Raw genomic sequence first — 57,671 nt, 5'->3', positions numbered from 1 at the left:
GTCGCTGGCTCCGAATGTCGGCAGGGCGTTGGCGGCCACGGAGTCGTCCCGCGGCCGGCCCTCCTTGCGTGACATCAAGCATGTCGTGCTGCTCATGCAGGAGAATCGCAGCTTCGACCACTACTTCGGCACCATGTCCGGGGTCGCCGGCTTTTCGGATCCGGACGCAATCCGACTGCCGAACGGTCAAAGCGTGTTCTACCAACCCACCGACAAGAACCCTGACGGCTATCAGCTGCCTTTCCATCTCGATACCCGCACGACATCCGCGCAAGGGATGCCGACGGCGGGTGGCTACGCGTGGGATCCGTCGCACATGGCGTGGAACGGCGGCAAGATGGACCTGTGGCTGCCGTCCAGCTATCGATACTTCCAGGGCGACAAGGAGCACATTCCGCGCCTCATGGGGTATTTCGAAGAGCAGGACATTCCCTTCCACCGCGCCCTCGCCGACGCGTTCACGATCTGCGACCACTACCACTGCTCGGTCCTGGGGCCCACCTCGCCGAACCGCATCATGTGGGAGACCGGCACGATCGATCCCAACGGACTGGCCGGCGGTCCGATTCTCGGCAACGAGGGCGTGGAGAAGCACTGGCGGACCTACGCCGAGGAGCTCACCGACGCCGGGGTGAGCTGGAAGTTCTACCAAGTGGAGGGAGGCATGTCGAGCGCGACCAAATACTTCCGGGGATTCCGGGAGGCGCCGACGACCTCGCCGCTGTACAAGAACTCCCAGATCGTCCCCGTCGGCCAGTTCGAGTACGACGCGTTGCACGACCAGCTGCCGACGGTGAGCTGGCTATGGCCAGGGCCGGGCCAGAACGAACATCCGAATCAAGGCATGCCGGCTGCCGGTGCGGAGTTCATCGCCGGCAAGATCGATGCGATCGCCGCCAACCCCGACGTGTGGGCCAAGACGGTGTTCGTCCTGGTCTGGGACGAGCACGGTGGCATGTTCGACCACGTCCTGCCGCCGACACCGCCGCCCGGTACGCCCGATGAGTTCGTGACACTGACCTCACCGACCGGCATCGAGGGCGGCGGCCTGCCGGTGGGTGCGGGGTTCCGCGTGGGGTGCATCATCGTCTCGCCATGGACCGCCGGCGGGTGGGTGTGCAGCGAGCCGTTCGATCACACGTCGAATCTGCGCCTCCTCGAGCAGGTGACCGGTGTCCGATCCCCGAACATCAGCCAGTGGCGCCGACACACATTCGGCGACCTCACCTCGGCGATCCGGTTCCGTGACCGGCCCGCGCGCCCACCGAACCTTCCAGGCGCGACCGCCGGCGTCGCGCTGGCTCACTACGAAGTCGCGAACCTCCCCGAACCTGTCGCACCCAACGACCAGGTCCCCCCGAAGCAGGAACCCGGCCGCCGCCCCGTGATACGCCCGCAAGATGCCTGATCGGCTCCGTATTCACCTCAGCTGGTCTCCAACACTGACCCCTGCTGGAGGGCCGCTGGCTGGAGCCGGCCGAAACCGGCGCGATCGCGCTCAACCAGGTCACCTTGGCCCACGCCGGCTGCCTGCTGGCCGTCATCCCAGCAGTCGGGCCTGCGTCCGCACACCTTTGCGCAACGGGGGTCGACGAGCTCACGACCCAACGCCGGGAACTCACCGCCCACCGTGACGAGCTCGCCGGGGCAATCGCCGAGCACACCGCCCCGCCGCGCAAGGAAGATCTACGCCAGGTCACCGGGATCATCCACGACGCGATCAGGACCGGCGAGTCGTCCGCCATCAAGCACCTGTTCAGACAGGTGATCCACCAGATCAGGATCGCCCCGGACATGACCGCCCATCCGAGCTACCTGGTGCCGGACATGCCAGTGCCCGGGCCGGCATCGGCCCGGGCACCAGGGACAACGGTTCGCATCAGCGAACCTGACGTGGAGCTGCCGGGAATCGAACCCGGGTCCTTCGACGCTTCTCCAGGGCTTCTCCGGGCGCAGCCTGCTGTGCCTCTACTCGGCTCCGGTGATCACACAGGCGAGTACACCGTGACGAGCCCAGTCGCGTGAGTGTCCCTGCCGGTCCCGCGACCGTACCTGCAGGTGAGCCTCCTTGATGATGCCGAACACCGGGTCGGAAGCAACCCCGGGTCGACAGACTTCAGTCCCTAGCCTCAGGCGGCGAGGGCGAAGTCAGTGCGCTTAGCGTTGGCACTTGTAACGTTTGCCGCGAGCGTTAACGAGATAACGCGGCCTCCTCGACCCGCTTCCCCTGGTTCGACGTGCGAAGTCGAAACCGCTCAGCCCCTCTGGAGTTGTCAACCACCTCGGGCGAACCCGAAGGTCCACCAAGGTTACAGCTTTCAACGCCCGACGGGCGAGCGAGATTCCCGGGACTCACCCTGTAGCGCTACCAGCGGGTAACATTGGGTCATACGCCACCGCCGAAGGAGGCGCGATGAGCACGAGCACCCGGCCCGGCACCGTCCACGTCGACGAACGCGAGGCCCGCAGGGTGGCCGAGGCCGCCCGCGAGACCGGGTGGAGCAGGCCGTCGTTCGCCAAGGAGCTCTACCTGGGCCGGTTCCGGCTCGACCTCATCCATCCGCATCCCCGGTCCGCCGCCGACGACGACGCTGCCACGACGGCGTTCCTGCGGCGGCTGCGTGAGGTCTGCGCCGAGCTCGACGGCAGCGTCATCGAGCGCGAGGCGCGCATCCCGGACGAGTACGTGAAGGCCCTGGCCCGTATCGGCGTCTTCGGCATGAAGATCCCACGCGAGCACGGCGGTCTCGGGCTGACCCAGGTCGGCTACAACCGGGGCCTCATGCTGCTCGGCGACGTCCACCCGTCCATCGGGGCGCTGGTGTCGGCGCACCAGTCCATCGGCGTGCCCGAGCCGGTCAAGCTGTTCGGCAGCGAGGAGCAGAAGCGCGCCTTCCTCCCCCGCTGCGCCCAGGGCGCCATCAGCGCGTTCCTGCTCACCGAGCCCGACGTCGGCTCGGACCCGGCGCGGCTGGCCGCGGTCGCCGAACCCGTCGACGGCGGCGCGGCGTACGAGATCAGCGGCACCAAGCTGTGGACCACCAACGGCGTGGTGGCCGAGCTGCTCATCGTCATGGCGCGGGTGCCGGCCCACGACGGCGGACGCGGCGGGGTCACGGCGTTCGTCGTCGAGGCGGACGCCGCGGGCATCACCGTCGAGCGCCGCAACGCCTTCATGGGGCTGCGCGGCATCGAGAACGGCCTCACCCGGTTCGACCGGGTGCGGGTGCCGGCCGCGAACCGCGTCGGCGGCGAGGGCGACGGCCTGCGGATCGCGCTGACCACGCTCAACACCGGCCGGCTGTCCATACCGGCGCTGTGCACCGCGGCCTCGAAGTGGTGTCTGAAGATCGCCCGCGAGTGGTCGGCCGAGCGGGTGCAGTGGGGCAAGCCCATCGGCGAGCACGCCGCGGTGGCGCACAAGCTCTCCTTCATCGCGGCGACGTCGTTCGCGCAGGAGGCGGTCCTCGACCTGTCCGCGCACCTGGCCGACGAGGGCCGCCGCGACATCCGCATCGAGGCCGCCCTGGCGAAGCTGTGGTGTAGCGAGACCGCCTGGCAGGTGGCCGACGAGCTGGTCCAGATCCGCGGCGGCCGCGGCTACGAGACCGCCGAGTCGCTCAAGGCGCGCGGCGAGCGGGCCGTCCCTGTCGAGCAGATCCTGCGCGACCTGCGCATCAACCGCATCTTCGAGGGCTCCACCGAGATCATGCACCTGCTCATCGCGCGGGAGGCGGTCGACGCGCACCTGCAGGCCGCCGGCGACATCGTCGACCCCGACGTCGACCTGCCCGGCAAGGCACGCGCCGCGGTCAAGGCCACCGGGTTCTACGCGCGCTGGCTGCCCCAGCTGGTCACCGGCGCCGGCCAGCTGCCCACGTCGTACCAGGAGTTCGGGCTGCTGGCACCGCACCTGCGCTACGTCGAGCGGGCGTCGCGGCGGCTGGCCCGTTCGACGTTCTACGCGATGGCCCGCTGGCAGGGCGCGCTGGAGAAGAAGCAGGGCTTCCTGGCGCGCGTGGTGGACATCGGCGCCGAGCTGTTCGCCGTCGCCGCCTGCTGCGTGCGGGCACGGATGCTGAGCCAGGACGGCCAGCCCAACGCCGTCCAACTCGCCGACGCGTTCGCCCGGCAGTCGCGGCTGCGCACCGAGCGGCTCTTCGACGTGCTGTGGCACAACTCCGACCGCTCCGACGAGCGCCTCGCCCGCTCCGTCCTGGCCGGCGAGCACACCTGGTTCGAGGCCGACGTGCTCGACCCCAGCGAGGGGACGGGGCCATGGATAGCGGAGTTCGCTCCGTCCGATCAGCCGGCCGAGAACGTCGCGCGCCGGATGCTGCCCTCGACCCGGCCGGACTGACGCTGCCCGGTCAGAAGAACTCGTCGAGCAGGCGGTAGAAGTCCTGCTTGGCCGGGTCGGCCGCGACACCGTAGCGCTCCAGGAAGCGCCGCCCGCTCTCGGCGCCGTGGTTCCCCTCCAGGGACCGGGTGACGACGGCCAGGTCCAGCCAGCGGTCGGCCACCCCGAGCCGTCCGGCGTCGATCACGCCCGTCACCGTGCAGGTCGTCGGGTCCAGCAGGACGTTGAGCAGGTCGAGGTCACCGTGGCAGACCGCGAGGTCCTCGCCGTCGGGGCGGGTGGCCAGCAGCTCGGCGACGAGCTGGTCGCGGGTCCAGCCGGCACGCTCGTCGTCGAGGTCGTCCAGGTCAGGATCGGCGGACAGCGCCGCGGGCACCGTCGTCGCCAGCCGGCGGTCGAACGGGCACTCGGCGACGGGGATGGCGTGCAGCGCCCGGGTGAGGTCGGCCAGCGCGTCAACGACCCGCGGCAGGTCGTCGTCCGGCCACGGCTGGTCCGCGGACCGGCCGGGTACCTGCGCGGTGACCAGCCGCCCGGGCCGGCACTCGAGCACCTCGGCGGCGGGGATGCCGTGGCGGCGCAGCCAGCGCAGCCGCTCGCCCTCGCCGACGAGGTCGTCGCCGGGGTGGTCGGACCGTTTGCGGAACACCCCGTCCCGCCGGCTCACCTCGGCGCCGGACTGCCCGGCGCTCACTCGCTCCCACACGCCGGTCAGGATGTCACGCGGTGCCGGTCGGCTCCACCAGCAGCCGCGCGTAGTTGGCCAAGGAGCGCTGGTAGCGCGGCAGGTGCGGGGCCAGGGCGCCGACGGCGATCGCCACGGCCTCCCGTTCCCGGCCGACGTCGGTGAGCGCGAGCGCGAGAGTGGCGGCCACGGCGTCGTCGAGATGGTCCGAGCCGGCCCGCAGCTCCTCGGTCAGCAGCGCGACGCTTTCGTCCGGGCGCCCGAGATTGCGCAGCGAGCTGGCCAGCTGGATCACCGCGCGGCGACGGCGCTCGCCGGGGAGCTCACCGGCCAGCGCCGCCCGGTACAGCGGTACGGCCAGGTCCGGCTGCCCGGTGGAGTCGAACGAGCTCGCCCGTTCGAACGCGCCGACGCTGCTGCCGGGCCCGAGCTCCGCCGCCAGCGCTTCGATCAGCGCGACGAACTCGGCCGGCTCGTGCTCGTCGAGGGTGGCCCACGTGGCCGCGAGTCGCCGCTCCCAGTCGTCGTCAGTCATCCCGCCAGCCTCGCACACGCGAGCGCCCACGATCACAGGCGGACGACCGCCCGGCCCCGGCCGACAGTGCCCGCGTCGGAGCCGCCGGCTGTGACCTCGACGGTCACGACGGCGCACCCGTCGGCGCGCAGCTCGGCGATCGTCGCCACGACGCGGACAGTGGCCCCGTCGCCGTCGTCGGGTACCGGGACCGGGCGGGCGAACCGGAACGTGAGGTCGGCCAGCCGCGCCGGGTCGCCCAGCCAGCCGGTCAGCGACCGGGCCACCAGGCCCAGCGTCAGCGTGCCGTGCGCGATCACGTCGGGCAGGCCCGCGGACCGGGCGACCCGCTGGCTCCAGTGGATGGGGTTGAAGTCGCCGGAGGCTCCCGCGTAGCGCAGCAGGTCCAGGCGCGTGAGCCGGTAGTCCTCCCGCGCCACGACCTCGCCGGCGACGACTGCCGGGGCGCGGATTGCGGAGATCATGCTGGCCCCTTCCGCCGAGTTCCGAGGCGGGCCGTGCCGCCGCGCGCGGTGACCACGGCGACGTCGAGGATCTCGATGGCGGCGGGATCGGCTGCCATCGCCCCGACCCGGCCGTCGCGATCGAGCCGCACCCACCACCACCGCCCGGCGACCAGGACGCTGCGCAACGCGGACCCCCCGTGCTCCATGCCCACGAGCACGGGGGACGCCGCCGACGGCGCAGGTACCTCACTCATGTCGCCCGCCCGGCCTCAGATGTAACCGCGGGTCCGGACCGCGCTGCCCACGCGGCCCAGGGCAATGGCGTACGCGGCCAGTCGGTAGGTGCACCCGTTCGACTCCGCGTACTCGGCGACCGCGGTATGGGCGCGTTCGAGCCGGTCGCGCAGCTCGGTGTTGAAGCGCTCCTCCCGCCACTGGAACTGCTGGATGTTCTGGGTCCACTCGAAGTACGAGCCGGTGACGCCGCCGCCGTTGGCGAGGATGTCGGGGATCACCCGCACGCCACGGTCGGCCAGGATGCTGTCGGCGTCCGGCGTCACCGGGTGGTTCGCACCCTCGGCGACGACCGACGCGTTGATCGAGGTCGCGTTCGCGGCCGTGATGCTGCCGCCCAGCGCCGCGGGGACGAGCACGTCGCAGTCCAGCGTCAACAGCTCCTCGCCGGAGATCGGGGTGAACGCGACATCGGCGTCGCGCACCGAGCCGCCCCGCGCCACGGCATCGACCAGGCCGGCGACGTCGAGGCCGGTGTCGTTGAAGACGCCGCCGTGCACGTCGCTGACCGCGATCACCCGGGCGCCGAGAGCCGCGAACTCGCGAGCGACCCAGGAGCCGACGTTGCCGAAGCCCTCGATCACCACCCGCCGGCCGGCGAGGTCCCACCCCCACCGCCTGGCCGCGGCAGACACGACGTAGACCAGGCCCCGGCCGGTCGCCGGCTCGCGCCCCGGCGCACCGCCCAGCTCGACCGGCTTGCCGGTGACCGCAGCCGGCGTGTAGCCGTGCCGGCTGCTGTAGGCATCCATGAACCACGCCATGACCTGGGCGTTGGTGTTGACGTCGGGTGCGGGGATGTCGCGGTAGGCGCCCAGCACGTGACTCAGCGACAGCGCGAACGTACGGGTCAGGGACTGCAGCTCCCGCGCGGACAGCTGGGTCGGATCGACCTGGATGCCGCCCTTGGCGCCGCCGAACGGCAGGTCCAGCAGCGCCGTCTTCCACGTCATCAACGCCGCGAGCGCCCGGATCTCCTGGAGATCCGCCTCGGGGTGATACCGCAGGCCACCCTTGTATGGCCCGCGGGCGCCGTTGTGCTGCACCCGGTACCCCTGCGCGACGAGCAGGCTCCCGTCGTCGCGGCGCAGCGGCACCTGGACGTTCACCTCGCGGTAGCTGGTCTCCAGCACCTCGGCGACGTCACCGGGGAGCTGGATGGCGCGGGCCGCGTCGGCGACGTACCTGCGTACGGCGGCATCGGGTGCTGGTACGGGTGTGGCGTTCTCGATGCTCACGACTGTCCCTCGATCGATCCTCCGATGTAAAACGAATATCCCTTCTATTTATCGGAGGCGCAACACCACAGGCATGAGGTGTCAGTCACACACGCATCGACCAATGATCATCAACCGATGGCGACGTCATGGCGTCGCCACCCGTTGATGATCACGGACAAGCTCAGCCGCGGCGCCGGGCTCGGGCCATGGCCCGCTCGGCCTCGCGCTTCGCCTCGCGCTCGGCGATCGTCTGCCGCTTGTCGTACGACTTCTTGCCACGGGCCAGCGCCAGCTCGATCTTGGCGTAGCCGTCCTTGAAATACAGCGACAGCGGCACGAGGGTGAAGCCGGTCTCGCGAGTCTTGCCGATGAGCCGGCTGATCTCCTCCTTGCGCAGCAGGAGCTTGCGGGAGCGGCGCGGTGCGTGGTTGTTCCAGGTGCCGAGGTCGTACTCGGGGATGTGCACGTTGCGCAGCCACACCTCGCCGTCGCGGACCTCCGCGAACCCGTCGACCAGCGATGCCTTGCCCGCCCGCAGGGCTTTCACCTCGGTGCCGGTGAGCACGATGCCGGCCTCGTAGGTGTCGTCGATGTGGTAGTCGTGGCGGGCCTTGCGGTTCTGGGCCACCACGGTGCGTCCGCGCTCTCGTGCCATGACACCAATGATCCCATTCCGGCGGCCACCGGGACCAATGGCTTTCAGCCCAGGTAGCTCATGGGGTTCACGCGTTCGCCGTGGACGTACAGCATGAAGTGCAGGTGGCACGCGGTCGAGCTGCCGGTGGTGCCGGAATAGCCGATGACCTCCCCCTGCGAGACCCGCTCGCCGGAAGAGACGGCGAACCGCGACAGGTGGCTGTACGTGCTGACCATCCCGCTGTGGCTGACGGCGACCTGGTTGCCGTACGCACCCCGGTAGTACGCCCACTCGACGGTTCCGGAGGCGACCGCCCGGATCGGTGTGCCGCAGTAGGCGCGGAAGTCGGTGCCGTCGTGGAGCTTGTAGACGCCGGTGATCGGGTGGGTCCGCATGCCGTACGGCGACGTCACGTACGGGTTGGCGGTCGGGAACTGCAGGCCGGACGAGCTCTCGCCGTCGCCTCCGCCGCCGGAGCCGCTGTCGTCGTCGGAGTCCTCTTGGTCCTGCTCGGCCTGGTCCTGCTCGGCCTGCTCCTGTTCGGCCTCTTCGCGCTCGGCCTCCTCACGCTGCCGCCGCTCGATCTCGGCGATCTCGGCGGCTATCTGGTCGCGCTCGGTCTCCCACGCCGCGGCCTGGGCGGCGTCCTCATCCTTGGCCGCATCAGCGGCGGCCATCGCGGTGCCTTGCGCCGCGATCAGGTGGTCGACCTGCGCCTTCGCCGCGGCAGCGGCGTCGCTCGCGGCCTGGGCCGCCGACCGCGCGGCCTCCGCGGCGCGCTCGCGCTCCTCGGTCAGCGCCAATTTCTCGGCGGCCTGTTGCCGAAGTACCTCGGCTTCGGCTTCCAGCTCCTCGAGCACGACGCGCTCGTTGGACAGGGCGGCGCGGTCATCCTTGAGGTCGTCCATGATGCTGCTCTCGGCGTTGATGACCGAGCGCGACGCGGCGGCACGAGCCGCCATCTCGTCGAGGCTCGACGCCTGCATCATCGATGCGATGGTCGCGAGGTCGCCCCCGGCGCCCCTGGTGTAGGCCTGCACCGCGACCTGGCTGATCGAGGCCCGCTTGTCGTCGATGCGCCCGCTGACCTCGTCGATCTTCACGAGCTGGTCTGCGACCTTCTGCTCGGCCTCGGCCAGCCGCTCCGCGGCCGCCTGGTCCGCGGCCCGCGCGGCGACGACCTCCCCGCGCGCCACCTCGAGCTCCTGCTCGGCGACGGCCAGGGTCTGCTGTGCGGTGGCCAGGCCGGCCTCCGCTGCCGGGAGCTGCGCCGTCGCCGCCTGGTAGTCGCGGGTGGCGTCGGCGAGTGCCTGCGTGGAGTGGGCGAGCTCGTCCTGCGCTCGGGCCAGGCTGTTCTGCGCGTCCTTGAGCCGCTCTTCGGCATCCGAGGTCGCCCATGCCTGGTTGAGACCGGTACAGAGAATGCCGACGGTGACGATCAGGATCGTCAACCGCCGACCCCAAGACATCTCATCAGTCACAGCTTTCACAGCTGCCCCCTTCGCACCACTCGTGCATGACCGTAACATCATTCACTCCAGGCGCGAAGCCCACCTGCGCGAATTACACCGCTGTCATTCGTTGCGTTCCGTCCGGAAATCTGGCTTTTCTACTGCTTCCGTGGGCCGCATGACCTCGAATGATCACGTTCAGCACGAGATCTCGTGTCGCACCACGCTCGCAATCATGGTGAGGCTCGGAGGATCCTGCTGAACGTGATCATTCCGCGGCCACAGTGCGAAGTTGCTACGGGTGACCGGGCGCCCCGGGGGCCCCGCCAAACCGGGTCGTCGACGACACCCCCCGACATGGCCGGCCGGGGCCACGGCACCTGTCCGCACCGGCATCGCGATCAGAGCGGCACCGAACCCGACGACGCAGGCGACTCGAGATGCATGGGAAGTCCTCATGGCGTGAATCGCGATCGTTGCGAGGGTCGCAACCGCCGTTGACTCCCAACGGCCGGCCCGCCTAGGTTCGGGCGGAATCCAGCGTCGCCAGCGAGGAGAGCACCGCCATGCCGCAGGTCGACCGGCTCAATGTCGTCGTCGTCATGGCGGACGATCTCGCGATCTGGGCCCTGGGCTGCTACGGCAACGCAGAGATCCGGACGCCGCACATCGACGCACTCGCTCGCGGCGGCACACGATTCACCGAGTTCTACTGCACCTCGCCGGTCTGCTCACCGTCGCGCGCGTCGATGCTCACCGGCCGGATACCGTCCGCGCACGGCGTCCACGACTGGATTCGTGGCGGCAACGGTCAGGACGACCCGGGCATCAGCTATCTGGCCGGGCAGGCGAGCTACCCGCGAATCATGGCGGACGCGGGCTACACCTGCGGCATCAGCGGCAAGTGGCACCTAGGCGACAGCCCATCCCCGCAGCAGGGCTACACCCACTGGTTCGTCCACCCCAGCGGCGGCGGCCGCTACCACGACGCGGTCATGTACCGGGACGGCCGGCGGGTGGCGACCCAGGGCTACCTCACCGACGTCATCACCGACGACGCCGTCGGCTTCCTCCGTGCGCGCGCCGACGACGACGCACCGTTCCTGCTCAACGTGAACTTCACCGCACCGCACAGCCCTTGGGTCGACCAGCATCCGGCCGACCTCGTCGACTCCTACGCCGACTGCGAGTTCGCCAGCTGTCCGCAGGAGACGCGGCACCCCTGGATCGAGCAGCACCCGATCGAGATGGACAACACGGAGCAGAACGCCGACCCCGCACGCGGTCCGGTGACCATCCGGGACCACCTGCAGGGGTACTTCGCCGCGGTCACAGCGCTGGACCGTTGCGTGGGGCGCCTGGTCGGCGAGCTCCGCGCGCTGTCGCTCGAGGAGAGCACGCTGCTCCTCGTCACCAGCGACAACGGCTTCAACTGCGGCCATCACGGCATCTGGGGGAAGGGCAACGCGACCTTCCCCCAGAACATGTACGACTCCTCGGTCAAGGTGCCGATGATCGCGTCGCTGCCCGGCCGTGTCCCGGTCGCCGAGGTCGACTCGATGCTCAGCGGGTACGACCTCCTGCCAACGCTGCTGGAGGTGACCGGCCTCGCCGACCGGCTACCAACCGGGCTCCCGGGACGCAGCTTCCTCCCCGACCTCGAGGGCCGGGACGCAGGCCCGGACCGGCCCGTCGTCGTGTACGACGAGTTCGGCCCGACCCGGATGATCCGCACCCGCGAGGTCAAGTACGTCCACCGGTACCCCTACGGTCCGCACGAGCTCTACGACCTCGTTCGCGACCCGGATGAGCGGATCAACCTCCTGCTCGACCAGCGCGTCCTCGACCGGGACGAGCCGGACCGCCTCACCCGGGCAGCCGAGCTGCGCACCCACCTGGAGCGCTGGTTCGACCGCTACGCCGACCCCCGCCGCGACGGACGGGTGCAGGCGGTCACCGGCAGGGGGCAGCTCCTCCCGGTCGGACAGCCCGGCGCCGAGGCCTTCCACCAGTTCGAGGCGAGGAAGGAGCTCGACGCCTCCTACCGTGACCCGGCGTAGGTCGTGTGGGCAGTCGGACGGCCGACGACCGCAGGCGACCCACCGTCAGACGCGCAGGTAGCGGCGCAGCGTGACGAAGGACGCGACCACCGAGATCAGGACGCCGGCCAGCAGCAGCCACGGCACCGCCGCCCACACGTCCCCACTGTCGACCCAGGACGTGAACTGCAGGTTCGGCGCGATGAACCGGCCAACCACCAACTCGACGCCGAAGAACAGCGCGACCACCCCGAACAACGACCCGAGCAGGCCCGCGATCGCGGCCTCCAGGATGAACGGCAGCTGGATGTAGAAGTTCGACGCGCCGACCAGCCGCATGATGCCGGTCTCGCGACGGCGGCTGAACGCGGCCAGCCGGATGGTGTTGCCGATCAGCAGGACGGCCGCGATCACCTGGATGAGCGTGATGGCGAACGCGCTGACCTGGACGCCATCGAGCGTCTGGAACAGCGGCTCCAGCAATTGACGCTGGTCGGTGACCTCTTGCACACCCGGCAGACCGGAAACGGCCGAGACGACGCCGTCGTACTCCTCCGGGTCCTGCAGCGCGACGCGGAAGGACTCGGGCAGCTGGTCGGGGGTGATGATGTTCTCGACGTCGGAGTCGTCGAACTGCTCGCGGAACCGCTCGAAGGCCTGTTCCTGGTTCTCGTAGAAGACCTCGTCGACCTCGGGGTGCGCCTCCAGCGTCTGCCGGATGGTGTCGCGCTGTGCGTCGGTGACCGCTCCGTCGGCGCATCCGGCGCCGGTGGAGTACTCGTTGCACATGAACACCGAGATCTCGATGCGGTCGTACCAGTAACCCTTGGTGGTCTCGGCCTGGGACCGCACCAGCAGGCCGGTGCCGAACATCGCGATGGAGATCGCGACCACGATGACCAGTGCGATGGTCATCGTGAGGTTGCGGCGTAGTCCGGTGGCGATCTCGGACAAGACATACTGGACGCGCATCGTTTCTTCCGGGTCGGCTGGTGGCCGCGGACGGCCCTGGCTGTGGTGGCGCGCTAGCGGGTGTAGCCGTACACACCGCGCGACTGGTCACGGACGAGCTTGCCGTGTTCGAGCTCGATCACGCGCTTGCGCATCTGATCGACGATCGACTGGTCGTGGGTCGCCATGACGACGGTGGTGCCGGTGCGGTTGATCCGGTCCAGCAGCTTCATGATGCCGACGCTGGTGCCCGGATCGAGGTTGCCCGTCGGCTCGTCGGCCAGCAGGATCAGCGGACGGTTGACGAATGCCCGGGCGACGGCGACACGCTGCTGCTCGCCGCCGGAGAGCTGGTCGGGCAGCCGGTCCTCCTTGCCGTCGAGCCCGACGAGCTCGAGGACGGCGGGCACGTCGCGGTTGATCTGCCGCCGCGGCTTGCCGATGACCTGCAGCGCGAACGCCACGTTCTCGAACACCGTCTTGTTGGGTAGCAGCCGGAAGTCCTGGAAGACCGTGCCGATGCGGCGGCGCAGGTGCGGGACCTTCCAGTTCGACAGCCGGTGCAGGTCCTTGCCGGCGACGCGGATGCGCCCGGCCGTCGGCCGCTCCTCCTTGAGGGTCAGGCGCAGGAACGTGGACTTCCCCGAGCCCGAGGGCCCGACGAGGAACACGAACTCGCCCTTCTCGACCTCCATGGTGAGGCTGTCGAGGGCCGGTTGGTTCTGCGTCGGGTACAGCTTGCTGACGTTGTCGAAAAGGATCACGGTGCCTCGCCGATCTGGATGCCTGACGCTCCTGCGATGCTCGTCGACCGCCTGAAGCTCGTCTGTGAGTGTACGTCCGCCGGTGTCCGAACGCTGGGAGAACCAACGTGGAGAGTCACCGCGAAGGTTCCCGTTCCGGCGACGACGGCGTGCGCGCGAGGTGCGCTCGTGCCCGCGCCGTCAGCCGCGCGGGCCGTCACGACCGCCGTCACGACGACGTCTCCGCCTGCTCGCGCATGCGCCAGCGGATGCCGGCCTCGAGGAAGTCGTCGATCTGGCCGTCGAACACCGCTTGCGGGTTGCCGACCTCGTGCTCGGTGCGCAGGTCCTTGACCATCTGGTACGGGTGCAGGACGTAGGAGCGCATCTGGTCACCCCAGGACGCCTTCACGTCGCCGGCCAGCTCCTTCTTCTGCGCCTGCTCCTCCTCGCGGCGCAGCAGCAACAGCCGGGACTGGAGCACGCGCATCGCGGCGGCGCGGTTCTGGATCTGCGACTTCTCGTTCTGCATGGACACCACGATGCCGGTGGGCAGGTGGGTGATGCGCACGGCGGAGTCGGTGGTGTTGACGCTCTGCCCGCCGGGGCCGGAGGAGCGGAACACGTCGATGCGGATGTCGGACTCGGGGATCTCGACGTGGTCGGTCTGCTCGATCAGCGGGATCACCTCGACCGCGGCGAACGACGTCTGTCGGCGGCCCTGGTTGTCGAACGGCGAGATGCGCACCAGGCGGTGGGTGCCGGCCTCGACCGACAGCGTCCCGTACGCGAACGGCGCCTTGACCTCGAACGTCGCCGACTTGAGGCCGGCTTCCTCGGCGTAGGAGGTGTCGAGCACCTCGGTCTTGTAGCCGTGCCGCTCGGCCCACCGCAGGTACATGCGCAGGAGCATCTCGGCGAAGTCGGCGGCGTCGACACCTCCGGCACCGGACCGGATGGTGACCACGGCCTCGCGCTCGTCGTACTCCCCCGCCAACAGGGTTCGGATCTCCAGGTCGGAGACGGTCTTGCGCAGCTCGTCGATCTCGCGCTCCACCTCGGCCATGGCGTCGGCGTCGCTCTCGTCGCGGCCCAGCTCCAGCATGACCGGGAGGTCCTCGATGCGCTGGCGCAGGTCGGTCACCTTGCGCAGTTCGGCCTGCAGGTAAGACAGCTGGCTGGTGACCTGCTGCGCCTTCTCGACGTCGTCCCACAGGTCGGGCGCGGCGGCGTGCTCCTCGAGGTCGGTGATGCGCTCGCGCATCTTGTCCGGCTCGAGGACCTGCTCGATGCTGGCCAGAGTCTGGGAGAGGTCGGCGATCTCGGCCTCGAAGTCACGTACTGCCACGTCGCACTAGGTTACGCGCAATCGGGGCGGACACCCTCATGGCGACGCCGCGGGTCCGTCGATGGGTTCGGGCGGGTCGGCGGCGAGGTAGGCGCCGACGGTGTCGCCGTCGCCGCGCAGCGTCGGTGGGCGCAGGGCGCCCCAGCCGGGCCGCCTCCGAGAACAGCGCCTTGAGCTGGGTCATCGCCCGCCGAGCGGCCTCGGTGGTGGGGGCCTCGACGGGTGCGTGGTAGCCGGGCACGGGCAGGCCGAGGATGAGCGCGAAGCGCTGCGGCTCGTCCTTGGCCCATTGGCGGTACGCCTGCGCGACGGTGACGAAGCGGCTGCCGGGGTCGTCCAGCGGCACCCGGTCGCGGGCCTGCGCCACCGCCTGGCCGAGGTCGTCGTACGCGTCGACGATCAAGGCCGTGAGCAACTCGGCGCGGTCGGCGACGTAGCGGTAGAGCGCGGGCGCGGTCATGCCTATGAGCCGGGCGATGCCGGAGGAGCGGAAATCGGTGGTGCTGTGCTCGCGCATCAGCCCGGGCGCTGTCTGCTTGATCTCGTCGATTGACACCGAACGCCTGGTCGCCGCCGAAGCGGCCGAGCGACCCGGCCTCGACATCGCGCTGGGCGGGCAGACCGTGGCCCTCGCCGAACAGGAGATCGGCTCGGAGGTGTCATCCCTGAGATCGCCTCGAGGTCATCGGCGTCGGCATGGCCGCCGCCATCCTCGTCGACGCCGGCGAGCCGGACGCAGACCTCGAGCTGGCGACCGCCCGCTGAGCCCTCTAGGGGCGCCGCGGCGGCGGCCCGGGCGTACCGGCGCTCAGCCGGCGGCGGGACGGAGCAGGCCGCGGACGGCGCGCAGTCCGACCGACAGCCGGGCGAGGTCGAAGCTGTCGCTCTCGACGATCTCGCGCAGGATCTCCTGCGTCCGCCCGACGACCACGTCGTCCTGTAGCGCCCACGTCTCCACCCTGGCCTGCGGCTCGGCGTCCTCCTCGGTGTGCTGGATCACCTGGGCGGTGAGCGAGGCCTGCAGCGCGTGCAGCTCGTCGCGCAGCGCCGCCCGTGCCATGGTGTGCCACCGGTCGTGCCGCGGCAGGGAGACGATGCGCTCCAGCAGCCGGCCGAGCTCGAGGAAGGCGCCCAGGGTGAAGTGGACCCGCGCGACCTCGAGCAGGTCGGTGCCGGTGGCGAGGGAGTTCTCCACCATGCCCAGGCCGGAGTACGCCGGCGGCAGCACCGAGACCCGCGTGGCCAGCGGCTCGGGGACCCCGGCCTCCAGCAGCGACTGCTGCCGCTCCTGGAACAGGTCCAGCTCGCGGCCGACCAGGACCTTCGGCAGGGCGACCAGCAACCGGGCGATGGCTTCCTCGAAGAACCCGATCTGCCAGGCGATGTCGATGGGCGGACGCCGGTTGACCGCGAGCCAGCGAGTAGCGCGCTCGGTGATGGTGCGGCCCTCCAGGCGCATCCGGATCTGGACCTCGTCGGCGACGACGTTGTCCAGCTCCTTCACCGCGGTCATCAGCTCGGGCATGCGGAAGACGACGTCGGCGACGGTGTGCGCGCGGGCGAGGTCCTCGACCGAGCCGCCGGTCTCCATGCCCAGCCGGTAGGCGAACGTCGTCCCGGCCGTGTTCACCAGCTCGTTGACGACGACGTTGGTGATGATCTCGCGGCGCAGCGGGTGCTCGTCGATCTGGTTCGGGTAGCGCTCGCGCAGCGCGCTGGGGAAGTAGGCGTGCAGGGCGGCGCTCAGGTAGGGGTCGTCGGGCATGCCGCTGGCCAGCAGCTCTTCGTACATGAGGTTCTTGGTGTATGCGAGCACGACCGACAGCTCCGGGCTGGACAGGCCCTTGCCGGCGTTGATGCGCTCGGCCAGCTGCCGGTCCGTGGGCAGCGCCTCGAGCTGGCGGTCGAGCAGGCCCTTGCGCTCCAGCTTGGCCAGGTACGAGCGGTGCACGTGCGCCAGGTTGGCCGCCTGGAAGGTGCCGTTGGCCAGCGCGACGTTCTGTCCGTAGTTGTTGGCCAGCACCAGCTCGGCGATCTCGTCGGTCATCTCGGCCAGCAGCTGGTTGCGCTGCTTCTCCGTGAGGTCGCCGGCACGCACCACCCCGTCGAGCAGGATCTTGATGTTGACCTCGTGGTCGGAAGTGTCGACGCCGGCGGAGTTGTCGATGGCGTCGGTATTGATGTGACCGCCGCGGCCGTCCGAACCCTTCAGGGCGAACTCGATGCGGCCGCGCTGGGTGAGGCCGAGGTTGCCGCCCTCACCGACCACCTTGCACCGCAGTTCGTCGGCGTTGATCCGGATGGCGTCGTTGGCTTTGTCGCCGACCTCGGCTTGCGACTCGGTGCTGGCCTTGACGTACGTGCCGATGCCACCGTTCCACAGCAGGTCGACCGGCGCGCCCAGGATGGCGTGCATGAGCTCGGGCGGGCTCATCGACTCCGCCTGCTCGTCGATGCCCAGCACGCGCTTGACCTCGGTTGTCAGCGGTATGGTCTTCGCCGAGCGCGGGAACACGCCGCCGCCCTCGCTGATGAGCTTGGGCTCGTAGTCCTCCCAGCTCGACCGCGGCAGCTCGAACAGCCGGCGGCGCTCTGTATACGACGTCGCCGCGTCCGGGTCGGGGTCGAGGAAGATGTGGCGGTGGTCGAACGCGGCCACGAGCCGGATGTGCTCGGACAGCAGCATGCCGTTGCCGAACACGTCGCCGGACATGTCGCCGACGCCGACGACGGTGAAGTCCTCGTTCTGGATGTCGCGGCCGAGCTGCCGGAAGTGGCGCTTGACCGACTCCCAGGCGCCGCGGGCGGTGATGCCCATGGCCTTGTGGTCGTAGCCGGCCGACCCGCCCGACGCGAACGCGTCGCCGAGCCAGAAGCCGTACTCGCGCGACACCTCGTTGGCGATGTCGGAGAACGACGCCGTGCCCTTGTCGGCCGCGACCACCAGGTAGGGGTCGTCGCCGTCGTGCCGGACCACCTGCGGCGGCGGGACGACGCTGCGGTCGGCCGCACGGTTGTCGGTGATGTCGAGCATCGCGCGGATGAACGTCTTGTAGCACTCCACACCCTCGGCCAGCCACGCCTCGCGGTTGACCGCGGGGTCGGGCAGCCGCTTGCCGACGAAACCGCCCTTGGCGCCGACCGGGACGATGACGGAGTTCTTCACCGCCTGCGCCTTGACCAGGCCGAGGATCTCGGTGCGGAAGTCCTCGCGACGGTCGGACCAACGCAGCCCGCCGCGCGCGACGTCGCCGAAGCGCAGGTGGACGCCCTCGACCCGCGGCGAGTACACCCAGATCTCGTACTTCGGGCGCGGCTCGGGCAGCTCCGGCAGCGAGCGGGAGTCGAGCTTGAAGCTGGTGACGGTCTGCGGCCCGCCCAGGGCGCCGCGGTAGTAGCTGGTGCGCAGCGTGGCGTTGATCAACCGCAGGAACGAGCGCAGGATGCGGTCCTGGTCGAGGCTGGCCACCTGGTCCAGGGCCTCCTCGATGCGGCCGTTCACCTGCTCGGCCGCAGCCTGGCGCGCGCGCCGTCCGTCGTCGTCGGCGGCGGCGCGCTCGGGGTCGAAGCGCACCTCGAACAGGTCGACCAGCATCCGGGCGACCTCGACGTGCCCGGACAGCGCCTCCTCGAGATAGTTCTGGCTGAACGTCGAGCCAGCCTGGCGCAGGTACTTGGCGTACGCCCGCAGGATGGACGCCTGCCGCCACGACAGCCCGGCCTGCGGCACGAGCGCGTTGAACCCGTCGCTTTCCGCGTCGCCACGCCACACCGCGACGAACGCGTCCTGGAACAGCACTTTGAGACGGTCGGCGTCGGCGGCGCGCAGACCTTGGTAGCGCAGCCCGAAGTCGTAGATCCAGGCGGTGGACTCGGTGTCGCCGACACGGCGGGCGATCTCGTACGGCCGCTCGTCGACGACCTCCACGCCCATCCGCGACAGGATCGGCAGCACCTGGGTCAGCGAGATCGGCGTGCCGGTGCGGTAGATCTTGAAGCGCCGGTCCGTGGCCAGGCCGCCGACCGGCTGGTACAGGTTCATGCCCAGGCCGTCGTCGGCGGGCAGGTCCTCCAGGCGCCGCACGTCCGCGACGGCGGTGCGCGCCGGGAAGTCCTCCTTGTAGCCCTCGGGGAAGCCGCCACGGTAGCGCCGCAGCAGCTTCGCCGCGCCCTCCTCGCCCACCTGCTCGGCCAGCGCGTCGGACAGCTCGTCCGTCCAGGAGCGCGTGGCCGCGACCAGCTGCTTCTCCAGCGCGGAGACGTCGATCTCCGGGAGTTCCTGGTCGCGACCCATCCGGATGACGAAGTGCAGCCGCGCCAGCACCGACTCGCCCACCCGGGCGGTGAAGTCGATGGAGTCGCCCTCGGTGGCTGCCAGCAGGATGCGCTGGATGCGCTCGCGGACGTCGGTGTTGTAGCGGTCGCGCGGCAGGTAGACCAGGATCGACAGGTAGCGGCCGTAGTCATCGCGGCGGATGAACATCCGCAGGTGGCGCCGCTCCTGCAGGTGCACGACGGCCAGCGCCGTCGGCAGCAGCTCATCGGCTGGGATCTGGAACAGCTCGTCGCGCGGGTAGGTCTCCAGCACCTGCAGGAGGTCCTTGCCGGAGTGGCCCGACGGCGCGAACCCGGCCTGCTCGATGACCTCCTGCACCTTGCGGCGCAGCACCGGGATGCGCATGACGCTCTCGGTGTAGGCCGCCGACGTGAACAGCCCGAGGAAGCGCCGCTCGCCGATCACCTCGCCGGCGTCGTCGAACAACTTGACCCCGACATAGTCGAGATACGCCGGGCGGTGCACCGTCGCCTTGGAGTTGGCCTTGGTCAGCACCAGCAGCCGCTTCTCGCGGGCCTTCGCGCGCACCTCGCGCGGCAGCTTCGCGAACGACCCGGACAGGTCCTGGTCCGAGCGCAGGATGCCCAGGCCGGTCCCGGTGACCGCGCGCAGCACGTCCTCGCCGTCGACCTGGTCGAGCAGGTACTCGCGGTAGCCGAGGAAGGTGAAATGGTCGTCGGCGAGCCAGCGCAGCAGCTCACGCGCCTCGTCGACCTCCGGCTGCGGGACGGGCGCCGGCGGCTTCTCCAGCTCGTCGGCGATCTCGGTGGCGCGCTGACGCATCCGCGGCCAGTCCTCCACCGCCTCGCGCACGTCACGCAGCACGTCGCGCAGCAGCTGCTCGATGACAGCCTGGTCCTCGGGGTCGTCGGTGCGGTCGATCTCGACGTGCATCCACGACTCGACGATGGTGTCCGCGTCGCGGCGGGGATCGTTCTCGTTGAGGTCGCTGATCTCGACCAGCTGGCCGGTGATGTCGCGGCGCACCACCAGCTGTGGGTGCACGACCAGCCGGATCGCGTACCCGTGCTCCGACAGCCCCATGGTGACGGAGTCGACCAGGAACGGCATGTCGTCGATGACCACCTCGACGATGGTGTGCCCGGAGGCCCACCCGTGCTCGTCGATGGTCGGCGTGTAGACGTTGACGACGGCGGTGCCTTGCGGCCGGAGCTGGGCCGAACGACGGTGCGAGGCGGCGACCCCGTAGACGTCGACGACGTCGCGGTCGACGAGGTCCTCGGCGGCGACATGCCGGTAGTAGCGCCGGAGGAACGCCTCGTCCTCGTCACGATAACCTCGGTCGCCGACCAGCGCGGCCTTGGCAAGGAGCTCGGACTTGGCTTCGTCGAGCCGATTACGCATCATCCACCAACCCCCGGTGCGACACTCCGCACGCCGTTGTGCGGAACGTCTCAGACATTAGTAGCTCGCGCTTCCATGCGCTCCCTGTACCCCCGCTTCCATGATCATCCCCTTGGCTGTGGAACGGCGTTGGTTCGCTGTGGCTACGGTGCGGCGGTGCTGCCGCCAACAGCGCCGTGATCTCCCCACGTCGACGCAGCGTCGTCACCCGAAATGATCACGTTCAGCAGGATCACCCGTGCATCACAAGGCTTGCGATCCTGGTGCGACACGAGATTTCGTGCTGAACGTGATCATTGCGAGGCCGACGGGGCGGGTGGGGGTCACAGCCAGGAGCGGAGCTCCCAGAGCGAGGGGTAGTAGCGCAGGTCGAGGCGGCTGCGCAGGTAAGTGGCGCCGGACGAACCGCCGGTGCCGGTCTTGGTGCCGATCATGCGCTCGACCATGGTGACGTGGCGGGCTCGCCAACCGGCGGCCATCTCGTCGTGGGTCAGCAGCGCCTCCGCGAGTTCCCAGACGTCGCCGAACTCGGCGCGGTCGTGCGCGGCCATCCGCAGAGACGCGCCGACCTCGTCGTCGGACCCGGCCGGCAGGTCGTGCGTACGCAGGACGGCGAGGAACGCGTCCCACAGGGTCGGCTCGTCCAGCCGGCGGCGCAGCCGGGAGCGCTCGTCCTCGGTGAGACCCCGGAAACGCTGCACGAACGCCTCGTCCTTGGCGCCGGAGATGAACTCCAGCTCGCGGAACTGCACGGACTGGAAGCCGCTGGCCGGCGCCAGCTGGGCTCGGAACTGCAGGAAGTCCTGCGGCGTCATCGTCTCCAGGACGCCGACCTGTTCGATCAGGATCCGTTCGATCTCGTGCACGCGTTTCAGCAGGTGCCGGGCCCACCACAGCCGGTCGTCGAACATCGCGTCGCGGGCGGCTTCCACCTCGTGCAGCAGCTGTTTGAACCACAGCTCGTAGACCTGGTGGATGGTGATGAACAGCAGCTCATCATGAGCGTCGGTCTCCAGTCGCTGCTGGTCGAGCAGCTCGGAGAGGCGAAGGTAGGTACCGTAGGTGAGACGGGCACCGTCCTCGCCGAAGTGTGCGGACGGCGGTTCGATGGCCGCCTCCGTCACCCTGATGTCGTGGTCGTGTGTCACGAGGTCCAGCGTATGGGTCAGGATTGGGGGCCATGGACCTGTACAGCGAGCTCCGCTTCGACGCCGATCCGGTGACTGTCTTCGCGATGCTGACCGACGAGGCCTACATCGCCCGCAAGACCACGGCCGCGAAGGCACTGCGGCACGAGGTGTCGGTCAGCCGTGATGGCGACCGCGTCACCATCGACCTGAAGCGAGTGATGCCGCCGGACGTGCCCGACTTCGTGCGCCGGTTCGTCGGCGACACCATCGACATCCAGCAGCGCGACGTCTGGGAGCCGGCCGCGCCGGACGGGTCGCGGAGCGGCAGCATCCACCTGGACATGATCGGCGCGCCGGTCAAGTGCACTGGCACCATGTCCCTGAGCAGCAACGGCGCCAGCAGCACCGTCACCATCACGGCGACGGTGAAGGCGTCGGTGCCACTGGTGGGCGGCAAGATCGAGCAGGCCGTGCATCAGGGCCTGACCGAGGCGGCGAAGATCGAGGAGCAGGTCGGCCGGTCGTGGCTCGCCGGCCAGCGCTGAACCAGCTCATTTCCCGTGGCGGTAGCACCCGGTCGATCATCGACGTGGAGCCGGGCCCTTTCAACGACCGGGTACGCCGCCGTCGAGCGCCCGCAGCGAGACGTTGCGCTCGGCCGCACCGGCCCGGCGACCGGGCTGCCGCGGCGCCGGGGCCTCGGGAGCCGCCGGTGTGCTCTCGGTGTTCTCGCGCTCAAGCAGCGCTTCGGCCAGCTCGGCCGGGCCGGTGACGGCCATGGCCAGCGCGCGCCCGAGGTCGTCGCGGTCGATGGGCTCCTCGGCGGTGCGGCGCAGCCGGTCGGAGAGGTCGATGACCTTGTCGGCCGTGCCCAGCGTGGACCGTGCCGCCATGAGGTGGCCGCGCTGCAGCGGCCGCCCGGCGATCATGAGCGCCAGCGCTTCGGCGGTGTCGCTCCAGTCCGACGCGGGCGCCTGTTCGCCGATGAGCCCGGCCACCCCGGTCATCACCCGGTCGGACGCGGCGACGAGACGCTCGGCCGTCTCGCTGTCGCTGTCGAGCGAGGCCAGCCGCAGGGCCACCGCGGTGACGAGAGCTCCGTCCGCCGGACTCCGACGGGGCTGGGACAGCAACCGCACCGCTCGTGCGACATACGGCCTGGTCGACAGCCGGTCATCCATCACGCTAGACACCTCATGTCTGTAGTTCGCTGTGCGCTCAACCCATGTGCGGGTATTCGTGCGAGGTCGGCGGCACGAACGTCTCCTTCAAAGCCCTAGTGCTCGCCCACCGTAGAAGATTCTGCACCGAACCCGCCTTGTCGTTCGTCCCACTAGCCCGACTTCCACCGAATGGCTGCTGTCCGACAACCGCTCCGGTTGGTTTGTCGTTGACGTAAAAGTTACCGGCTGCGAAGCGTAGCGCCTCTGTGGTATAAGCGATAGCCGTCCGGTCCTGCGCGATGATGGCGCCGGTCAGCGCGTACTTCGCGACACTCTCGACCTGCCCGACGACGGCGTCGAAGTCCGCGTCGTCGTAGACGTAGACGCCGAGCAGCGGGCCGAAGTACTCGGTGGAGAAGATCTCGTTCTCCGGGTCGGTGCTCTCCATCACGGTAGGCCGGACGAACCAGCCCTCGCTGTCGTCGAGGGAGCCGCCCGCGACGATGTCGACCGCCGGGTCCGCCTTGGCGCGCTCGACGGCTGCGGTGTGCTTGGCGAACGCGCGCTCGTCGATGACCGCGCCCATGAAGTTGGACAGGTCCGTGACCGGGCCCATCGACAGCGACTCGGTGAGGGAGAGGAAGTCGTCGCGCATCCGGGCCCACACGCTGCGCGGGACGTAGGCGCGCGAGGCCGCGGAGCACTTCTGGCCCTGGTACTCGAACGCGCCACGGACCAGCGCCGTCCGCAGGACGTCCGGGTCGGCGCTGGGGTGGGCCAGCACGAAGTCCTTGCCGCCGGTTTCGCCGACCAGCCGCGGATAGGTGCGGTACGACCCGATGTTCTCGCCGACCGTGCGCCACAGCTTCTGGAAGGTCGCCGTCGACCCGGTGAAGTGGATGCCGGCGAGGTCGGGGTGTGCCAGCGCCACCTCGGAGACCGCCAGCCCGTCACCGGGCAGCAGGTTGATGACGCCCGGCGGTAGCCCGGCCGCCTCGAGCAGCCGCATGGTGTAGTGCGCGGCGAGCTGCTGGGTGGGGCTGGGCTTCCAGATGACGGTGTTGCCCATCAGCGCCGGCGCGGTGGGCAGGTTGCCGGCGATCGCGGTGAAGTTGAACGGCGTGATGGCGTAGACGAAGCCCTCCAGCGGCCGATACTCGACCCGGTTCCACACACCCGGCGAGTTGGCGACCGGCTGCTCGGCGAGGATCTGCCGGCCGAACGCGACGTTGAACCGCCAGAAGTCGATGAGCTCGCAGGCGGCGTCGATCTCGGCCTGCGCGGCCGTCTTCGACTGCCCCAGCATGGTCGCGGCGTTGAGGGTCTGCCGCCACGGGCCGGCCAGCAGCTCGGCGGCCTTGAGGAAGACGGCGGCGCGGTCGTCGTAGGACAGCGAGCGCCAGCCCGGCGCAGCTTCGCGCGCTGCGTCGATGGCCGCCTGCGCGTCGTCGGTGCCGGCGTGCCGGAACGTCCCCAGCACCTTGGCGCGCGCATGCGGCTGGACGACCTCAGCCTCAGGCCCGCTGCCCAACTTCTGGTCGCCGCCGATGGTGCAGGTCAGCTCGTGGTGGCGGGAGGCGATGCCGGCCAGCGCGTTCTCGAGCTCGGTGCGTTCCGTCGTGCCCGGCGCATACGTGAGCACCGGCTCGTTGGTGGGCGCGGGAACGTTGGTCACGGCATCAAGGGCGCCAGGCATGGTACTCACAGCTCCGATCGTGGACGTCGACGTCGTGGTGTCTCGTCTCTGTCAGGTGGTCCCGCTCAGTGCCAGTATCGCCGACGAGTCTCGCTCACCCGGCGTCGGCCCACGACCGCCCGCGCGCCAACGTCGCCGCCGACGTCCGCAGCGACGTCTCCAGGACGCGCAGGCGACGGCCGGTGTCCATGACGTTGGCACCTATGGCGGCCAGGTCCTCCGGCCCGGGCCCGAGGATGGTGACCTCGGTGCCCTGGGCGTGCAGCTTCTGAGCCTCGTGCAGGCAGCGGCGGGTGCAGCGACGCCGCCACCGTCGTTCCAGCCGCGACAACAGCGGCCGGGGCCGGTCGGTCTCGAAGGAGACCATCGGCGCGGCCACGTAGACCTCGTCGAGGTCGAGGCCGCCCATGAGGTCCACCGACGTGGCCGAGCAGGTGCCGCCGTCGACGTAGCGGTGTCCGTCGACGACGACCGGCGCGAACCAGCCGGGGATGGCGCACGATGCCATGACGGCTTGCGGCAACGACGGCCGCGGCTCGCCCGGGCGGCCGAACGGGATGCGCCGGCCGGTCTCGTAGTCCATCGCCACGATCCACACGCCTGGGTGCGGCGACCAGCCGGCATCTGGCCCGGTGACCGCGCCGATCAGCTCGCCGATGCCGTCGAGCGACCCGCGGCCCACTGGCAACAGCGCCGACAGCACGGCAGTCGGCGGCATGCGGCGCAACCGGCGCACACTGTTCCTGACCATGGCCGGCGAGCCGACACCCAGCCGCGGCAGCTGCGGGCGGGAACCGCCGGTCGCGGTGTCGTAGTCCCAGGAGTGATCTGCCAGCGGCCCGTCGATGGACCGGCCCAGCTGGTGGTCGCGCAGCTGGCTGGCGTTGAGCCCAGCCCCCAACAGCGCGGCCATGACCGAGCCCGCGGACGTGCCCAGGATGTAGTCGAAGGAGCGCAGGTCGACGCCGGTGGAGTCCTCGATCGCGCTCAGCGCGCCCACCATCCACGCCGCGCCCAGCACGCCACCGCCGCCGAGCACGAGGCCCCGCCGCGGCCCGTCGTCGGAGCGGCTCAAAGCGCCCGGGTCCGCCGCGCGTGTCGAGCCGCCGGTCCGGTGTTTTCCACTCGGACGGCGACCGGGCTGGCGACCGGTGTTACCGATGGCCTCCATCTGTTAATGATGATGTAACAACGGCGTTCCTGCCATGCATGCGTGACAGGTGTCGCGTTGCCCGTTCGACCGGGCCGGTCATCGCCCGCGTTAGCCCGACTAGCCCGTCCGGTCGGGCAACTGGCCCGCGCTTCGGACTCTGTTGACCGCGCTCGGGCGCGGCGGTTTCGATCCTGCTGACCCCAACGGCCCGCGGACAGGAGCCCTGATGCCCACTACGACCAGCCATGCCGCCGCCGGACCGGCCTCGACCGGCCGAGTCGACGGCGGGCGGGTGCGCCGGCTGCCGCTGCCGGTATGCGAGCCGCCCTTCGACGACGAGCTCGGCATCGTGCCGGCCACGTCGGCGGTCCAACGGAGCCGGGCACCGAGCGGTCACGTCCAGGGCACGCTGGCGGTCTCGGTCGGGCCGTCCGCGCAGCCGGCCGAACCGCCGGCACTCGTGGTCGACGACCTGCCGTTCGAGGGAAGCACCCCTGCCGCGGCGGCACCCGCCGCGCTACCGGACCCGCGACGCTGGACGGCCACGCTGGCACAGGCCGCGATCGAGGGCGTACACGGCCGCCGGTCGCTCCAGCAGCTGGTCCGGTGGACCGATGAGGCCGTCTTCCGGGCCCTGGCCCGCCGCGCCGCCGACCAGCCGGCCACGCCCACGGCCCGTCCCCGGGTGCGGACCATCCGCGCCTGCCGGGTCACCGACACCGTCGCCGAGACGTGTGTCGTCGTGCAGCTGGGACGGCGGGTGTCGGCGGTCGCCGTTCGGTTGGAGGCCGTCGACGACCGCTGGGTATGCACCGCGTTCGACCTGGTGGAGAGGCCGTCGACGCGGCGGCCCGGGAAGCGTCGGTCAGCCGGCGGCCCACTCGGCCTCGAAGGCCGAGGCGTAGCCGGCCTGCCCGGCGACGGTCGGGTGGAAGGAGTCGCGCACGAATGACGAGACGATCTCCCATTGCGGGTGGGAGGGCGGTGTCGCGCTCGCCGCCTCGGACGGCTCGGCCGTGGCGGCACCGTCGCCGAACGAGAGCTTGAGCCCGTAGAGCCAGTCGCCGGCTCCGTTGGCGCATGCCTCGTGCCCGTCGAACGTCTGTTCCACCCGGGACGACGCCGACCGCACGCCGGCCGCGGCGGCGGCACCGTCGACGACGTCGTTGAGCAGGACGCCGAGCCGGCGGATCATCCGGCGCTCGGAGGTGGACAGGAAGCTCGTCAGCGCCGGGCAGTCGCTGCGGACGGCCGGGTCGGGCACGAGCATCGGGTAGCCGCCGACGATGACCTCGTCGCCGGGCGCTGCGGCCTGGATCGAGTTGTACAGGTCGACCAGCGGCTGGTGCAGGGCCTGGATGCGGGCGGTCAGCGCCGCCTCGCGGCTGGTGCACGACACGAAGGAGACCAGGCAGTTGACCAGCTCGTCGGCGAAGCCCGCGTCGTTGCCGCCGACGGTCACCGTGATGAGCCGGTCGCCGGACTCGCCCGGCAGCGCCGCCAACTGCCCGACCTGTGTGGCCACGTCGGAGATGGTGGCACCGGAGCACGCGAGCAGCGTCCGGTCGGCGACCGCCCCGCCGAACAGCAGGTGGATCCACGCCTGCGGCGTGTGGTCGCAGTGGTTCTGGTAGCCGCCGGCGCCCAGGCCGGACGAGTACGAGTCACCCAGGGCGACGACGGCGTCCGGCAGGGCCTCCGCGGCGGTCGTCGTCCGCGCCGCCGCCGCGGGTACAGACGCCTGAGCGGCGACGCCTGCCTCAGCGCCGCCCGCGGCCGCCGCCGTCGCTGTGGGGACGAGCCCGACCACGACGAAGGCCGCCGCACAGAGCGCGACGGCCTTTCTCCTGATCGAGCGGGACGATCGAGTGTCGGTGGGTTCGTGGCTGCCTGGTGCGTGTGTCATGAGCGCTGCGCGGCCGCGAGCGACCGCCCCTCCATCCGCCGTCCGAGCCGATCCGAATCAGGCCGAGCCGGGCCTTGACTCCCGGAATCACCGAGCGTCAACCAGGACGATACCGGACGGAACCGTCAGACGGGCCAAGATCAGGAGAACAGCTCGAGTCCACCACCCGGTGGGGACGCGCGCGACCGCCCGCCGGCCGCGAGGGGCCGACTGGCGGTCGAAGCGGACGTTCCGCGTCAGCTCGCGGGCTGGGTGGAGTCTTCGGCTGAACGGTTGCGCGGGTCGCCGTGGCAGCGCTTGAACTTCTTGCCCGAGCCGCAGGGACACAGGGCATTGCGCGACACGTTGCTGAAGTCGATCTCGTCGCTGTCGCCGGCCGCCGGCGCGGCGTGCGAGCCGCGGCTGCCGTTCGGGCCGGACGCGACCGCCGGGCGCGTCTGCTCGACCTGGCGCTGCACGCCGGCGTCGCCGTCCACCGTCGGAGCGGTGTACTGCAGCTGCTGCGGCCGCTGTGCGCCGGCCAGGCCCTTGGCCCGGACCACCGGCGCGCCCTCAACGTCGGCTGGGGCCTCGCCCGCCTCGGCGCTGGGCTTGGTGACCTGAACCTCCAGGTTGAACACCAGGCCGACGGACTCCTCCTTGATGCCGTCCATCATCGCCACGAAGAGGTCGTAGCCTTCGCGTTGGTACTCCACCAGCGGCTGCTTCTGGGCGAAGGCGCGCAGGCCGATGCCCTCGCGCAGGTAGTCCATCTCGTAGAGGTGCTCGCGCCACTTGCGGTCGAGGACGGTCAGCAGCACGCGCCGCTCGAGCTCGCGCATGACCTCGCGGCCCAGCTCGCCCTCGCGGCGCGCCAGCGCGTCACGCGCGTCGCTGACCAGGCGTTCGCTCAGACCGATCGGGGTCAGGCTGGTGCGGCCACCGGCCTCCCGCTCGAGCAGGTCGATGGTGACGTTCACCGGGTAGAGCGTCTTGAGCGCCGTCCACAGCTGTTCGAGATCCCAGTGCTCCGGGTAGCCGTCGGCCGTTGCGCCCTGGACGTAGGCGGTGACGGCATCGTCGAGCATGCCGGTGATCTGCTCGTGCAGGTCCTCACCATGCAGCACGCGGCGGCGCTCGTCGTAGATGACCTGCCGCTGCCGGTTGAGGACGTCGTCGTACTTGAGGACGTCCTTGCGCATCTCGAACATCTGCGCCTCGCGCTGCGTCTGCGCGCTCCTGACGGCGTTGCTGACCCGCTTGTGCGAGATGGGGACGTCGTCCGGCTGGTTGAACGTCCGCATGATCATCTCGACCCACTCGCTCTTGAACAAGCGCATGAGGTCGTCCTCGAGCGAGAGGTAGAAGCGCGACTCGCCCGGGTCGCCCTGACGGCCGGACCGGCCGCGCAGCTGGTTGTCGATGCGTCGGGACTCGTGCCGCTCGGTGCCCAGGACATACAGCCCGCCGAGCGAGCGGACCTCGTCGCGCTCGGCCGCGACCTGTGCCTCGAGCTTCTCGAGGATGGCCACCTCGGCGGCCTTGTACTCCTCGGGGTTCTCGACGGGGTCGAGCCCGCGCTGCTTGAGCTCGGCCTGCGCCATGAACTCGTGGTTGCCGCCGAGCATGATGTCGGTGCCTCGACCGGCCATGTTGGTGGCGACGGTGACGGCGCCGCGCCGGCCCGCCTGGGCGACGATGGCGGCCTCACGCTCGTGCTGCTTGGCGTTGAGGACCTCGTGCGGTATGCCCCGCTTGCGCAGCAGCTGCGACAGCCGCTCGGACTTCTCGACGCTCGTGGTGCCGACGAGGACGGGCTGGCCCTTCTGGTGCCGGTTGACGATGTCCTCGACGACGGCGTCGAACTTGGCCGCCTCGGTGCGGTAGATCTCGTCGTCCTGGTCGAGGCGGGCCAGCGGCCGGTTCGGCGGGATCGGGACCACGCCGAGGTTGTAGATCTTGTCGAACTCGCTGGCCTCGGTCATGGCCGTACCGGTCATGCCGGCGAGCTTGGTGTAGAGGCGGAAGAAGTTCTGCAGGGTGATGGTCGCGAGGGTCTGGTTCTCCTGCTTGATCTCCACCCCTTCCTTCGCCTCGATGGCCTGGTGCATACCCTCGTTGTAGCGCCGCCCGCCCAGGATGCGGCCGGTGTGCTCGTCGACGATGAGCACCTCGCCGTCCTTGACGACGTACTCCTTGTCGCGCCGGTACAGCTCCTTGGCCTTGATGGAGTTGTTGAGGAACTGGATCAGCGGGGTGTTGGCGCTCTCGTAGAGGTTGTCGATGCCCAGCCAGTCCTCGACCTTCTCGATGCCGGGCTCCAGCACGCCAACGGTGCGCTTCTTCTCGTCGACCTCGTAGTCGGAGTCCTTGCGCAGCCGCTGGGCGACTTTGGAGAACTCGGTGTACCACCGCGTCGGCTGGTCGGCCGGACCGGAGATGATCAGCGGCGTGCGGGCCTCGTCGATGAGGATGGAGTCGACCTCGTCGACGATGGCGTAGTTGTGGCCGCGCTGCACCTGGTCCTCGACCCGCTGGGCCATGTTGTCGCGCAGGTAGTCGAAGCCGAACTCGTTGTTGGTGCCGTACGTGATGTCGGCGGCGTAGGCCTCGCGGCGCTGCGCCGGCGTCAGGCCGTTGAGGATGACCCCGACCTCCAGGCCGAGGAAGCGGTGGATGCGGCCCATCCACTCCGCGTGGTAGCGAGCCAGGTAGTCGTTGACGGTGATGACGTGCACGCCGTTGCCCGACAGCGCGTTGAGGTACGCCGGCAGCGTCGCGACGAGGGTCTTGCCCTCACCGGTGCCCATCTCGGCGATGTTTCCCAGGTGCAGCGCCGCCCCGCCCATGACCTGCACGTCGAAGTGCCGCTGGCCGATGGTGCGCCGGGCGGCCTCGCGCACCGTCGCGAACGCCTCGGGCAACAGGTCGTCGAGCGTCTCGCCCTCGGCCAGCCGGGAGCGGAACTCCCTGGTCATCCCCTGCAGCTCGGTGTCAGACAGCGAGGTGTAGTCCTCTTCGATGCTGTTGACCTGCCTCGCCATCGCCTCGAGGCGCTTCAGGGTCTTGCCCTCCCCGGCACGGAGGATCTTGTCGAGCAGAACAGGCACGCGGGTCAACTCCTACGTTGCGGGCTTGGGCGGCGGGGCGCGCCCGGTGCACCCCGCCTACACGGGGCTCCGACGACCCATGGTACGTCGGGTCACGGAAAAGATAACGACTCGACCTCAGGACCGGGCGAACGGCAGGATGCTTGACGTGCAACCGTTCGAGCTCCGCAGTGACCGGCTCCTGCTCGCCGCGCCGACGTCCGACGACATCGACCGCATCGCCGAGATCTGCCAGGACCCGGAGATCCTGCGGTGGACGACGCTCCCCTCGCCTTATCTGCACGAGCACGCCAAGGGCTTCGTCGAGGACCTCGTCCGCACCGGGTGGGAGTCCGGCAACGACCTCATCTGGGCACTGCGCGACCCGGAGGACCGCCGCGTCCTGGGGATGGTCGGCCTGCGGTCGCAGGGCGACGGAGCAGCCGAGGTCGGCTTCTGGCTGGCGCCGGAAGCCCGCGGCCGGCACCTGATGTCCCGTGCGGTCCGGCTGGTGGCCGAGTACGCCTTCGCCGACGTCGGGCCCGGCCTCACCCACCTGCGCTGGCGCGCCTCGGTCGGCAACTGGCCGTCGCGCCGGGTCGCGTGGGCGTGCGGCTTCCGGATCGAAGGTAAGGTGCGCGGCGGCATCGCCCGGCGCGGCGTCCGCGAGGACACCTGGGTGGCGACGCTGGTGGCCGGCGAGCCGATGCGCCCGACCTCGCCGTGGCTGGACATCCCGACGGTGCACGGCTCGGGTGTGGTGCTGCGGCGGTTCCAGGACACCGACGTCGACGCCATCGTCGAGGCGTGCAACGACCCCGTCACCCAGCACTGGCTCGGCGGCCTGCCCTCGCCGTACACCCCGGACATCGCCCGCGCCTACATCCGCGACCGCGAGGAGGAGGCGGCGGCCGGCCGAGGTGTGCACTGGGCGGCGGCGATGCCCGAAGGCGGTCCGGCGGTCGGCGCGTTCTCGCTGATGGCGATGCCTTCACACGACGGCGGCGCCGAGGTCGGCTACTGGGTGCACCCGTCCGCGCGCGGGCGCGGCGTGGCAACGCAGGCGGTGGGGCTCATGGCCCAGCACGCATTCGCGGCGCCGTCGGAGGGCGGGCTGGGCCTGCGCCGGCTGATCGTCGCACACGTGACCGGCAACGACGCCTCACGCAAGGTCATCGAACGCGCTGGGTTCCGGCCCTACGGCGTCGAGCGTGCCGGCGACCGCATCCGCGGCGGCGGCGTCGTCGACCTGCATTGGTACGACCTGCTCTGCGACGACCCGCGCCCCTGACGTGGTCGGCCGCTGGGCACGACGGGGTCAGGCGACGCCCCGCAGCGCGGCCTCCAGCGCAGCGGCGATGTCGCCCCGTCCGGTGACGACGACCTCGGACAACCCGAGCCACCCCGCGAGCGACACCAGCTCGTCGGTCAGCTCGTCCGAGGTGTCGGCCGGCGACCCCGGCTCGCCCCACGCGGACTGGACCAGTAGCGCCCCGGCCTTCCGGTCGGCCTTGAGGTCGACGCGCGCGACCAGCTCGTCGCCGAGCAGGAAGGGCAACACGTAGTAGCCGTGGACCCGCTTGTCGGGCGGCACGTAGATCTCCAGCCGGTAGCGGAACCCGAACAGCGCCTCGGTACGTGGCCGCTCCCAGATCAGCGAGTCGAACGGGCTCAGCAGGGCCCGCGCGTCGACCCTGCGCGGGACCCGCGCGTCACGGTGCAGGTACGCCTGCCGTTTCCAGCCGTCGACGGTGACCGGCAGCAGCTCGCCGTCCTCGACCAGCTCGGCGATGGCCGCCTTGGCCGGTGCCGGCTGGAGCCGGAAGTAGTCGCGCAGGCACTGCTCGGAACCGACACCGTGCGCCCGCGCCGCCACCCGGACGAGCTCACGGTGCGCCTCGGCGGGGGCGGGCGTCGGCATGTCGAGCACGGCCTTGGGCAGCACCCGCTCGGGAATGTCGTAGATTCTCGCGAACGAGCCGTTGCGGCCGGCGGAGGTGACCCGGCCGGCCCAGAAGAGGAACTCCAACGCCGTCTTGACCTCGGACCAGTTCCAGCCCCAGCTGTCCTTGGCACGCGGCGCCTCGTGCTCGATCTCGCCAGCCGTGACCGGACCCAGCCGCTTGACCTCGTCGAAGACCCACTCGACGAACTCCGGCTTCTCGCGCACCATGCGCCGCATGCTCCCCCAGGCCGCTTCCTCGGCCCGCTCCATGCGGGCACGCAGGTACGGCTGGGTGCGCACCGGCAGCAGCGACGCCTCGTGCGCCCAGTACTCGAACAGCATGCGCGGCGCCTTGTTGACCGCCCGGTCGAGCTGCTCGTGCGGGTAGGGGCCGAGCCGGCTGAAGAACGGCAGGTAGTGCGATCGGGACAGCACATTTACCGAGTCGATCTGCACCACGCCGACGCGGTCGACCACGCGGCGGATGGCCCGCCGGTCGGGCACGGCCGGCCTAGGGTCGGCGAAGCCCTGCGCAGCCAGGGCCACCCGGCGGGCAGCGGCTGTGGACAAGCGTTCTCGACGAGCCATGCCGGGAAGCTACCAGCGGCCACCGACAACGCCGGACGCTCACAGTCGCCGACGGTGTCGGGTGGAGGGCCACCGCTCGGGGCGGCTTTCCACCAGCGGACCGGAGGGGCTGAAGCCGTCGTCAGGATGATCAGACGTCGAGGTGGATGACCCCGTAGTCGTAGCCGCGGCGCCGGTAGACCACGCTGGGCATCTTGCTTTCGGCGTCGACGAACAGGTAGAAGTCGTGGCCGACCAGCTCCATCTCGTAGAGCGCCTGATCGAGCGTCATCGGCTCCGCGCGGTGCGTCTTCTCGCGGACCACCATGGGCCCGCCTTCCTCGGACGCGAACGTCCCGGGCCGGTCGTCGAGCCGCGTGGACGTCGCGAGGGCGGTCCCGGTGGCCTGCGCGACGGTGGCAGGCGACGGCTGCGCCGGGAGGTGCGGCGCGCCGCCGAGCGAGGCCGTGGCCGCGGCAACGGAGATGGGCGTGCGATTGCCGTGGTGGACGCGGCGACGATCGGCGGCCTTGCGCAGCCGGGAGATGAGGCGGTCGGCGGCCTGGTCGAGTGCGGCATAGCGGTCGGCGGCCGCCGCCTCGGCCCGGATGACCGGGCCCTTGGAGTGGAGGGTCAGCTCGACGCGCTCGGACTGGCCGGTCTGACGGGGGTTGGCTTCTACCGTGATCTCGACGTCCACCCGGATGACCTTGTGAGCGATCTTGTCGAGCTTCGCGAGCTTCTCGGTCACGTGATTCCGGAACCGCTCGGGCACAGAAGTGTGTCGGCCCTTGATGACGATATCCACTCGAAACCTCCCGGTCGTGGGGTCAGACGGTCGAGGGACACCCGCGCGCTCGCGAGACCGGGTTGCGCACCCGGCCTTCCTCCTTGGTGATGCGGAGTCTGACATGGGGTGCCATGCACAAACGTTAGCTGCTCGTCGCCTTCTGTACACCTCGATCTCCCGCATTTCTCGTGTCAGGCCACCGCGACCACCACCGCCCCACAGGGCTCGACACCCGAGCTGGCCAGCGCGCGAACAGCCTCGCGCAGCGTGGCCCCCGACGTCACGATGTCGTCGGCGAGCAGCACGCACCGCCCGGGCATCAGGTCGGCGGCGCCACGGCGCACCGCCAGCGAGCCGTGCAGGTTGTGTTCGCGCGCCGACCGCCCGAGGCCGGCCTGGTCGGCCACCTTCCGCCGGTGCCGAAGCGCCGCGACGGCGGTGCTCGCCTGCCCGGACCGGCGCAGCGTCGCGGCCGCCCGGCGAGCGGTGCGCAGGACGGGGTCGTGACCGCGCCGACGCACCGCGGAGCGCCTCGACGGCACCGGCACCAGCGCCACGGGCCGCCCATCGTGACCGCACCCGAGGTCCGACTCCAGCAGCGCCGTGGCAGCCACCGCCAGCGCGTCGCCGAGCGGCCGGGACAGTGGGAGGCGCCCGCGCTCCTTGTGCGCGATGATCACCGCCCGGACGGGATCGGCGTACGCGGCCGCCCCGGCCAGCGGCAGACCGACTGGCTCCAGCCACCCGGCCGACGACAGGTGAGCGGGCTCCGGCCGCCCGCTCAACGGCAGATTTGCTGGCTCTGGCGCCGCGAGGTGCGGCCGCTGCCCTGGCGGCGGGGGTAGACGGCGTACCGTCGCCGGCCCGAGGAGAGCGTCGCGGCAGGCCGGGCAGAGCAGGCCGGGATGCTCACCGCAGCCGGCGCAGCTGTCCCCGAGCACGAGGTCGGCGGCCCCTCGCGCCAGGCCGGCCAGACTCCGGCCGAGACCGGCCGTCGTCGGCCCCAGCCGCTGCCCCAACCGCATTGCGCCGGCCCGCCCGGGGCCTCCCGTCACTGCCATGCCGCCCATCTTGCGCTCCGGCACCGACAGCCCCGAGTCACCACCAGGCGACTGCGCGCATCGCCATGATCGCAAGCATGGTGCGACACGAGATTTCGTGCTGAACGTGATCATTTCGAGCGGCAGGGGCGTCGCGGCGGAGGGCGCGGCGGCGATGCGCGGCGGGTCAGCCGGGGTAGGTGGGGGCGCGGCCCGGGCCGATCTCGCTCCAGCTGCTGCCGGCGCGCTGCATGTACAGGACACCGTCGGCGGTCTCGAGCACGGCCGGCAGCCCAGGCGACGACGTGATCCGGACGCCGTCGGTCGCGGTCAACCCACGCGGCGCCGTGACCTGGCCGGACAGCCCCACGGTGTGCGGTAGGACGCCCTGCTCTGTGCTGGACAGGACGATGACGCTGTCGGCGGCGCTCCAGGCACCACTGGACGTGCTCCAGGCGATGTCGACGGCGGTGCCGGCCGGGCCGACCGGGCGCATGCCCTCGATGCGGATGGTGCCCCTGCTGTCGGGCTCGCGGACGAGGCCGGCGACGTAGGCCAGGCCGTCCACGATCATCGCGATCCTGGCGCCGTCCGGCGACAGCGCCAGCCGGTCGACGTCGCGCCCGGTGAGGCCGGCGGCCACCACGTCGACCCGCTCGCCGTCGGCGCCGGCGGCGACGAGCCCGTGTCCTTCGACGCCGTGGTCGACGGCCCAGATCAGGCCGGAGCGGTCCCACGCGGGCGAGCTGAGGTCGACACCCTCGAAGACGGTCTGCACGGTCTCGTCCTCGCCGAACGTCGCCACCTGGAGCAGGTGGCCGTCGCCGCTGATGACGGCGCCACGGTTGCCGCCGAGGTTGACGGCGAACTCGCGGATGTCGGCCATGGAGCCCAGCGGTCCCGGCACCGGCGTCGGCTCGCCGTCGCCCAGCGAAACCACGCCCGCCTCGCCGATCGCGTAGGCCGGGGTGTCAGATTTGAGCACCACGGGGTCGTACTGGCTCATCACGGGGTCGCGCGGCGACAGCGCGTCGCCCTGGACCAGCGGCGCCCGGCCGGAGGTCACCGCGACCCGTTCGACGTCGGGCAGCATCCCGAGCGTCCAGGTCAGCTGGGCAGCCATCAGTTCGCGCGTCTCCGGGTCGGCGATGGCGGCCGCGGCGCTGAGCTCCACCGTCGCGACGCCACCTTCGACCGGGACCGCGTTGACCTCGAGCTCCGTCCCGTCCGGGAACGCGGTCCGCACGGCCGGCGCGAGCCACTGCGACGGACCGGACAGCACCTTGCGCGCGAGCAGGGTCGCCGCGCTGGCCGACCGCGGGATGTAGATCGGGTCGGGCACGAGGACCTCGAGGCCCGGGTCGAAGAAGTAGACGTTGCGCGGTTCGTACTCGCGGTCGAAGCTGAACACGGCGATGACGATGCCTGGCTCGGGGTCGGTGATGCGCCACTCGCCGTTCTCGCGCACCAGATGCAGGTTCATCTCGCGCGTCGTGCCGGGCTCGGCCGCGACGTAGGTGCCGTCGACACCGACCGTCGCACTGACGGTCATCTGGACGTCGACGCGGTCCTCGCCGATCGCCTCGATGTCCGGCGTCGCGCCGAGGTACACCGTGACGTTCTCCGCCGGGTCCCAGGCCGCGGCGGCCTCGTCGGTCAGGAAGAGCCGGGCGGTCTCGTACCCGGGCTCGTACGAGGCCATCGCCTCGATGAACCCGCTGACGACGCCGACGGCGTCCGCGCCGGGCTCCGGTGGCGGCGCCTCGACCTGGATGAACCGCCGCTCCTCCGACGGTGGCTCCACCGACTCGCCGCCGAGGACCGGGCCGGAGGTCGGGATCTCGCTGCAGCCCGCGACGACGGCGGCAACGACCAGCGTCGCGACCAGGCAGGTTCGGCTACGCATGCCGCGACACCTCCTGCGCCGGATCCGCCGACGACGGTGTCGGCTCGCCGTCCGCGGTGGCCGGCGACGCCGGGGACGACGGGGACTCCGTCGCCGGGCCGAGGCGCCGGTACGGTTCACCGACCCCGGACGCGTCCACGGCGCCATCGCCGACGTCGTCGGGCACCAGAGCCAGCGGCGAGGACCGCAGGTCGTCGCCGGCGACCCGCGGCAGCGTGAGCCGGAACTGCGACCCCTCGCCGGGCTCGCCCCACGCCTGCAGCCAGCCGCCGTGCAGCCGGGCGTCCTCGAGGGCGATGGACAGGCCGAGCCCGGTGCCGCCGGTGGTGCGGGCCCGCGCTGGGTCGGCGCGCCAGAACCGGTGGAACACCAGCGACGACTCCCCCGGCTTCAGCCCCACGCCGTGGTCGCGGACGGTGATGGCGACGGCGTGGTCGTCGGTGGCGAGCCGGACGCGCACGTCGCGACCCTCCCCGTGCTCGATGGCGTTGACGACCAGGTTGCGCACGATGCGCTCGATGCGCCGGGCGTCGACCTCGGCCATGACCGGCTCGACCGGGACGTCGACCAGCAGGTCGCTGCCCTTCTGGACCGCCAGGGGCGTCGCCGCGTCGATCACCTTGTGCACGACGTCGCGCACGTCGAAGCGCTCGGCGTTGAGCGCGGCCGCGCCGGCGTCGAACCGGCTGATCTCGAGCAGGTCGGTGAGCAGCGCCTCGAACCGGTCCAGCTGTGCCTGCAGCAGCTCGATTGAGCGCTCGGTGACGGGGTCGAAGTCGTCGCGCGCCTCGTAGAGCACATCGGCGGCCATCCGCACCGTCGTCAGCGGGGTGCGCAGCTCGTGGGAGACGTCGGAGACGAACTGCTGCTGCATCCGCGACAGGTCCTCGAGCTGGCCGATCTGGTGCTGCAGGCTGGCGGCCATCTGGTTGAAGCTCATGGCCAGCCGGGCGAGGTCGTCGCGGCCGCGCACCGCCATCCGCTCCGACAGCCGCCCGGCGGAGAACCGCTCGGCGATCCGCGCCGCCATCCGCACCGGCGTCACCACCTGCCGCGCCACCAGCCAGGCCAGCGCGCACAGCAGCAGCACCAGCAGCACGCCCGCCGTGGCCAGCGCCGTCAGCACCAGGTCGATGGTCTGCTGCTGCTCGGTCAGCGGGAACAGGTAGTAGAGCTCGTAGTCCTGGCCGGTGGGGTCGGTGATGCTGCCGCCCACCGCGAGGCCGGGCACGCTGTCGCCGTTGACGTAGTTGATCGACGTGTAGGTGCGGAAGACGCGCGGCTCCTCGCTCACGCGGTCGCGCAGGTCCGCCGGGACGCTCTCGGAGCTGGCCCGCGAGCGGTACGTCGGCGCGCCCTCGGAGCCCAGCACTACGATCTCGTACAGCGGCTCGGTTGCCGCCGACGTGCTGCCACCAGCGGCGAGGGTCTCGGCGATCTGCACGAGCGTCTGCCGCAGCTCTGCCGGCGCCTGGTCGACCGCGGCGTCGAGGCTGCGCTGGGCGCTGTCGATACCCGCCGACGCGTCGGCCACCGCGGCCTCGGCCTGCGCCTGCAGGAGGCCATCGGTGATCTGCCGGGACAGGGTGATGCCCAGCAGCGACACCACGACGACGGACAGCGTCAGCGTCGCGGTGATGACGCGGAGCTGGATCGAACGCCGCCACGCCCCGCGCACGAGCTGCCACGGCCGCGCCGACCACTGCGCCAGGCGCGGCAGCAGCCGGCTGAGCACGTCGGCACCGGTCGGTACCGCGGCGCCGTCACGCACCGGGCGGGTCACTGGATCACCCAGGGCCGGCCTTGTACCCCACACCGCGTACGGTCACGACGATCTCGGGTCGCTCCGGATCGTGCTCGATCTTGGAGCGCAGGCGTTGCACGTGGACGTTCACCAGGCGGGTGTCGGTGGCGTGGCGATAGCCCCACACCTTCTCCAGCAGCTCCTCCCGGGTGAACACCTGCCACGGCCGGCGGGCCAGGCAGGCGAGCAGGTCGAACTCCAGCGGTGTCAGCGAGATGGGCGTCCCGTCACGCTTGACCGAGTGCCCGGCGACGTCGATGACGACGTCACCGACCTGCAGCGTCTCGGGCTTCGGGTCGTCGGTGCGGCGAAGCCGGGCCCGCACGCGAGCGACCAGCTCCTTGGGCTTGAACGGCTTGACGACGTAGTCGTCGGCGCCGGACTCCAGGCCGACGACGACGTCCACGGTGTCGCTCTTGGCGGTGAGCATGACGATCGGCACGCCGGACTCGGCGCGGATCTCCTTGCACACGTCGATGCCGTCGCGGCCGGGAAGCATCAGGTCGAGCAGCACGAGGTCGGGCTTGAACTCCCGGAATGCCGGCAGCACGTCGTCACCACGAGTGATGATCGCGTGCTCGTAGCCCTCCCCGCGCAGGACGATTCCGAGCATCTCGGCCAACGCGGTGTCGTCGTCGACGATGAGCACACGTCCTTTCATGTCCATATCGTGACACCGAAGTGGCCCTGACGTCGAAAATGGCCTCATCGACGGCCTGTCGGACTCCCCGGCCGTGCTGGTCCGAACACTGTCCGTAGGACGTGACAGGATGTTCGTGCTGCCCGACCAGGCAGGCGTCGTGACCATCAACCGGCCGGTGCGCCAGTCGTCGCCGGGGCACAGCGACGAATCCGCACGGAGAGTGCGCCAGCGGCAACGGATGAGCCGCCATGCGTACACGCGAAGGAGAGGATCATGTCCGGGAACGCAGGGTCGCCGCCCCCGCCGGACGACTACCCTGCCGGCGACGACCAGCCGGACGACCGCCTCGAGGGCGAGCAGCCGCCTGTGGGCGGGGACCAGCCTGCGCCGACCACGCCCGGTAGCGACCGGCCGACTGAGCCGACGGCCCCGTATCCGGGCTGGTCACCTCAGCAACCCAGTGGCTGGTCCCAGCCGAGCGGCGGCTGGCAGGCCGGCGGCCAGGGTGCTGGCTGGCACCAGGCCGGCGGCCCGAGCCAGGCCGGCGGCCCGAGCCAGGCCGGCGGCCCGAGCCAGCCCGGCGGCCCGAGCCAGCCCAGCGGCCCGCAGCAACCAAGCGGCCCGCAGCAGCCCAGCGGCCCGCAGCAGCCCGGCAGCTCCCAGGGCGCGTCCGGGTGGCAGGCGCCCGGCGGTTGGCAGCAACCGAGCGGTGGCTACAGCCAGGGTGGGCAGGGCCAGTGGCAGCAGGGCGGCTGGGCCACCGGGCCCAACCCAGCCTGGCAGGTGCCCGACGCCAAGCCCGGTGTCATCCCGCTGCGCCCGCTCGGCGTCGGCGAGATCCTCGACGGCGCCGTCACCACCATCCGCCGCAACCTCGGCGCCATGCTGGGCCTGTCCGCCGTCGTCGCGGCGGTCACGCAGATCCTTTCCGCCGCGGCTTTGGCCTGGGTGTTCGGCGACCAGATCACCGAACCCAACCTCGGTATCACCGACGAGTCCGAGGCGCTGGACGACATCGCCCGGGCCATCCCGGTCACCCTGCTGAGCCTGCTGGTCACGCTGATAGCGACGGTCTTCCTGACCGGTGTGCTGACGGTGGTGGTCGGCCGGGCCGTGCTGGGCCGGCAGCTGAGCATCGGGCAGGCGTGGAACGAGTCCAAGGGGCGGCTGCCGCGCTTGCTCGGCCTCACATTCGTGTACACGCTCATCTGGCTCAGCCCGACCATCGGGGTCGCCGTGCTTGCGATCGTACTGGCCGCGGTCGGCGGCGCCCCGGCTGCCGTCATCGCGGTCCTGGTCGGACTCGCTGCCATTCCGCTGACGGTGTGGCTGTACGTGCGCTTCGCGTTGTCCACGCCGGCGCTGATGCTGGAGACGTCGGTGCGGGGCAACGGCGGGCCGCGGCCCATCGGCATCATCGAGTCGCTGCGCCGCTCGGCCGCGTTGGTGCGCACGTCGTGGTGGCGGGTGTTCGGCATCCTGCTGCTCATCACCATCGTGGTGTGGCTGATCAACCAGGTGGTGGCGGTGCCGTTCGGGGTGCCGGGGCTGCTCGGCGACGGCCCTGACGACACCGTCAGCTGGTTCGTGCTCAACACGCTCGCCGGCATGATCGCCGCGACCATCACCGCGCCGTTCTCGGCCGCGGCCACCGCCCTGCTGTACATCGACCGGCGCATCCGCCGCGAAGGGCTCGACATCGAGCTGGCCCGGGCGGCCGGAGTCGAGCTGCCCGGCCGCGGCGGCGGCCCGGCGGCCCCGCCACCGTGATCATGGCGTCCGTCCCGGTCGACCCGGGTCGCGACGAGGCCCGCGACCTCGCCCGCGACGAGCTGTCCAAGCCCTCCTACGAACGCGACACGCCGCTGCTGAGCCGCGTGATGCGCTGGATCCTGAACCAGATCGACCGGCTGCTTGACGCCGCCACCGGCGCCTTCTCCAGCCGCATCGCGATCTCGGCCATCGTGGCCGTCGTCGTCGTGCTGGCGGCGGTCATCGTGCTGCGCACCGGCCCGATGGCGCGCCGGGCGGCCCGCCGCGCCGGCCCCGTTCTCCCCGACCGCCGCCGGACGGCCGCCGAGCACCGCGCCGCCGCCGACGCCGCCGCGGCCCGCTCGGACTGGAACACCGCCGTCGTCGAGCGGTACCGCGCGGTCGTGACGGGCCTCGAAGAGCGCGGCGTCCTCGACGACCGCTCCGGCCGCACCGCCGACGAAGCGGCTCGCGAGGCGGGCGCCGTCCTGGCCGACGTCGCGGAGTCGATGCGCCGCGGCGCCATCTTGTTCGACGCGGTCCGCTACGGTGGCGCGGACGCGACGGCCGGCGACGACACCAGCCTGCGGGCCCTGGACGCCGCGGTCGCCGCCGCCCGCCCCTCCAACGGGGCACCGGCCGGACCGACCCTGGCGGTGCCGTTGTGAGCCTGACGACGAGCGGCCCGACGACACCGCGCGCCGCCGCGGCGGGGCCTTTGGACCCCACCCGCGCGGAGCACTGGCGGCGCTGGCGGCGTCCGCTCGCCGTCGTCGGGTTGCTCGTCGCCACCGCGGTGGTGCTCGGCATCGTCGAGAGCCGGGCCAGCCGCGGCTTCCTCGACCCGGAGGGGGTCGACGCCGGCGGCGCTCGCGCGCTGGCCCGGCTACTGGAGGACCAAGGGGTGCGCATCGACCCGGTACGCACCGTTGCCGACGTCACCGAGGTCGCCGGCCCGGACGACACCCTGCTCGTCACCGTCCCGGACCTGCTGACCCCGGAGCAGGTGGACCGCGTCGTCGACACCGGCGCCCGGCTGGTGCTCGTCGCCGCGCGGTCCAGCGTCACCGACTTCGCGCCGGAGCTCGCCGCCGTCTCCGTCGCCGCGGCGGACGAGGTCGAGCCCGACTGCGACCTGCCGGAAGCCGAGCGAGCCGGGTCGGCGCGGCTCGGCGACACCGCGTACACCGGCGACGTCAGCCGCAGCGCCGGGGTCCGCTGCTATCCCGTCGGCGGCGACCCCACCCTCGTCGTCACCGCCAGCGCCAGCGGCAGCGAGGTGGTCCTCGTCGGCACCGCCGACCCGCTTACCAACGAGTTCCTCGACCGGGACGGCAACGCCGCGCTGGCCATGGGGCTGCTCGGCCGGAGCGAGCGGCTGGTCTGGTACCGCCCGGTCCCCGAGTCCTCCGGCGACACCGCCGGTTCCTTCACCGACCGGTTGCCCAGCTGGGTGCGTGCCGGTGCCTGGCAGCTGGTGGTCGCCGTCGCGCTGGCCGGGCTGTGGCGGGCTCGGCGGCTTGGCCGGCTCGTGCCCGAGCCCTTGCCCGTCGTCGTCCGGGCCAGCGAGACCACGGAGGGCCGGGCCCGGCTCTACCGACGCGGCCGGTCACGCGAGCACGCCGCCGCACTGCTGAGGGAGGCCGCCGTGCGCCGGCTCAGCGCCACGACCGGCGGCGGGCCGGCCGGCGCAACCGGCGGCGGTTGCTCCGACGACGTCGGCGCGCTGGCCGCTGTCCTGGCCGAGCGCACCGGCCGGTCCGTTGGCGAGATCACCGCGCTGCTGGCCGGACCGCCGCCGGCCGACGACGCCGCGCTCGTGCGCCTGGCCGACCACCTCGACGACCTGGAGCGGGCCGGTTCCGCCGCCCCCGCGACGTCCACGAGAAGGGATCCCCGTTCACCGTGACCGATGCGTCCATCACCGCACCGGCCGACCCGGCCCGCGAAGCCCTCACCAGCGTCCGGCACGAGGTCGCGAAGGCGGTCGTCGGACAGGACCCCGCCGTCACCGGCCTGGTCATCGCGCTGCTCTGCCGCGGCCATGTGCTGCTCGAAGGAGTACCCGGCGTCGCCAAGACGTTGCTGGTGCGTGCCCTCGCCGCCACCCTCGACGTCGAGGCCAAACGGGTCCAGTTCACGCCCGACCTGATGCCCGGCGACATCACCGGCTCGCTCGTGTACGACGCGCGGACCGCGGAGTTCTCGTTCTCGGCCGGGCCGGTCTTCACCAACTTGCTGCTCGCGGACGAGATCAACCGCACGCCGCCGAAGACGCAGGCCGCGCTGCTGGAGGCGATGGAGGAACGCCAGGTCTCCGTCGACGGCGAGCCGCGGCCGCTGCCCGACCCGTTCGTCGTCGCCGCCACCCAGAACCCGGTCGAGTACGAGGGTACCTACCCGCTGCCGGAAGCCCAGCTCGACCGCTTCCTGCTCAAGCTCACCGTCGCGGTCCCGGAGCGCTACGACGAGGTCGCGGTGCTGCGCCGGCACGCCGACGGCTTCGACCCGCGTGACCTGTCCGCCGCCGGGGTGCGCACCGTCGCCGGCCCGGCCGACCTCGTCGCGGCTCGGGAGGCGGTGGCGGCCGTCCGGGTCGAACCGGACGTCCTGGGGTACATCGTCGACATCTGCCGGGCGACGCGGACGTCGCCGTCGGTGCAGCTGGGCGTCTCGCCGCGCGGCGCGACGGCGCTGCTCAGAACCGCCCGGGCATGGGCGTGGCTGTCCGGTCGCGACTTCGTCACCCCCGACGACGTCAAGGCGCTCGCCCGGCCGACCCTGCGGCATCGGCTGACGCTGCGCCCCGAGGCCGAGATGGAGGGCGTCGCCGCCGACTCCGTCCTCGACACCGTGCTGTCCACCGTCCCCGTGCCACGCTGATGGTCCTGTCCGGCCGGGTCGCGCTGCTGGCGGCGCTGGGCGCGGTCATCGTCGTCGTCGCCGCGCCGTCGACCGGCGGCGTCGTGGCTGTGTCCGCCGTCGTCGTGGCCGTGGCGCTCGTCGACGCCGTGCTGGCCGGCTCGCCCCGGCGGCTGTGGTTCGAGCGGCGCGGCGACGAGACCGTCCGGCTGGGCGAGACGGCCACCGTCGCGCTCACAGTCGTCAACGACGGACGGCGGCGAGTGCGAGGGGTGCTGCGCGACGCCTGGCCGCCGTCATCGGGCGCGCTGGCCGACCGGTTCCCCGTCGACGTCGCTCCCGGCGGCCGGCAGACCGTCGAGACCGCGCTGCGGCCCACCCGCCGCGGCGACCGGCCCGCCGACCGCGTGACCGTGCGCAGCTTCGGGCCGCTGGGGCTGGCCGGGCGGCAGGGGTCGCACGGCGTGCCGTGGACGCTGCGGGTGCTGCCGCCGTTCCGGGCCCGGCGGCACCTGCCGTCGCGGCTGAGTCGGCTGCGCGAGATCGACGGCCGCTCGGCGCTGCGCATCCGCGGCCAGGGCACGGAGTTCGACTCGCTGCGCGAGTACGTCATCGGCGACGACACCCGCTCCATCGACTGGCGTGCCACGGCCCGTCGCGGCGACGTCGTCGTGCGCACCTGGCGCCCGGAACGCGACCGGCACGTGCTGATCGTCCTCGACACCGGCCGCACCTCCGCCGGCCGGGTCGGTCTGCCTGGCGGCCTCACCGGAGAAGAGTGGCTCGGCCGTGATGAGCCCCGGCTAGACGCCGCCATCGACACCGCGCTGCTGCTCGGAGCACTGGCCGCCCGCGCCGGCGACCGCGTAGACCTGCTCGCCCACGACCGCCGCGTGCGCGCCGAGGTCGCCCGCCCGGCCGCCGGCGACGTGCTGCGTCGCATGGTCGACGCTGTCGCCACCCTCGAGCCGGAGCTGCTGGAGACCGACTACCGCGCGCTGGCCGCGGAGGTCATGAACCGGGCGCGGCGGCACGCCTTCGTCGTCATCGTGACCGGGCTGGACTCCAGCGCCGTCGAGCTCGGCCTGCTGCCCGTGATCGGGCAGCTCACCCGCCGGCACACGGTGCTGGTGGCGTCGGTGGCCGACCCGCGGCTGGCGTCGCTGGCGCGCGGACGGGGCGACGCCGACGCCGTTTATGCCGCGGCCGCCGCCGAGCACGACCGGCTGGCCCGGGCCCGGGTGGCCGAGCTGCTCGCCCGCCGCGGCGCCCACGTCATCGACGCCGCACCCACGGACCTGCCGCCGGCTGTCGCCGACCGCTACCTGGAGCTCAAAGCCACCGGCCGCCTCTGAAGCCCGCAGCCCGCCTCCGCCCGCCCGTTTCCTCGTTGCGCCGTTCCCTTCCCCCGTGAGCGGGATGGCAAGGTTGTCCAGCAGGACTCCGTCAGCCGGCGACGGGAAGCGTGTCGGCGCGGGCGGTGCGGTCGACGTCGCCGACCTCGCCGGCCAGCACCGCGCGCCGTCCGTACACCCAGACGTAGGCGATGAACAGGACCTCCGCCGCGACGCCGATCGCGATGCGGGCCCAGGTGGGGAGCCCGGACGGGGTCACGAACGCCTCGATGACGCCGGACACCAGTAGCACACCTGCCAGGCCGACCGCCATGCCGATGGTGGCCCTGCCGACCTCCGCGAGCGCCTCACCGCGCCCGCGCGGGCCCGGGTCGACGACCGTCCAGCCAAGCCGCAGCCCGGCGCCGGCCGCCACGAACACCGCCGTCAGCTCCAGCAGCCCGTGCGGCGTGATCAGGCCGAAGAAGATGTCCAGCCGGCCGGCTGCCGCCATCAGCCCTGCCGACGCGGCCAGGTTGACCACGTTCATCCACAGCACGTACACGACCGGGATGCCCAGGAACACGCCCAGCGTGAGGCAGGCCGCGGCGACCCAGGCGTTGTTGACCCACACCCGCGCGGCGAACGACCCGGCCGGGTTCTCGGAATAGTAGTTCTCGAAGTCGTGCTCGACGAGCTGCCGGATCTGCTCCGGGGCGCCGATGGACGCCTGCACGCTCGGGTTCGCGGCCACCCACCACGAGATGGCGACCGAGACCACGACGAACGCGAACGCCGCGCCCAGCCACCACCGCCGGCTGAGGTACACCGCCGCCGGGAAGCTCACCGTGAGGAAGCGGGCGACGTCGCGCCAGCCCGGGTCGTGGGCGCCGGCGATGGCCGTACGCGCTCGGGCGACCAGCGCGGACAGCCGTCCGACGACGGCCGGGTCCGGCGCCGCCGAGCGCAGGGTGGACAGGTGCGTGGACGCGGCCCGGTACAGCGCGACCAGCTCGTCGGCCTCCGGTCCGCTCAACCGGCCGCGCCGGCGGGCAAGCTGCTCCAACCGGTCCCATTCGGCGCGATGCGCGGCGACGAACGCGTCGAGATCCACGACAGTCGAGCCTAGACGACCGCCCCACCGCCCGCCGTCCGCCGCCGTGTTGCGCCGCCCGGTCCGGTCCCGCGCCTCCAGCCCGTGGGAGGAGTGCGGCAGACTAGCCGGGATGAGCGACCTGGTCACCGGCGAGGCCGTCCCCCTGGAGCTGCGGCTGGCCAAGCTACCGTCGCGCGCGCTGGCGATCGTGCTGGACGCGGTCGTGCTCGGCCTGCTGGGCCTCGGGCTGCTCCTGCTGTTCACCCAGGTCGTCCCGGACGTGGACCTGGCACTGGCGACGGCGATGGTGATCGCGGGCGGGGTGTTCGTCGTGGTCGTCATCCCGACCACCGTCGAGACGCTGACCAGGGGCAAGTCGCTCGGCAAGGCGGCGTTCGGGCTGCGCGTGGTGCGCGATGACGGCGGGCCGATCCGGTTCCGGCACGCGCTGACCCGAGCGCTCGCGGGGGTGTTCGCCGACTTCATCGTGACGGCCGGGGTCGGGGCGGTGGTGTGCTCGCTGCTGAACTCGCGCGACAAGCGGATCGGCGACCTACTGGCCGGGACGGTCGTGGTGCGTGAGCGCATCCCGTCGGTGTCGACGCCGCCGCCGGCCATCGATCCGCGGCTGGCACCGTGGGCGTCGACGCTGGAGCTGTCTCGGTTGCCGGACCGGCTCGCCATGGCGGCCAGGACGCTGCTCGCCCGGGCGCCGCAGCTGGCGCCGGAGGCACGGACCCGGCTCGCGACCGAGCTGGCGGCCGAGGTCGCGTCGGTGGTCAGCCCGCCGCCTCCGCCCGGAACGCCGCCGTGGGAATACCTGGTGGCCGTGCTGGCCGAGCGTCGCCGCCGCGACAGCCTGCGTCTGTCGCCCGGCGCTGCTGCCGCGGCGACGCCACCCCCGTCCGCTCAGCCGTCCGCGACCCCACCAGCACCACCGCCGCAGCCAGCGGATCCGGCAGCTGCGGAGCCCGACCGTCCCTCCGGCGCCCCGGGTGGCTTCGCTCCTCCGACATGAGGCCCGTCGTCCCACGCGCGCCGCTAGGCCCTCGCGGAGTGACGCCTCGCACCGCTGCCGACGCGATCATTCGGACTCCCCGAAATGATCACGTTCAGCAGGATCACCCGAGCCTCACCATGATTGCGAGCATGGTGTGACACGAGATCTCGTGCTGAACGTGATCATTCGCGACTCAGTAGCGGTACTGGTCGTTCTTGTACGGCCCCTCCACCGCGACACCGAGGTAGGCGGCCTGCGTCGGGGTCAGCTCCGTCAGCTTGACGCCGAGGGCGTCCAGGTGCAGGCGGGCGACCTTCTCGTCGAGGTGCTTGGGCAGCGTGTAGACGCCGAGCGGGTAGTCCGCGCTCTTGGTGAACAGCTCGATCTGTGCCAGCACCTGGTTCGTGAACGAGTTGGACATCACGAACGACGGGTGACCGGTGGCGTTGCCGAGGTTGAGCAGCCGGCCCTCGGACAGGACGATGACGGTGTGGCCGTCCGGGAACGTCCACTCGTGCACCTGCGGCTTGATCTCGGTGCGCACGATGCCCGGCACGGCGGCCAGCCCGGCCATGTCGATCTCGTTGTCGAAGTGACCGATGTTGCCGACGATGGCCTGGTGCTTGGCCCGGGACAGGTGGTCGACGGTGATGACGTCGCGGTTGCCGGTGGCGGTGACGACTATGTCGGCGCGCTCGATGGCGTCGTCGAGCGTGGTGACCTCGTAGCCGTCCATCGCCGCCTGCAGCGCGCAGATCGGGTCGATCTCGGTCACGAGCACCCTGGCGCCCTGGCCGCGTAGCGACTCCGCGCAGCCCTTGCCGACATCGCCGTAGCCGCAGACCACGGCCACCTTGCCGCCGATGAGCACGTCGGTGGCGCGGTTGATGCCATCGATCAAGGAGTGCCGGCAGCCGTACTTGTTGTCGAACTTGCTCTTGGTGACGGAGTCGTTGACGTTGATGCCCGGGAACAGCAGCGCGCCGTCGCGGTGCATCTCGTACAGCCGGTGCACGCCGGTGGTGGTCTCCTCGGTGACGCCCTTGATCTGCTGGGCGATGGCACTCCAGCGACTCGGGCTCTCGGTGAGCGACCGCGCCAGCACGCCGAGCACGACGCGCCACTCCTCGGAGTCGCCCTCGGCCGGAGCCGGGACCGCGCCGGCCTTCTCGAACTCCACGCCCTTGTGGACCAGCAGCGTCGCGTCGCCGCCGTCGTCGAGGATCATGTTCGGACCGTCACCGCCGGGCCAGGTCAGCGCCTGCTCGGTGCACCACCAGTACTCCTCCAGCGTCTCGCCCTTCCAGGCGAACACCGGCACACCGGCGGGAGCATCCACCGTGCCGGACGGTCCGACGACGACGGCGGCGGCCGCGTGGTCCTGGGTGGAGAAGATGTTGCACGAAGCCCAGCGGACCTGCGCGCCGAGCGCGACCAGCGTCTCGATCAGCACGGCGGTCTGGACGGTCATGTGCAGCGACCCGGTGATGCGGGCGCCGGTGAGCGGCTTGCTGTCGCCGTACTCGGCGCGCATCGCCATCAGCCCGGGCATCTCGTGCTCGGCTAGGCGCAGCTCGCGGCGGCCGAAGTCGGCGAGGGAGAGGTCGGCGACCTTGAAGTCGACGGACATGAGGTGGGTTCCTTCCACGGTGGCGGACGGGGTCAGGCTCGGCGGGCCGTCACGGGCACCGCGCGAACCGACCCGGCGCGACCCATCTGGGTCCGCGGCATCACCTGCGCCGGCATGGTCGGAGCCGAGTCTACTCCCCCGATCACCCATGATCATCAACGCTCAGCGACGTCATGACGTCGCCAACCGTTGATGATCATGAGGTCGACGGGGGCGACGACACTGTCCGGTCGATGTCGGGCTCCAGGTAGATGTGGGTCGCCTCGGGCACGGCGGCACGGATGCGCTCCTCGGCGCCGTCGATGGCCGCCGCGATCTGCTCACCGGTCTGGTCGTTGCGCACCGCCAGCTTCGCCGCCACCAGCAGCTCCTCGGGGCCGGTGTAGAGGGTGCGCAGGTGGATGACGCGGCCGATGTCGTCGCCGGCGGTGGCCGCGGCGTGGATGGCCTTGACGTTCTCCTCCGCCGCGCCTTCGCCGATCAGCAGGCTGGACATCTCGATGGCCAGGATCACCGCGATGACCACCAGCAGGACACCGATGGCCGCGGTGCCGGCGACGTCCCAGTAGGCGTTGTCGGTGATCAGCGCCATGCCGACGCCGATGAGGGCGAACACCAAGCCGAGCAGTGCGCCGATGTCCTCGAGCAGGATGACCGGCAGCTCCGGCGACTTCGCCCGCCGGACGAACCGCACCCACGTCGCACCGTTGCGCACCCGGTTGGATTCGATGACTGCGGTGCGCAGCGAGAACGACTCCATGATGATCGCGGCCACGAGGACCGCGATCGGCACCCACCACCACCTGCTCTCCAGCAGCTCGTTCGGGTGGCCGGCGTGGATCTCCTCGTACTTGTGGTAGGCCTCGTACAGCGCGAAGAGGCCACCGATGCTGAACAGAACGATGGAGACGATGAACGCGAACACGTACCGCACGCGGCCGTAGCCGAACGGGTGCTCCGGCGTCGCCTTGCGCTGTGCCCGGCGGCCGCCCACCAGCAGCAGCACCTGGTTGCCGGCGTCGGCGACGGAGTGGACGGCCTCGGCCAGCATGGACGAGGCGCCCGTCACCGCGAACGCGATGAACTTGGTGACGGCGATGCCGGTGTTCGCCAGCAGCGCCGCGACGACGGCCTTGGTACCACCTTCAGTGGCCATGAGTGCGAGTTCCTTCGTTCCCGGGAGGTGAGAGGGTCTATCGTGTCGTGTCCAGCGCCGTCGTGAGCGTGAACGCCACGCCGTCGCCGCGCAGTGTCGCGTCGGTGTCCGTCGCCGGGACGAACGCCGCGTGTCCCCGCCGCAGCGTCACGTCGCCGACGGCGGCGGTGCCGTCGACCACGAGTACCAACCGCGGGCCAGGCACCGGCACCGTCGTCCCCTCGGACAGCGGCACCCGGGACAGCAGCAGCTCGTCGACGTCCGGGACGGGGTACAGCTCCTCGCCGCCGGCCGGCTTCGGCGTGACCATGACCGCGCCGCCCGGCTCGTAGCGCAGCAGGTTCAGCACCTCGGCGGCGTCGACGTGCTTGGGCGTCAGCCCCGCACGCAGCGTGTTGTCAGAGCTGGCCTGCGGCTCGACGGCGACCCCGGACAGGTAGGCGTGGGGCACGCCGGCCGGAACGAACGCCGCCTCGCCCGGCGCGAGCCGCACCAGCCGCATCAGCAGGGCCAGCAGCAGGCCACGGTCGTGCGGGTAGTCCTGAGCCAGCCGGGTCACCAGGCCGAAGCGAGGGTCGTCGCGGCGGGCCGAGGCCTCCGCGACGAGAGCGGTGACGACGTCCGCGGCCTGGTCGTCCCCGAGCGTCAGCCAGCGCCGGACGACCCGCTCCAGCCCACCGGCGGTGCGCAGCACAGCGCCGGCGCCCACGAGGTCGGGGTGCTCGCAGCTCTCCAGGACCTCGGCAACGGCACCCGGGTCGTCGAAGCCGAGCAGCGCCTCGAACTCGGTGAGCGCGACGACCATCTCCGGCTTGTGGTTACGGTCGCGGTACGAGCGTCGCGGGTCGTCCAGCGCGACACCGGCGGCGTCCTCGGCGGCGAACCCCGCCACGGCTTGGTCGATGGTCGGGTGCACCTGGATCGACAGCGGCCGCGCGACGGCCAGGATCTTCAGCAGGAACGGCAGCCGCGGCCCGAACCGCTCGACCACCGCGGCACCGAGGGTCGCGGCGGGGTCGCCGGCGACGTAGCGGTCCAGGCTGCGCCCGTCGCCGGCCACCGTCGACGGCGACCCGGGATGGGCGCCGATCCACAGCTCGGCCTCGGGCTGACCGGACGGCGGCCGGCCGAGCAGCTCCGCGATGACAGTGGGCGAGCCCCACGCGTACGAGCGCACGGGGTTGTCCAGAAGCACGGCCACGACCGGCAAGCCTAGCTGTCCTGCCATCAGGAGAGACAAACGCGTCGGCACCAGCACGTGTCGCGAGTGGCCACGGCCAACGGCTGCCCCGGCCGGCAGTGGTCAGGCCGGGCGGCCGAGCCCGAGCGCGAGGTAGGCGGCCGCGAACCGGCCGGTGGCCAGCAGGGCGGCGAACCGGCCGATGTCGGGGCCCTCGACGGCGCGCACCTCCTGCACGCGGACCCCGGCGCTGCTGGCGGCATCGTCCAGGCGGGCCCGCTCGGCGACGGCGGGATCGGTGTCGGCGCCGTCGTCGAGGATCACCAGGGCAGGCCGCGTCGTCGTCGCCGGGCCGTCCTCGAACGGGTCGGCGAACAGGTCCGGCTCCGGCGCACCGGCCAGCAGCGGCACCAGCTGGTCGGCGTCGCCGGCCACGGCGGGACGACCGCTGGCCGAGCGCAGCGCCTCCGCCACGCGGCGCGCCGCCCGCGCCGCCAGGACCGAACCGCCCCACACGACTGGGACGTCGTCGGCCAGCCCGAGCGCCAGCTCCTTGGCGGGGTTGACGTCGACCGGGACGCTCGGCCCGCACCGCTCGGCGACGTCGTCCAGAGCCGCCGCCACCGGCTCGGCGTCGACCTGCGGACCCAACCCGAGCAGGTGCAGCGCGTGCAGCATCGGGACGGCCAGCGCGGTGGCGTCGGTGGAGCCGGCCGGGATGAAGGTAGTGCCGCGGCCGGCCGCGGCGTCGCGCATGGGCGAGCGCTCCGGCGCCGTTACCAGCAGCGCGCAGCCGCGGCGGCGGGCCTCGGCGACGGCGGAGATCTCGTCCTCGCCGACGCCGTGCGGGCACACGAGGATGACCAGGTCGAGTGGGCCGGCCCAACCGGGCAGGCCACGGTGCGGCCAGGCGACGAACGGCACCGGGCAGATGGGCTCCAGGACGGCCCGGAACAGCCGGCCGTCGGCGCCACCGGCGATGACGGCGCGCGGACGGTCGCCGCCGCCGTCCAGCGAGCCGAGCACATCGGCGGCGGCCGACTCTGCCAGCCGCACCTGGGCCCCCCAGCCGGCGACGTCGCGGAGCACCGGGTCGATGACGCTCAGCGCGTTGGGGTCGTCGAGCGATCCGTCGAAGAACACGTGCGATGGCTCCTGTGGTGTCGGCGAAGTCAGCGGGTCCGGGCCTGGTCGACCAGCAGGACCGGGATGTCGTCGCGCACCGGATACGCCAGCACGCAGCCGGTGCAGGCGAGCTCGGACGCGGCGTCGTCGGGCTCCAGCCGGCTGTGACACACCGGGCAGGCGATGATCTGCAACAGCGTCGGGTCGAGTTTCATGCGTCTCCCTCTCCGGGCTCCCTGACCACCCGTAGGACGTCGTCGCGCACCCGCTCCATGACGGCGCGGTCGGCGCCCTCGACGTTGAGCCGCAGCAGCGGCTCGGTGTTGGACGGGCGCAGGTTGAACCACCACATCGGTGCGCCGGTGTGCTCGACGGTGAGGCCGTCGAGGCGGTCGATGGTGACGTCCGCCGCGTCGCCGAATGTCTTCTCGACCCGGGCCGTCACGGCATCGGCGTCGTGGACGGTGCTGTTGATCTCGCCGGAGGCGGCATACCGCTCGTACGGCGCGAGCAGGCGCGACAACGGCCGCGCCTGCTGGTCGGTGCCGAGGGCGGCCAGCGTGTGCAGCGCGGCGAGCATGCCGGAGTCGGCGCGCCAGAAGTCGCGGAAGTAGAAGTGCCCGGAGTGCTCGCCGCCGAAGATCGCCCCGGTCTCGGCCATGGTCTGCTTGATCAGCGAGTGGCCGACACGGGTGCGCACCGGGACGCCGCCGTGCTCGGCGATGATCTCCGGGACCGCCTTCGACGTGATGAGGTTGTGCACCACCTGGGCGCCGGGGTCGCGAGCCAGCTCGCGGACCGCGATCAGCGCCGTCAGTGCCGACGGCGACACCGGCTCGCCGCGCTCGTCGACGACGAAGCACCGGTCGGCGTCGCCGTCGAAGGCCAGGCCGACGTCGGCGCCGTGCTCGCGGACCGCCGCCTGCAGGTCGACCAGGTTGGCCGGATCGATCGGGTTGGCCTCGTGGTTGGGGAACGTGCCGTCCAGCTCGAAGTAGAGCTGCACCACGGTGAGCCCGTCGACCACCGCCAGCGCCGCCGGCGCGGTGAGCCCGGCCATGCCGTTGCCGGCGTCGACGACGACGGTGAGCGGCCGGCTCCCGGTGAGGTCGACCAGGCCGTGCAGGTGCTTCGCGTAGTCGCCGAGGGTGTCGCGGTGCTCGACGGCGCCGCGCGCACCGACCGCGGGCGCCGGCGGTACCCCGTCGTCGATCAGCGCCTTCATCTCCAGCAGCCCGGTGTCGCGGCCGACCGGGGCGGCACCGGCGCGGCACAGCTTGATGCCGTTGTAACGGGCCGGGTTGTGGCTGGCGGTGAACATGGCGCCGGGCAGGTTCAGCGCGCCGCTGGCGTAGTAGAGCTGATCGGTGCTCGTGAGGCCGGCGAGGACGACGTCGGTGCCGGCCGCGGTGGCGCCGTCGGCGAACGCGGCCGCCAGCCGGGGCGAGGTGGGGCGCATGTCGTGCCCGACGACCAGGCCCCCACGACCGCCGGCGAGCACGTGCGCGGCGGCCCAGCCGATGGCCCGGGCGGTGTCGTCGTCGAGCTGGTCGGGCACGACGCCGCGGATGTCGTAGGCCTTGAGGATCGGGGCGAGGTCGCGCACGGGGCGACACTACCTCGCCTGCACCTCGCCCGATGCCACGACCAGGCACATCACCAAGATTCTCCGCGCGTCACCAGGCTTGCGATCATGGTGCGATACGAGATCTCGTGCTGAACGTGATCATTCGGAGGGCAGGGGCGTGGTCGTGTCCGGCGCGGCCCGACGTTCTCTATGCGGCGCCGAGCCGGTAGCCCACGCCCCGCACCGTATGGATGACGCCGTGGCCCAGCTTCTTGCGCAGCGCATTCACGTATACGTTGACGACGTTCGTGCCCGGGTCGACGCAGTAGCCCCAGACCTGCTCGAGCAGCTGCTCGCGGCTCAGCACCTGGTCGGGGCGGCGCAGGAACGCCTCCAGCAGCCCGAACTCGCGGCTGGTGAGGTCGACCACCCGGCCGCCGGCCCAGGCCCGGCGAGCACGCAGGTCGAGCTGGACGGCGCCCGCGCTCAGCGTCGCACCGCTCGGCAGGCTGCCGGCTGCCCGCAACCGCCGGCGCACCCGAGCCAGGAGCTCGGCGAAGTGGAAGGGCTTGCGCATGTAGTCGTCCGCGCCGCTCTCCAGGCAGGTGGTGGCGTCACGTTCGGGCAGGCCGGTGAGCACCACGACCGGGACGGTGTGTCCGGCCGAGCGGATCTCGCGCAGCACCCGCAGCCCGTCGCGGTCGGGCGGCCCGAGGCCGAGCACGACCAGGTCGAACGCCCCGGACATGCCGAGCAGCCGGGCGGTCGCGCCGTCGTCGGCGAGCTGCGTCAGGTACCCGTTGCGGCGCAGCCCCTTCTGCACGAACGCACTGATGAGCGGGTCGTCCTCGACGATGAGGATGCTCGTCATGGGCTCTCCCTCGGCAGCGGACCACGATGCTGAAAGTAGAGCCCCGTCCGGGCGAGCTGTCCAGTTCGACCACGCCGCCGTGCGCCGGTCGTCGCGCCGATGTGCCTTGGCACGCCGAATCGCTCCACGATTCGGACAAATCCCCCGGCCTCAGTGGCGACCAAGCGCGCCAAGGCGCTGACCTGACCTAGGAGTGCGAGCCCGCCGTCGCCCGCGGCTACGAAGGGAGCGCCACCGCGCAGGCAACGGGCGAGGGAGAAGTGCGGCGAGCCTCAGGCCTCGGGGTCGGGCAGGACGCGCAGGTGGCCGCGGCGGGTGCCGCCCTCGCTGACCGCCGGCGGCGCTGGTTCGGGACGGCGGCCCGCCTCACGGACGGCGTCGGCGAGGGCGAGGAGGTCGTCGTTGGTGGGACCCAGGGCGGCCGGGTCGGGCGCCAGCCGGATGACCTCCCAGCCGCGCGGGGCGACCAGGCGCTCGGAGTGCTCGGCGCACAGGTCGTAGCTGTGCGGCTCGGCATAGGTGGCCAGCGGGCCCAGGACGGCGGTGGAGTCGGCATACACGTACGTCAGCGTCGCGACAGCGGTCCGCGGACATGCTGATCGGGAGCAGCGACGCGTCGGACTCACAAGGGGAAGGCTAGCGTCTGGACGGTCGCCACCGGGCACGGCACGCCAGATCCGGGCACGACACGCCGGACCGGACTAGTCTGCCCAGGGTGAGCCAACGAGTGCCAGGCCCGGACGCGCCCCGGGTCGAACTGCCCCGGGTCTGGCGCGATCGGCACGGGCGCGGCATGCGCGGCCCGCTGGCGCCCAGCGGGTCGCCGCTCGCCGTGTCGCGGGCACAGCGCTTCGACGATCTCGTCATCGCCGCCGTCGAACGGCTCGACCAGCGCTGGCAGGAGCAGCTGTCCAAGGTGGAGTTCGCCGTCGAGGACGTCCCGTCCCTGGACGACTGGGACCGCAGCTGGGTCCCGCTGGCCCGCGCGTACGCCGGCAGCGGCGCGCTGCCGGCCCGGGTTGTGGTGTTCCGCCGCCCCATCGAGACCCGCACCACCGAGCCGGCCAAGCTGCGCGCTCTGGTCGGCGACGTCGTCACCGAACAGGTGGCCGAGCTGTTCGGCGTCGAGCCGGAGGAGATCGACCCCGCCTACGGCGGCCACGACCTCGGCTGACCACACCGCTGCAGCCTGCGGTCGCCACGCTCGGCTTCGCGACCACCCCGGCCGCTCGTCCGCGTTGATCTTGGAGTTGTTCGGCAATCTCGGTCCGGTATGCCCGATCGATGCCCGAAGAAGTCCAGGATCGACGGGAGGGACGCGGAGGGGCGCGGAGGGGCGACCCGGTCAGTCCGAGGTGGAAGCGGGTTCGGGGACGGAGGGCAGCTCGCCCACGACCTCGGGAACGTCCACCTCGATGGTCGGCGAGACCAGCGGCAGCACATCGAGCAGTGCGCCGTCGTCGTCGGTGGCGGAGGTCAGCCGGGCCGCGATCACCGAACCCGGCGTATCGGGGACCACGACGACGCTGGTGGTGGCGGCCTCGCCCTGCGGCGTCACCGCGACCGGGACGGTGGTGCCGGCGGGGATCTCCAGTGGCTCCTCGGCGGCGACGGAGCCGTCGGCGGCCAGCGTGCGCACCGTCACCTGCGCGGTCGACGTGGTCGCCGAGGTGAGCAGCAGCGCGCTGGTGAACCCGCCGCTGACGCGGTTCAGCAGGGCCGGCGTCGGTCCGGACAGCGGCCTCGACGCCGCGGTGTAGGCGAGGTCGGGCAGGCCGTCCTCCACCGGCTGGACCACCCGGACCGCCGCGGTGATCGGTTCGTCGCTCCGCAGCCTGATCGCGGTGGGGTCGGTGCCCGTGTCGATCGGGATGTCGGCGACGGTGCCGGCGGTGACGGTGAGCACGTCCTGGTCGACCGGGCTGAACGCGCCGTCCGGGCCCAGAATCTGCAGCGACACGATGGCGTCGGTGTCGCCCGGCGCGACGATGCGCAGCGACCGCTCCCCCTGGCCCGGCACGCCCGGGATGATCAGCTCGTCGGTCGGTGCGACCGACGCCGGGACGTACGTCATGCCCTGCGGGGTGATCTCGGCCATCTCGCGCACCTCCAGTGCCGCCGCGACCCGGCCCTGGCTGGTGGCGACATGCACGCCGGTGGCCACCGAGCCCGGTGCCAGGGCGTCGAGCAGGAAGACCCGCTGGCTGCGCGCCGGGACGCCGACGTCCTGGGTGCCGGGCGCCTCGATCGGGCCGGCCTCGTCCCACAGCTCGATGTCGACCACCGCCGGCACGTCGGTCGGATTGGCGAGCACCAGCCGGCCACGCCGGCCGACCTCGCCGGACGCGCCCACGAACCAGTGCTCCCGCTGCGGCGCGGTGCACGAGGCGGTACTGATGCCGCGCAGGTCGGCCGACTGCATGACGAGCGACTGCTCGGCTGCCAGGCCCGGCGCGAGCGCCCCCTGGCCGCTGACCGCGAAGGACGTGCCGGCCGCCGTCTCGACCGGGGTGATGGACGGAACCCCACGTTCGGGCAGGCTGACCAGCGGCTCGGCGGCGGGCTCGGCCGGCGCCTCGGACGCCTCGGGGTCGGCCGGCAGTGCCAGCGCCTCGACGGTGATGGGCGGCTGCTCCGCGCCGATGGTGTCCTCGGCGACCTCGACCTCCGGCAGGGCCAGCACGCCGAGCTCGGCGGCGCCCTCCTCCTCGCCGTCGACGAACGGGCAAACCAGCGACGAGCGGACCACCGGCTCCTGGACCTCCGGATGGTCGTCGACGACGGACTCCGGCGGCCCGACGAGCGAGGCGCCGCCGACGACGACCGCCACCCCCGCGCCCACCACGAGCCCGGCCCAACGTGCGTTGATCATTCCTC

At 71.6% G+C, this 57,671-nt stretch carries 48 protein-coding genes and 1 other RNA gene (2 of these 49 running past the window's edge); 13 read left to right on the top strand and 36 right to left on the bottom strand.

Annotated elements, in window-relative coordinates; genetic code table 11:
• A protein-coding gene (locus E1269_RS01435; protein WP_131890217.1) for an alkaline phosphatase family protein crosses the window boundary here: on the top strand, positions 1-1,408 show its 3' portion. 86 nt of this gene lie to the left of the window's left edge; 1,408 of the gene's 1,494 nt are visible here — the last part of the coding sequence; the start codon falls outside the window, past its left edge; it ends in the stop codon at positions 1,406-1,408.
• 483 nt (positions 1,409-1,891) lie between these two features.
• Here the strand turns inward: E1269_RS01435 and ssrA are convergent.
• Positions 1,892-2,263: a transfer-messenger RNA gene (gene ssrA, locus E1269_RS01430) on the bottom strand.
• 150 nt (positions 2,264-2,413) lie between these two features.
• Between ssrA and E1269_RS01425 the strand changes: the two genes are divergently transcribed.
• Positions 2,414-4,360, top strand: a complete 1,947-nt coding sequence (locus tag E1269_RS01425; protein ID WP_131890215.1) for an acyl-CoA dehydrogenase family protein — start codon at positions 2,414-2,416, stop codon at positions 4,358-4,360.
• A gap of 10 nt (positions 4,361-4,370) precedes the next feature.
• Here E1269_RS01425 and E1269_RS01420 read toward each other — a convergent pair whose 3' ends face one another.
• From E1269_RS01420 to E1269_RS01390, 7 genes are all read right to left on the bottom strand, one after another.
• Positions 4,371-5,078 (bottom strand): APH(3') family aminoglycoside O-phosphotransferase, encoded by a 708-nt coding sequence (locus E1269_RS01420; protein ID WP_420810595.1) that lies wholly within the window; start codon positions 5,076-5,078, stop codon positions 4,371-4,373.
• Position 5,079: 1 nt separating this feature from the next.
• Complete coding sequence (locus tag E1269_RS01415; protein ID WP_131890211.1) at positions 5,080-5,580, bottom strand: tetratricopeptide repeat protein; 501 nt, start codon at positions 5,578-5,580, stop codon at positions 5,080-5,082.
• 32 nt (positions 5,581-5,612) lie between these two features.
• Positions 5,613-6,044 carry a MaoC/PaaZ C-terminal domain-containing protein gene (locus E1269_RS01410; protein ID WP_131890209.1) on the bottom strand — a complete coding sequence of 144 codons (432 nt, stop codon included), beginning with the start codon at positions 6,042-6,044 and terminating at the stop codon, positions 5,613-5,615.
• Positions 6,041-6,280, bottom strand: a complete 240-nt coding sequence (locus E1269_RS01405; RefSeq protein ID WP_131890207.1) for a hypothetical protein — start codon at positions 6,278-6,280, stop codon at positions 6,041-6,043. Before E1269_RS01405 ends, E1269_RS01410 begins: the two co-directional genes overlap by 4 nt.
• A gap of 15 nt (positions 6,281-6,295) precedes the next feature.
• Positions 6,296-7,558, bottom strand: a complete 1,263-nt coding sequence (locus E1269_RS01400; protein WP_203432690.1) for a Glu/Leu/Phe/Val family dehydrogenase — start codon at positions 7,556-7,558, stop codon at positions 6,296-6,298.
• 163 nt (positions 7,559-7,721) lie between these two features.
• A complete protein-coding gene (smpB, locus tag E1269_RS01395; RefSeq protein ID WP_131890204.1) occupies positions 7,722-8,195 on the bottom strand; it encodes an SsrA-binding protein SmpB in 474 nt (157 codons plus the stop codon).
• Positions 8,196-8,239: 44 nt separating this feature from the next.
• Positions 8,240-9,628 (bottom strand): M23 family metallopeptidase, encoded by a 1,389-nt coding sequence (locus E1269_RS01390; protein WP_131890202.1) that lies wholly within the window; start codon positions 9,626-9,628, stop codon positions 8,240-8,242.
• A 566-nt stretch (positions 9,629-10,194) separates the two neighbouring features.
• Between E1269_RS01390 and E1269_RS01385 the strand changes: the two genes are divergently transcribed.
• Positions 10,195-11,688 carry a sulfatase-like hydrolase/transferase gene (locus tag E1269_RS01385; protein ID WP_131890200.1) on the top strand — a complete coding sequence of 498 codons (1,494 nt, stop codon included), beginning with the start codon at positions 10,195-10,197 and terminating at the stop codon, positions 11,686-11,688.
• Between the two features lie 45 nt (positions 11,689-11,733).
• On the opposite strand, the gene ftsX is transcribed toward E1269_RS01385, so the two are convergent.
• From ftsX to E1269_RS01355, 6 genes are all read right to left on the bottom strand, one after another.
• Positions 11,734-12,639 (bottom strand): permease-like cell division protein FtsX, encoded by a 906-nt coding sequence (ftsX, locus tag E1269_RS01380; protein ID WP_131890198.1) that lies wholly within the window; start codon positions 12,637-12,639, stop codon positions 11,734-11,736.
• A gap of 53 nt (positions 12,640-12,692) precedes the next feature.
• Positions 12,693-13,382, bottom strand: coding sequence for a cell division ATP-binding protein FtsE (gene ftsE, locus E1269_RS01375; RefSeq protein WP_131890196.1), 690 nt, complete (start codon positions 13,380-13,382; stop codon positions 12,693-12,695).
• Between the two features lie 208 nt (positions 13,383-13,590).
• On the bottom strand, positions 13,591-14,709 hold the full coding sequence (gene prfB, locus E1269_RS01370) for a peptide chain release factor 2 (RefSeq protein WP_131890193.1): 1,119 nt from the start codon (positions 14,707-14,709) through the stop codon (positions 13,591-13,593).
• Complete coding sequence (locus tag E1269_RS01365; protein ID WP_131890191.1) at positions 14,696-15,265, bottom strand: TetR/AcrR family transcriptional regulator; 570 nt, start codon at positions 15,263-15,265, stop codon at positions 14,696-14,698. Before E1269_RS01365 ends, prfB begins: the two co-directional genes overlap by 14 nt.
• A 252-nt stretch (positions 15,266-15,517) precedes the next feature.
• Positions 15,518-20,410 (bottom strand): NAD-glutamate dehydrogenase, encoded by a 4,893-nt coding sequence (locus tag E1269_RS01360; RefSeq protein ID WP_131890460.1) that lies wholly within the window; start codon positions 20,408-20,410, stop codon positions 15,518-15,520.
• A 323-nt stretch (positions 20,411-20,733) separates the two neighbouring features.
• On the bottom strand, positions 20,734-21,558 hold the full coding sequence (locus E1269_RS01355; protein WP_203432686.1) for a tryptophan 2,3-dioxygenase: 825 nt from the start codon (positions 21,556-21,558) through the stop codon (positions 20,734-20,736).
• 32 nt (positions 21,559-21,590) lie between these two features.
• On the opposite strand from E1269_RS01355, the gene E1269_RS01350 reads away from it, so the two are divergent.
• Positions 21,591-22,085: a DUF2505 domain-containing protein gene (locus E1269_RS01350; protein ID WP_131890189.1), complete on the top strand. Its 495-nt coding sequence runs from the start codon at positions 21,591-21,593 to the stop codon at positions 22,083-22,085.
• A 60-nt stretch (positions 22,086-22,145) separates the two neighbouring features.
• Here the strand turns inward: E1269_RS01350 and E1269_RS01345 are convergent, their stop codons facing one another.
• The 3 genes from E1269_RS01345 to E1269_RS01335 form a co-directional block, all read right to left on the bottom strand.
• Entirely contained in the window at positions 22,146-22,724 is a 579-nt protein-coding gene (locus E1269_RS01345) for a hypothetical protein (protein ID WP_131890187.1), read from the bottom strand.
• A gap of 34 nt (positions 22,725-22,758) precedes the next feature.
• On the bottom strand, positions 22,759-24,399 hold the full coding sequence (gene pruA / locus E1269_RS01340; protein ID WP_131890455.1) for an L-glutamate gamma-semialdehyde dehydrogenase: 1,641 nt from the start codon (positions 24,397-24,399) through the stop codon (positions 22,759-22,761).
• A gap of 94 nt (positions 24,400-24,493) precedes the next feature.
• Entirely contained in the window at positions 24,494-25,474 is a 981-nt protein-coding gene (locus E1269_RS01335) for a patatin-like phospholipase family protein (protein WP_162606168.1), read from the bottom strand.
• A gap of 304 nt (positions 25,475-25,778) precedes the next feature.
• On the opposite strand from E1269_RS01335, the gene E1269_RS01330 reads away from it, so the two are divergent.
• Complete coding sequence (locus tag E1269_RS01330) at positions 25,779-26,504, top strand: Rv3235 family protein (RefSeq protein WP_131890183.1); 726 nt, start codon at positions 25,779-25,781, stop codon at positions 26,502-26,504.
• On the opposite strand, the gene E1269_RS01325 is transcribed toward E1269_RS01330, so the two are convergent.
• Positions 26,418-27,458, bottom strand: a complete 1,041-nt coding sequence (locus E1269_RS01325) for a GDSL-type esterase/lipase family protein (protein ID WP_131890181.1) — start codon at positions 27,456-27,458, stop codon at positions 26,418-26,420. The genes E1269_RS01330 and E1269_RS01325 overlap by 87 nt on opposite strands.
• 236 nt (positions 27,459-27,694) lie before the next feature.
• Positions 27,695-30,547 (bottom strand): preprotein translocase subunit SecA, encoded by a 2,853-nt coding sequence (secA, locus tag E1269_RS01320; RefSeq protein ID WP_131890179.1) that lies wholly within the window; start codon positions 30,545-30,547, stop codon positions 27,695-27,697.
• A 148-nt stretch (positions 30,548-30,695) separates the two neighbouring features.
• Here secA and E1269_RS01315 point away from each other — a divergent pair, with 148 nt between their 5' ends.
• Positions 30,696-31,817 (top strand): GNAT family N-acetyltransferase, encoded by a 1,122-nt coding sequence (locus tag E1269_RS01315; RefSeq protein WP_131890177.1) that lies wholly within the window; start codon positions 30,696-30,698, stop codon positions 31,815-31,817.
• A 27-nt stretch (positions 31,818-31,844) separates the two neighbouring features.
• Here the strand turns inward: E1269_RS01315 and E1269_RS01310 are convergent, their stop codons facing one another.
• The 6 genes from E1269_RS01310 to mtrA all read right to left on the bottom strand — a co-directional run bounded on the left by E1269_RS01310 (position 31,845) and on the right by mtrA (position 39,239).
• Positions 31,845-33,059, bottom strand: a complete 1,215-nt coding sequence (locus tag E1269_RS01310; RefSeq protein WP_131890175.1) for a winged helix-turn-helix domain-containing protein — start codon at positions 33,057-33,059, stop codon at positions 31,845-31,847.
• A gap of 130 nt (positions 33,060-33,189) precedes the next feature.
• Positions 33,190-33,846: a ribosome hibernation-promoting factor, HPF/YfiA family gene (hpf, locus tag E1269_RS01305; protein WP_131890173.1), complete on the bottom strand. Its 657-nt coding sequence runs from the start codon at positions 33,844-33,846 to the stop codon at positions 33,190-33,192.
• A 173-nt stretch (positions 33,847-34,019) separates the two neighbouring features.
• Complete coding sequence (locus tag E1269_RS01300) at positions 34,020-34,889, bottom strand: ComF family protein (protein WP_162606167.1); 870 nt, start codon at positions 34,887-34,889, stop codon at positions 34,020-34,022.
• Positions 34,890-35,055: 166 nt separating this feature from the next.
• Positions 35,056-36,774, bottom strand: coding sequence for an LpqB family beta-propeller domain-containing protein (locus E1269_RS01295; RefSeq protein WP_162606166.1), 1,719 nt, complete (start codon positions 36,772-36,774; stop codon positions 35,056-35,058).
• On the bottom strand, positions 36,767-38,557 hold the full coding sequence (mtrB, locus tag E1269_RS01290) for an MtrAB system histidine kinase MtrB (protein ID WP_203432684.1): 1,791 nt from the start codon (positions 38,555-38,557) through the stop codon (positions 36,767-36,769). Before mtrB ends, E1269_RS01295 begins: the two co-directional genes overlap by 8 nt.
• A gap of 4 nt (positions 38,558-38,561) precedes the next feature.
• Positions 38,562-39,239, bottom strand: a complete 678-nt coding sequence (gene mtrA / locus E1269_RS01285) for an MtrAB system response regulator MtrA (protein ID WP_131890165.1) — start codon at positions 39,237-39,239, stop codon at positions 38,562-38,564.
• 255 nt (positions 39,240-39,494) lie between these two features.
• Here mtrA and E1269_RS01280 point away from each other — a divergent pair, with 255 nt between their 5' ends.
• Genes E1269_RS01280 through E1269_RS01260 form a run of 5 tightly spaced genes read left to right on the top strand, consistent with a single transcriptional unit; the run spans position 39,495 to position 45,190 of the window.
• Positions 39,495-40,991: a DUF7847 domain-containing protein gene (locus tag E1269_RS01280; RefSeq protein WP_131890163.1), complete on the top strand. Its 1,497-nt coding sequence runs from the start codon at positions 39,495-39,497 to the stop codon at positions 40,989-40,991.
• 2 nt (positions 40,992-40,993) lie between these two features.
• Entirely contained in the window at positions 40,994-41,641 is a 648-nt protein-coding gene (locus E1269_RS01275; protein ID WP_131890161.1) for a DUF4129 domain-containing protein, read from the top strand.
• Complete coding sequence (locus E1269_RS01270; RefSeq protein ID WP_131890159.1) at positions 41,638-42,882, top strand: DUF4350 domain-containing protein; 1,245 nt, start codon at positions 41,638-41,640, stop codon at positions 42,880-42,882. The genes E1269_RS01275 and E1269_RS01270 overlap by 4 nt, the downstream gene beginning before the upstream one ends.
• Positions 42,879-43,856 (top strand): AAA family ATPase, encoded by a 978-nt coding sequence (locus tag E1269_RS01265; RefSeq protein ID WP_131890157.1) that lies wholly within the window; start codon positions 42,879-42,881, stop codon positions 43,854-43,856. Before E1269_RS01270 ends, E1269_RS01265 begins: the two co-directional genes overlap by 4 nt.
• A complete protein-coding gene (locus E1269_RS01260) occupies positions 43,856-45,190 on the top strand; it encodes a DUF58 domain-containing protein (protein ID WP_131890155.1) in 1,335 nt (444 codons plus the stop codon). The genes E1269_RS01265 and E1269_RS01260 overlap by 1 nt, the downstream gene beginning before the upstream one ends.
• A 91-nt stretch (positions 45,191-45,281) precedes the next feature.
• Here E1269_RS01260 and E1269_RS01255 read toward each other — a convergent pair whose 3' ends face one another.
• On the bottom strand, positions 45,282-46,283 hold the full coding sequence (locus tag E1269_RS01255; protein ID WP_131890153.1) for a stage II sporulation protein M: 1,002 nt from the start codon (positions 46,281-46,283) through the stop codon (positions 45,282-45,284).
• Between the two features lie 112 nt (positions 46,284-46,395).
• Here E1269_RS01255 and E1269_RS01250 point away from each other — a divergent pair, with 112 nt between their 5' ends.
• The gene (locus tag E1269_RS01250) at positions 46,396-47,283 is read left to right on the top strand and encodes an RDD family protein (RefSeq protein WP_131890151.1); all 888 of its coding nucleotides are present in this window, start codon (positions 46,396-46,398) and stop codon (positions 47,281-47,283) included.
• A 175-nt stretch (positions 47,284-47,458) separates the two neighbouring features.
• Here the strand turns inward: E1269_RS01250 and ahcY are convergent, their stop codons facing one another.
• From ahcY to E1269_RS01210, 8 genes are all read right to left on the bottom strand, one after another.
• Positions 47,459-48,895 (bottom strand): adenosylhomocysteinase, encoded by a 1,437-nt coding sequence (gene ahcY / locus E1269_RS01245; protein ID WP_131890149.1) that lies wholly within the window; start codon positions 48,893-48,895, stop codon positions 47,459-47,461.
• 196 nt (positions 48,896-49,091) lie between these two features.
• Positions 49,092-50,051, bottom strand: coding sequence for a cation diffusion facilitator family transporter (locus E1269_RS01240; RefSeq protein WP_131890147.1), 960 nt, complete (start codon positions 50,049-50,051; stop codon positions 49,092-49,094).
• A gap of 37 nt (positions 50,052-50,088) precedes the next feature.
• On the bottom strand, positions 50,089-51,252 hold the full coding sequence (gene manA, locus E1269_RS01235; protein WP_203432682.1) for a mannose-6-phosphate isomerase, class I: 1,164 nt from the start codon (positions 51,250-51,252) through the stop codon (positions 50,089-50,091).
• A 102-nt stretch (positions 51,253-51,354) separates the two neighbouring features.
• Complete coding sequence (locus E1269_RS01230; protein ID WP_131890143.1) at positions 51,355-52,374, bottom strand: SIS domain-containing protein; 1,020 nt, start codon at positions 52,372-52,374, stop codon at positions 51,355-51,357.
• Between the two features lie 29 nt (positions 52,375-52,403).
• Positions 52,404-52,571, bottom strand: coding sequence for a Trm112 family protein (locus E1269_RS01225; protein WP_131890141.1), 168 nt, complete (start codon positions 52,569-52,571; stop codon positions 52,404-52,406).
• The gene (locus tag E1269_RS01220) at positions 52,568-53,962 is read right to left on the bottom strand and encodes a phosphomannomutase/phosphoglucomutase (RefSeq protein WP_131890139.1); all 1,395 of its coding nucleotides are present in this window, start codon (positions 53,960-53,962) and stop codon (positions 52,568-52,570) included. The genes E1269_RS01225 and E1269_RS01220 overlap by 4 nt, the downstream gene beginning before the upstream one ends.
• A 169-nt stretch (positions 53,963-54,131) precedes the next feature.
• On the bottom strand, positions 54,132-54,794 hold the full coding sequence (locus E1269_RS01215) for a response regulator transcription factor (RefSeq protein ID WP_131890137.1): 663 nt from the start codon (positions 54,792-54,794) through the stop codon (positions 54,132-54,134).
• 272 nt (positions 54,795-55,066) lie between these two features.
• A complete protein-coding gene (locus E1269_RS01210; RefSeq protein ID WP_131890135.1) occupies positions 55,067-55,420 on the bottom strand; it encodes a DUF3499 domain-containing protein in 354 nt (117 codons plus the stop codon).
• Between the two features lie 89 nt (positions 55,421-55,509).
• Here E1269_RS01210 and E1269_RS01205 point away from each other — a divergent pair, with 89 nt between their 5' ends.
• Positions 55,510-55,968, top strand: a complete 459-nt coding sequence (locus E1269_RS01205) for a metallopeptidase family protein (protein ID WP_239000729.1) — start codon at positions 55,510-55,512, stop codon at positions 55,966-55,968.
• A 171-nt stretch (positions 55,969-56,139) separates the two neighbouring features.
• Here E1269_RS01205 and E1269_RS01200 read toward each other — a convergent pair whose 3' ends face one another.
• Positions 56,140-57,666 carry a DUF5719 family protein gene (locus E1269_RS01200; RefSeq protein WP_131890133.1) on the bottom strand — a complete coding sequence of 509 codons (1,527 nt, stop codon included), beginning with the start codon at positions 57,664-57,666 and terminating at the stop codon, positions 56,140-56,142.
• Positions 57,663-57,671, bottom strand: partial view of a glycosyltransferase gene (locus tag E1269_RS01195; protein WP_131890131.1) — the 3' end only. The gene runs 3,972 nt beyond the window's last position; 9 of the gene's 3,981 nt are visible here — the last part of the coding sequence; its start codon lies beyond the right edge, outside the window; the stop codon is at positions 57,663-57,665. Before E1269_RS01195 ends, E1269_RS01200 begins: the two co-directional genes overlap by 4 nt.

It is taken from the genome of Jiangella asiatica, assembly GCF_004349065.1.
Lineage (GTDB): Bacteria > Actinomycetota > Actinomycetes > Jiangellales > Jiangellaceae > Jiangella > Jiangella asiatica.
The sequence above is the reverse complement of the archived record's forward strand: the minus strand, read 5'-3'. Positions and strand labels throughout refer to the sequence as shown.

Excerpts from the sequence above, each read along its gene's own strand:
- E1269_RS01425 (WP_131890215.1), top strand. The coding sequence starts at position 2,414 with ATGAGCACGAGCACCCGGCCCGGCACCGTCCACGTCGACGAACGCGAG.
- E1269_RS01415 (WP_131890211.1), bottom strand. The coding sequence starts at position 5,580 with ATGACTGACGACGACTGGGAGCGGCGACTCGCGGCCACGTGGGCCACC.
- E1269_RS01410 (WP_131890209.1), bottom strand. The coding sequence starts at position 6,044 with ATGATCTCCGCAATCCGCGCCCCGGCAGTCGTCGCCGGCGAGGTCGTG.
- E1269_RS01405 (WP_131890207.1), bottom strand. The coding sequence starts at position 6,280 with ATGAGTGAGGTACCTGCGCCGTCGGCGGCGTCCCCCGTGCTCGTGGGC.
- smpB (WP_131890204.1), bottom strand. The coding sequence starts at position 8,195 with ATGGCACGAGAGCGCGGACGCACCGTGGTGGCCCAGAACCGCAAGGCC.
- E1269_RS01385 (WP_131890200.1), top strand. The coding sequence starts at position 10,195 with ATGCCGCAGGTCGACCGGCTCAATGTCGTCGTCGTCATGGCGGACGAT.
- ftsX (WP_131890198.1), bottom strand. The coding sequence starts at position 12,639 with ATGCGCGTCCAGTATGTCTTGTCCGAGATCGCCACCGGACTACGCCGC.
- E1269_RS01360 (WP_131890460.1), bottom strand. The coding sequence starts at position 20,410 with ATGCGTAATCGGCTCGACGAAGCCAAGTCCGAGCTCCTTGCCAAGGCC.
- E1269_RS01350 (WP_131890189.1), top strand. The coding sequence starts at position 21,591 with ATGGACCTGTACAGCGAGCTCCGCTTCGACGCCGATCCGGTGACTGTC.
- pruA (WP_131890455.1), bottom strand. The coding sequence starts at position 24,399 with ATGCCTGGCGCCCTTGATGCCGTGACCAACGTTCCCGCGCCCACCAAC.
- E1269_RS01330 (WP_131890183.1), top strand. The coding sequence starts at position 25,779 with ATGCCCACTACGACCAGCCATGCCGCCGCCGGACCGGCCTCGACCGGC.
- E1269_RS01325 (WP_131890181.1), bottom strand. The coding sequence starts at position 27,458 with ATGACACACGCACCAGGCAGCCACGAACCCACCGACACTCGATCGTCC.
- E1269_RS01310 (WP_131890175.1), bottom strand. The coding sequence starts at position 33,059 with ATGGCTCGTCGAGAACGCTTGTCCACAGCCGCTGCCCGCCGGGTGGCC.
- E1269_RS01300 (WP_162606167.1), bottom strand. The coding sequence starts at position 34,889 with ATGGCAGTGACGGGAGGCCCCGGGCGGGCCGGCGCAATGCGGTTGGGG.
- E1269_RS01295 (WP_162606166.1), bottom strand. The coding sequence starts at position 36,774 with ATGCGTAGCCGAACCTGCCTGGTCGCGACGCTGGTCGTTGCCGCCGTC.
- mtrA (WP_131890165.1), bottom strand. The coding sequence starts at position 39,239 with ATGAAAGGACGTGTGCTCATCGTCGACGACGACACCGCGTTGGCCGAG.
- E1269_RS01280 (WP_131890163.1), top strand. The coding sequence starts at position 39,495 with ATGTCCGGGAACGCAGGGTCGCCGCCCCCGCCGGACGACTACCCTGCC.
- E1269_RS01275 (WP_131890161.1), top strand. The coding sequence starts at position 40,994 with ATGGCGTCCGTCCCGGTCGACCCGGGTCGCGACGAGGCCCGCGACCTC.
- E1269_RS01260 (WP_131890155.1), top strand. The coding sequence starts at position 43,856 with ATGGTCCTGTCCGGCCGGGTCGCGCTGCTGGCGGCGCTGGGCGCGGTC.
- E1269_RS01250 (WP_131890151.1), top strand. The coding sequence starts at position 46,396 with ATGAGCGACCTGGTCACCGGCGAGGCCGTCCCCCTGGAGCTGCGGCTG.
- ahcY (WP_131890149.1), bottom strand. The coding sequence starts at position 48,895 with ATGTCCGTCGACTTCAAGGTCGCCGACCTCTCCCTCGCCGACTTCGGC.
- E1269_RS01240 (WP_131890147.1), bottom strand. The coding sequence starts at position 50,051 with ATGGCCACTGAAGGTGGTACCAAGGCCGTCGTCGCGGCGCTGCTGGCG.
- E1269_RS01225 (WP_131890141.1), bottom strand. The coding sequence starts at position 52,571 with ATGAAACTCGACCCGACGCTGTTGCAGATCATCGCCTGCCCGGTGTGT.
- E1269_RS01215 (WP_131890137.1), bottom strand. The coding sequence starts at position 54,794 with ATGACGAGCATCCTCATCGTCGAGGACGACCCGCTCATCAGTGCGTTC.
- E1269_RS01200 (WP_131890133.1), bottom strand. The coding sequence starts at position 57,666 with ATGATCAACGCACGTTGGGCCGGGCTCGTGGTGGGCGCGGGGGTGGCG.